Annotated in this window: 59 protein-coding genes, 1 tRNA gene and 1 pseudogene (1 of these 61 running past the window's edge); 33 read left to right on the top strand and 28 right to left on the bottom strand. The window is 67.6% G+C overall.

Annotated elements, in window-relative coordinates:
* On the bottom strand, positions 1 to 897 hold the 5' portion of the coding sequence (locus ACOZBP_RS14955) for a helix-turn-helix transcriptional regulator (RefSeq protein ID WP_422677114.1). The gene continues 93 nt to the left of window position 1, outside the view; only the first 897 of its 990 coding nucleotides appear in the window; it begins with the start codon at positions 895 to 897; its stop codon lies beyond the left edge, outside the window.
* Between the two features lie 94 nt (positions 898 to 991).
* Here ACOZBP_RS14955 and ACOZBP_RS14950 point away from each other — a divergent pair, with 94 nt between their 5' ends.
* The gene (locus ACOZBP_RS14950) at positions 992 to 1243 is read left to right on the top strand and encodes a hypothetical protein (protein ID WP_422677113.1); all 252 of its coding nucleotides are present in this window, start codon (positions 992 to 994) and stop codon (positions 1241 to 1243) included.
* Positions 1244 to 1246: 3 nt separating this feature from the next.
* Here the strand turns inward: ACOZBP_RS14950 and ACOZBP_RS14945 are convergent, their stop codons facing one another.
* From ACOZBP_RS14945 to ACOZBP_RS14880, 14 genes are all read right to left on the bottom strand, one after another.
* Positions 1247 to 2698: an amidohydrolase family protein gene (locus ACOZBP_RS14945; protein WP_422677112.1), complete on the bottom strand. Its 1452-nt coding sequence runs from the start codon at positions 2696 to 2698 to the stop codon at positions 1247 to 1249.
* A 19-nt stretch (positions 2699 to 2717) separates the two neighbouring features.
* The gene (locus tag ACOZBP_RS14940) at positions 2718 to 3155 is read right to left on the bottom strand and encodes a DUF1801 domain-containing protein (protein WP_422677111.1); all 438 of its coding nucleotides are present in this window, start codon (positions 3153 to 3155) and stop codon (positions 2718 to 2720) included.
* Positions 3148 to 3558 (bottom strand): cupin domain-containing protein, encoded by a 411-nt coding sequence (locus ACOZBP_RS14935; RefSeq protein WP_422677110.1) that lies wholly within the window; start codon positions 3556 to 3558, stop codon positions 3148 to 3150. Before ACOZBP_RS14935 ends, ACOZBP_RS14940 begins: the two co-directional genes overlap by 8 nt.
* 52 nt (positions 3559 to 3610) lie before the next feature.
* Positions 3611 to 4012, bottom strand: coding sequence for a hypothetical protein (locus ACOZBP_RS14930; RefSeq protein WP_422677109.1), 402 nt, complete (start codon positions 4010 to 4012; stop codon positions 3611 to 3613).
* 44 nt (positions 4013 to 4056) lie between these two features.
* Entirely contained in the window at positions 4057 to 4791 is a 735-nt protein-coding gene (locus ACOZBP_RS14925) for a hypothetical protein (protein WP_422677108.1), read from the bottom strand.
* Between the two features lie 66 nt (positions 4792 to 4857).
* Positions 4858 to 6279, bottom strand: a complete 1422-nt coding sequence (locus tag ACOZBP_RS14920) for an NAD(P)(+) transhydrogenase (Re/Si-specific) subunit beta (protein WP_422677107.1) — start codon at positions 6277 to 6279, stop codon at positions 4858 to 4860.
* Between the two features lie 41 nt (positions 6280 to 6320).
* On the bottom strand, positions 6321 to 6698 hold the full coding sequence (locus ACOZBP_RS14915) for a hypothetical protein (RefSeq protein WP_422677106.1): 378 nt from the start codon (positions 6696 to 6698) through the stop codon (positions 6321 to 6323).
* An 11-nt stretch (positions 6699 to 6709) separates the two neighbouring features.
* Positions 6710 to 6994 (bottom strand): hypothetical protein, encoded by a 285-nt coding sequence (locus ACOZBP_RS14910; RefSeq protein WP_422677104.1) that lies wholly within the window; start codon positions 6992 to 6994, stop codon positions 6710 to 6712.
* Positions 6991 to 7302, bottom strand: coding sequence for a hypothetical protein (locus ACOZBP_RS14905; RefSeq protein WP_422677103.1), 312 nt, complete (start codon positions 7300 to 7302; stop codon positions 6991 to 6993). The genes ACOZBP_RS14910 and ACOZBP_RS14905 overlap by 4 nt, the downstream gene beginning before the upstream one ends.
* Positions 7302 to 7619, bottom strand: coding sequence for an NAD(P) transhydrogenase subunit alpha (locus tag ACOZBP_RS14900; RefSeq protein WP_422677102.1), 318 nt, complete (start codon positions 7617 to 7619; stop codon positions 7302 to 7304). Before ACOZBP_RS14900 ends, ACOZBP_RS14905 begins: the two co-directional genes overlap by 1 nt.
* Positions 7619 to 8752 (bottom strand): Re/Si-specific NAD(P)(+) transhydrogenase subunit alpha, encoded by a 1134-nt coding sequence (locus tag ACOZBP_RS14895; RefSeq protein ID WP_422677101.1) that lies wholly within the window; start codon positions 8750 to 8752, stop codon positions 7619 to 7621. The genes ACOZBP_RS14900 and ACOZBP_RS14895 overlap by 1 nt, the downstream gene beginning before the upstream one ends.
* Before the next feature lie 231 nt (positions 8753 to 8983).
* Complete coding sequence (locus ACOZBP_RS14890) at positions 8984 to 9232, bottom strand: aa3-type cytochrome c oxidase subunit IV (protein ID WP_422677100.1); 249 nt, start codon at positions 9230 to 9232, stop codon at positions 8984 to 8986.
* A gap of 74 nt (positions 9233 to 9306) precedes the next feature.
* On the bottom strand, positions 9307 to 10659 hold the full coding sequence (locus tag ACOZBP_RS14885; protein ID WP_422677099.1) for a serine hydrolase domain-containing protein: 1353 nt from the start codon (positions 10657 to 10659) through the stop codon (positions 9307 to 9309).
* Between the two features lie 36 nt (positions 10660 to 10695).
* Positions 10696 to 12495, bottom strand: a complete 1800-nt coding sequence (locus tag ACOZBP_RS14880) for a M3 family oligoendopeptidase (protein ID WP_422677152.1) — start codon at positions 12493 to 12495, stop codon at positions 10696 to 10698.
* A 282-nt stretch (positions 12496 to 12777) separates the two neighbouring features.
* Here ACOZBP_RS14880 and ACOZBP_RS14875 point away from each other — a divergent pair, with 282 nt between their 5' ends.
* The 3 genes from ACOZBP_RS14875 to ACOZBP_RS14865 all read left to right on the top strand — a co-directional run bounded on the left by ACOZBP_RS14875 (position 12778) and on the right by ACOZBP_RS14865 (position 16375).
* Positions 12778 to 14580, top strand: coding sequence for a DUF4153 domain-containing protein (locus ACOZBP_RS14875; protein ID WP_422677098.1), 1803 nt, complete (start codon positions 12778 to 12780; stop codon positions 14578 to 14580).
* Positions 14581 to 14693: 113 nt separating this feature from the next.
* On the top strand, positions 14694 to 16151 hold the full coding sequence (locus ACOZBP_RS14870) for a sigma-54-dependent transcriptional regulator (RefSeq protein WP_422677097.1): 1458 nt from the start codon (positions 14694 to 14696) through the stop codon (positions 16149 to 16151).
* A gap of 20 nt (positions 16152 to 16171) precedes the next feature.
* The gene (locus ACOZBP_RS14865; RefSeq protein ID WP_422677096.1) at positions 16172 to 16375 is read left to right on the top strand and encodes a hypothetical protein; all 204 of its coding nucleotides are present in this window, start codon (positions 16172 to 16174) and stop codon (positions 16373 to 16375) included.
* Between the two features lie 75 nt (positions 16376 to 16450).
* Here ACOZBP_RS14865 and ACOZBP_RS14860 read toward each other — a convergent pair whose 3' ends face one another.
* The 5 genes from ACOZBP_RS14860 to ACOZBP_RS14840 all read right to left on the bottom strand — a co-directional run bounded on the left by ACOZBP_RS14860 (position 16451) and on the right by ACOZBP_RS14840 (position 19156).
* Positions 16451 to 16807 carry a hypothetical protein gene (locus ACOZBP_RS14860; RefSeq protein WP_422677095.1) on the bottom strand — a complete coding sequence of 119 codons (357 nt, stop codon included), beginning with the start codon at positions 16805 to 16807 and terminating at the stop codon, positions 16451 to 16453.
* Positions 16808 to 17803: 996 nt separating this feature from the next.
* Positions 17804 to 18103 carry a hypothetical protein gene (locus ACOZBP_RS14855; protein ID WP_422677094.1) on the bottom strand — a complete coding sequence of 100 codons (300 nt, stop codon included), beginning with the start codon at positions 18101 to 18103 and terminating at the stop codon, positions 17804 to 17806.
* Between the two features lie 209 nt (positions 18104 to 18312).
* Positions 18313 to 18591 (bottom strand): DUF2312 domain-containing protein, encoded by a 279-nt coding sequence (locus tag ACOZBP_RS14850; RefSeq protein WP_114817882.1) that lies wholly within the window; start codon positions 18589 to 18591, stop codon positions 18313 to 18315.
* A 221-nt stretch (positions 18592 to 18812) separates the two neighbouring features.
* Positions 18813 to 18938, bottom strand: coding sequence for a type B 50S ribosomal protein L36 (ykgO, locus tag ACOZBP_RS14845; RefSeq protein ID WP_006274063.1), 126 nt, complete (start codon positions 18936 to 18938; stop codon positions 18813 to 18815).
* A gap of 141 nt (positions 18939 to 19079) precedes the next feature.
* Positions 19080 to 19156, bottom strand: a tRNA-Ala gene (locus ACOZBP_RS14840).
* A 150-nt stretch (positions 19157 to 19306) separates the two neighbouring features.
* On the opposite strand from ACOZBP_RS14840, the gene ACOZBP_RS14835 reads away from it, so the two are divergent.
* On the top strand, positions 19307 to 20590 hold the full coding sequence (locus ACOZBP_RS14835; protein WP_422677093.1) for a lytic murein transglycosylase: 1284 nt from the start codon (positions 19307 to 19309) through the stop codon (positions 20588 to 20590).
* A gap of 163 nt (positions 20591 to 20753) precedes the next feature.
* Here ACOZBP_RS14835 and cysS read toward each other — a convergent pair whose 3' ends face one another.
* Positions 20754 to 22205 carry a cysteine--tRNA ligase gene (cysS, locus tag ACOZBP_RS14830; protein ID WP_422677092.1) on the bottom strand — a complete coding sequence of 484 codons (1452 nt, stop codon included), beginning with the start codon at positions 22203 to 22205 and terminating at the stop codon, positions 20754 to 20756.
* Positions 22206 to 22332: 127 nt separating this feature from the next.
* Between cysS and folE the strand changes: the two genes are divergently transcribed.
* The 8 genes from folE (at position 22333) to ACOZBP_RS14790 (ending at position 29128) form a co-directional block, all read left to right on the top strand.
* A complete protein-coding gene (folE, locus tag ACOZBP_RS14825) occupies positions 22333 to 22950 on the top strand; it encodes a GTP cyclohydrolase I FolE (protein WP_422677091.1) in 618 nt (205 codons plus the stop codon).
* A 185-nt stretch (positions 22951 to 23135) separates the two neighbouring features.
* Positions 23136 to 23576 (top strand): biopolymer transporter ExbD, encoded by a 441-nt coding sequence (locus tag ACOZBP_RS14820; protein WP_292036587.1) that lies wholly within the window; start codon positions 23136 to 23138, stop codon positions 23574 to 23576.
* Between the two features lie 135 nt (positions 23577 to 23711).
* Positions 23712 to 25556 (top strand): gamma-glutamyltransferase family protein, encoded by a 1845-nt coding sequence (locus tag ACOZBP_RS14815; protein ID WP_422677089.1) that lies wholly within the window; start codon positions 23712 to 23714, stop codon positions 25554 to 25556.
* A gap of 24 nt (positions 25557 to 25580) precedes the next feature.
* Positions 25581 to 26381: a hypothetical protein gene (locus ACOZBP_RS14810; protein ID WP_422677088.1), complete on the top strand. Its 801-nt coding sequence runs from the start codon at positions 25581 to 25583 to the stop codon at positions 26379 to 26381.
* A 51-nt stretch (positions 26382 to 26432) separates the two neighbouring features.
* Positions 26433 to 27299: a serine aminopeptidase domain-containing protein gene (locus tag ACOZBP_RS14805; RefSeq protein ID WP_422677087.1), complete on the top strand. Its 867-nt coding sequence runs from the start codon at positions 26433 to 26435 to the stop codon at positions 27297 to 27299.
* A gap of 44 nt (positions 27300 to 27343) precedes the next feature.
* Positions 27344 to 28198 (top strand): aldo/keto reductase, encoded by an 855-nt coding sequence (locus ACOZBP_RS14800; protein ID WP_422677086.1) that lies wholly within the window; start codon positions 27344 to 27346, stop codon positions 28196 to 28198.
* Positions 28199 to 28238: 40 nt separating this feature from the next.
* Positions 28239 to 28487: a helix-turn-helix domain-containing protein gene (locus ACOZBP_RS14795; RefSeq protein WP_422677085.1), complete on the top strand. Its 249-nt coding sequence runs from the start codon at positions 28239 to 28241 to the stop codon at positions 28485 to 28487.
* Positions 28487 to 29128 carry a Pr6Pr family membrane protein gene (locus ACOZBP_RS14790; protein WP_422677083.1) on the top strand — a complete coding sequence of 214 codons (642 nt, stop codon included), beginning with the start codon at positions 28487 to 28489 and terminating at the stop codon, positions 29126 to 29128. The genes ACOZBP_RS14795 and ACOZBP_RS14790 overlap by 1 nt, the downstream gene beginning before the upstream one ends.
* A 52-nt stretch (positions 29129 to 29180) precedes the next feature.
* On the opposite strand, the gene ACOZBP_RS14785 is transcribed toward ACOZBP_RS14790, so the two are convergent.
* The gene (locus tag ACOZBP_RS14785) at positions 29181 to 29576 is read right to left on the bottom strand and encodes a hypothetical protein (RefSeq protein ID WP_422677082.1); all 396 of its coding nucleotides are present in this window, start codon (positions 29574 to 29576) and stop codon (positions 29181 to 29183) included.
* 158 nt (positions 29577 to 29734) lie between these two features.
* Between ACOZBP_RS14785 and ACOZBP_RS14780 the strand changes: the two genes are divergently transcribed.
* From ACOZBP_RS14780 to ACOZBP_RS14735, 10 genes are all read left to right on the top strand, one after another.
* The gene (locus tag ACOZBP_RS14780; RefSeq protein WP_422677081.1) at positions 29735 to 31264 is read left to right on the top strand and encodes a UbiD family decarboxylase; all 1530 of its coding nucleotides are present in this window, start codon (positions 29735 to 29737) and stop codon (positions 31262 to 31264) included.
* 31 nt (positions 31265 to 31295) lie between these two features.
* Positions 31296 to 31925 (top strand): hypothetical protein, encoded by a 630-nt coding sequence (locus tag ACOZBP_RS14775; protein ID WP_422677080.1) that lies wholly within the window; start codon positions 31296 to 31298, stop codon positions 31923 to 31925.
* A gap of 110 nt (positions 31926 to 32035) precedes the next feature.
* A complete protein-coding gene (locus ACOZBP_RS14770; protein WP_422677079.1) occupies positions 32036 to 32377 on the top strand; it encodes a hypothetical protein in 342 nt (113 codons plus the stop codon).
* 40 nt (positions 32378 to 32417) lie between these two features.
* Positions 32418 to 34256, top strand: a complete 1839-nt coding sequence (locus ACOZBP_RS14765) for a M14 family metallopeptidase (RefSeq protein ID WP_422677078.1) — start codon at positions 32418 to 32420, stop codon at positions 34254 to 34256.
* Between the two features lie 2 nt (positions 34257 to 34258).
* Entirely contained in the window at positions 34259 to 34654 is a 396-nt protein-coding gene (locus ACOZBP_RS14760) for an MAPEG family protein (protein WP_333611599.1), read from the top strand.
* 43 nt (positions 34655 to 34697) lie between these two features.
* Positions 34698 to 36044: a TldD/PmbA family protein gene (locus tag ACOZBP_RS14755; protein WP_422677077.1), complete on the top strand. Its 1347-nt coding sequence runs from the start codon at positions 34698 to 34700 to the stop codon at positions 36042 to 36044.
* A complete protein-coding gene (locus tag ACOZBP_RS14750) occupies positions 36041 to 36835 on the top strand; it encodes a 3'(2'),5'-bisphosphate nucleotidase CysQ (RefSeq protein ID WP_422677076.1) in 795 nt (264 codons plus the stop codon). The genes ACOZBP_RS14755 and ACOZBP_RS14750 overlap by 4 nt, the downstream gene beginning before the upstream one ends.
* Before the next feature lie 14 nt (positions 36836 to 36849).
* Positions 36850 to 37101: a DUF4170 domain-containing protein gene (locus tag ACOZBP_RS14745; protein ID WP_422677075.1), complete on the top strand. Its 252-nt coding sequence runs from the start codon at positions 36850 to 36852 to the stop codon at positions 37099 to 37101.
* 99 nt (positions 37102 to 37200) lie between these two features.
* Complete coding sequence (locus ACOZBP_RS14740) at positions 37201 to 37389, top strand: hypothetical protein (protein ID WP_422677074.1); 189 nt, start codon at positions 37201 to 37203, stop codon at positions 37387 to 37389.
* Positions 37386 to 37586 carry a hypothetical protein gene (locus tag ACOZBP_RS14735; RefSeq protein ID WP_422677073.1) on the top strand — a complete coding sequence of 67 codons (201 nt, stop codon included), beginning with the start codon at positions 37386 to 37388 and terminating at the stop codon, positions 37584 to 37586. The genes ACOZBP_RS14740 and ACOZBP_RS14735 overlap by 4 nt, the downstream gene beginning before the upstream one ends.
* A 4-nt stretch (positions 37587 to 37590) precedes the next feature.
* On the opposite strand, the gene ACOZBP_RS14730 is transcribed toward ACOZBP_RS14735, so the two are convergent.
* The gene (locus ACOZBP_RS14730) at positions 37591 to 38256 is read right to left on the bottom strand and encodes a fused DSP-PTPase phosphatase/NAD kinase-like protein (protein ID WP_422677151.1); all 666 of its coding nucleotides are present in this window, start codon (positions 38254 to 38256) and stop codon (positions 37591 to 37593) included.
* A gap of 92 nt (positions 38257 to 38348) precedes the next feature.
* Here ACOZBP_RS14730 and ACOZBP_RS14725 point away from each other — a divergent pair, with 92 nt between their 5' ends.
* From ACOZBP_RS14725 to lpxK, 4 genes are read left to right on the top strand one after another with little or no spacing between them, the layout of a single operon-like run.
* Complete coding sequence (locus ACOZBP_RS14725; protein WP_422677072.1) at positions 38349 to 40214, top strand: ABC transporter ATP-binding protein; 1866 nt, start codon at positions 38349 to 38351, stop codon at positions 40212 to 40214.
* The gene (locus ACOZBP_RS14720) at positions 40211 to 40897 is read left to right on the top strand and encodes a lysophospholipid acyltransferase family protein (protein ID WP_422677071.1); all 687 of its coding nucleotides are present in this window, start codon (positions 40211 to 40213) and stop codon (positions 40895 to 40897) included. The genes ACOZBP_RS14725 and ACOZBP_RS14720 overlap by 4 nt, the downstream gene beginning before the upstream one ends.
* Before the next feature lie 3 nt (positions 40898 to 40900).
* On the top strand, positions 40901 to 42202 hold the full coding sequence (locus ACOZBP_RS14715; RefSeq protein WP_422677070.1) for a 3-deoxy-D-manno-octulosonic acid transferase: 1302 nt from the start codon (positions 40901 to 40903) through the stop codon (positions 42200 to 42202).
* Complete coding sequence (lpxK, locus tag ACOZBP_RS14710; RefSeq protein WP_422677069.1) at positions 42199 to 43215, top strand: tetraacyldisaccharide 4'-kinase; 1017 nt, start codon at positions 42199 to 42201, stop codon at positions 43213 to 43215. The genes ACOZBP_RS14715 and lpxK overlap by 4 nt, the downstream gene beginning before the upstream one ends.
* Here the strand turns inward: lpxK and ACOZBP_RS14705 are convergent.
* Positions 43206 to 44522 (bottom strand): amidohydrolase family protein, encoded by a 1317-nt coding sequence (locus ACOZBP_RS14705; protein WP_422677068.1) that lies wholly within the window; start codon positions 44520 to 44522, stop codon positions 43206 to 43208. The genes lpxK and ACOZBP_RS14705 overlap by 10 nt on opposite strands.
* Before the next feature lie 127 nt (positions 44523 to 44649).
* Between ACOZBP_RS14705 and ACOZBP_RS14700 the strand changes: the two genes are divergently transcribed.
* A complete protein-coding gene (locus tag ACOZBP_RS14700; protein ID WP_422677067.1) occupies positions 44650 to 45348 on the top strand; it encodes a murein L,D-transpeptidase catalytic domain-containing protein in 699 nt (232 codons plus the stop codon).
* A 37-nt stretch (positions 45349 to 45385) separates the two neighbouring features.
* Here the strand turns inward: ACOZBP_RS14700 and purD are convergent, their stop codons facing one another.
* Positions 45386 to 46663 carry a phosphoribosylamine--glycine ligase gene (gene purD, locus ACOZBP_RS14695; RefSeq protein WP_422677066.1) on the bottom strand — a complete coding sequence of 426 codons (1278 nt, stop codon included), beginning with the start codon at positions 46661 to 46663 and terminating at the stop codon, positions 45386 to 45388.
* 48 nt (positions 46664 to 46711) lie between these two features.
* Positions 46712 to 47149, bottom strand: a complete 438-nt coding sequence (locus ACOZBP_RS14690) for a hypothetical protein (protein WP_422677065.1) — start codon at positions 47147 to 47149, stop codon at positions 46712 to 46714.
* A 245-nt stretch (positions 47150 to 47394) separates the two neighbouring features.
* On the opposite strand from ACOZBP_RS14690, the gene xseA reads away from it, so the two are divergent.
* The 3 genes from xseA (at position 47395) to ACOZBP_RS14675 (ending at position 49748) form a co-directional block, all read left to right on the top strand.
* Complete coding sequence (gene xseA / locus ACOZBP_RS14685; protein ID WP_422677064.1) at positions 47395 to 48876, top strand: exodeoxyribonuclease VII large subunit; 1482 nt, start codon at positions 47395 to 47397, stop codon at positions 48874 to 48876.
* A 98-nt stretch (positions 48877 to 48974) separates the two neighbouring features.
* The gene (locus tag ACOZBP_RS14680; protein WP_422677063.1) at positions 48975 to 49187 is read left to right on the top strand and encodes a DUF2093 domain-containing protein; all 213 of its coding nucleotides are present in this window, start codon (positions 48975 to 48977) and stop codon (positions 49185 to 49187) included.
* A gap of 63 nt (positions 49188 to 49250) precedes the next feature.
* Positions 49251 to 49748 (top strand): response regulator, encoded by a 498-nt coding sequence (locus ACOZBP_RS14675; RefSeq protein WP_422677062.1) that lies wholly within the window; start codon positions 49251 to 49253, stop codon positions 49746 to 49748.
* On the opposite strand, the gene ACOZBP_RS14670 is transcribed toward ACOZBP_RS14675, so the two are convergent.
* Both ACOZBP_RS14670 and ACOZBP_RS14665 read right to left on the bottom strand, forming a co-directional pair.
* A complete protein-coding gene (locus tag ACOZBP_RS14670) occupies positions 49745 to 50677 on the bottom strand; it encodes a lysophospholipid acyltransferase family protein (protein WP_422677061.1) in 933 nt (310 codons plus the stop codon). The genes ACOZBP_RS14675 and ACOZBP_RS14670 overlap by 4 nt on opposite strands.
* Positions 50667 to 51437, bottom strand: a complete 771-nt coding sequence (locus ACOZBP_RS14665; protein ID WP_422677060.1) for an SDR family NAD(P)-dependent oxidoreductase — start codon at positions 51435 to 51437, stop codon at positions 50667 to 50669. Before ACOZBP_RS14665 ends, ACOZBP_RS14670 begins: the two co-directional genes overlap by 11 nt.
* 111 nt (positions 51438 to 51548) lie before the next feature.
* Here ACOZBP_RS14665 and ACOZBP_RS14660 point away from each other — a divergent pair, with 111 nt between their 5' ends.
* On the top strand, positions 51549 to 52817 hold the full coding sequence (locus ACOZBP_RS14660) for an EAL domain-containing protein (RefSeq protein WP_422677059.1): 1269 nt from the start codon (positions 51549 to 51551) through the stop codon (positions 52815 to 52817).
* Positions 52818 to 52997: 180 nt separating this feature from the next.
* Positions 52998 to 53180 (top strand): annotated as a pseudogene (locus ACOZBP_RS14655) (2OG-Fe(II) oxygenase); the annotation flags it as partial.
* Between the last annotated feature and the right edge of the window lie 285 nt (positions 53181 to 53465).

Below are 53465 nucleotides of genomic sequence, written 5' to 3'. Positions count from 1 at the left end.
CTCGCCCCAGCTGAACAGATGCCAGGCCAGTTCCCTCATCCCGGAGGCGCGGAACCGCACCACCACCGAACCATCCGGCTGATCCTCCAGCGTCTGCGTCGGGTGCCAGCGCCAGCCGCGCGCCTCGGTCGCGCCTTCGGGCGTGACGCGCAGCACCACCTCCTCGATCTCGTCCTGATAGATGCCGAAGGACTGGCTGGCGAAGGCCGCCAGATCGAAATCGGCGGGGGGCATGGCCACCCCGTCGCCCGCCTCGACCGAGGTCATCCGATCAAGGCGAAAGGTCTGAATGCGGCCGCTGTCGCGGTCCGCCGCCACCAGATAGTTGGCGCGGCCGAACATGACGCCGCAAGGCGCGACGCTGCGGCTACGCGCCTCGGCCCCCGGTCGCGAATAGATGAAGCCCAGAGGCCGCCCCGCCAGCACCGCCCCGCGGATCTCGGCCAGTACGGATTCGTCCGCCGAGGGACGCGGCCCGGCCTGGACGGCGATGGTCTCTGCCCGCACCAGGGCCTCCAGATCGGGGGCCAGCCGGTTCAGGGTGGTCGAGCGCATCGCCGCCTTCACCTTGCGCTCCAGACCCTCCAGCGCCGCCGCCCGGCCCGCCTCGCCCGCACCGCGCAGGCCCGCCGCCGCCTTGGTCAGTTCCAGCATCTCGGTCGCGGTCGGCGCCTGCTCAAAGGCCGACAGGCCGCCGCGAATGCGCCAGCGCTTGGTCGGGGGGTCCGACACCTCCTCCACCTGCGGGAACAGCATCAGCACCGCATCGCGCATTCGCTCGGCTGTGCGGCGTCCGACGCGCAGTTGCCCCGCCATCTCGTTCAGCGTCAATCCCTCGGCGCTGGCCGCCATTCCGCGCGCCAGGTCGATAACCATCGCCGCCTTGTCGTGCCGCACTGAAACTTCTCCACAGAGATACGTCCGAACCTGACGCAATGCTGCTGCATCCTCTCAACATCAGCAAGAGGCAATCGCTTCAGGAGTTCACGACATGGCCTTCGCCCGCACCGCCGCCCCGACCGTTCAGAAGCCCGCCCGTCCGACCTTCGCCAGCCGTTATATGATCGTGCCCTGCGAAGCCGAAGGGGCATCCGATCTGGCTGTCATCTGGGATCGTCAGGAAGAACAGGTCGTGGACGTCATCTCGGCCTCGGCCAGCAGCCGCTATTCCGACGAAGACGCCCTGTGGGACGAGTTCCACGCCCCCGCCGCCCCGCACGCCGACTGGCGCCTGGCGGCCTGAGCCTCAGCGCGCGGCGGTTTCGCGCGCCGCCACGCGGGCGCGGATCTCGCCGCGCATCCGCTCCAGTTCGCCCGCATCGATCAGCCGTCCGCGCAGCACCACGTCGTGGACCCCGCGCGTGGCGCTGATGTCGGCCAGAGGGTTGGCCTCCAGCACCAGCAGGTCGGCCGACCTGCCTGCCGCCACGGCGCCGTAGCGCTCGCCCTGGTTCAGGAAGCGCGGCCCGTCCACGACCGACCCCATCAAGGCCTCGCGCGGCGTAAGGCCCAGCTTCACATAGAGCGCCATCTCATCGTGCAGCGAGAAGCCCGGATAGTTGAACGAGTTGAGGAAGCCCGCGTCCGTTCCGGTCAGGATGACCACGCCCGCATCACGCAGCATGGGCAGGGTGCGGGCGGTGACATCCTTGACGAAGTGGCGGTCCGCCACCTGCTGCGGCGTGGCCTGGGCCGCGCGCTGGACACGCCAGTCGTAGGTGGCCCGAATGCCCGGCCCGACATAGGCCAGCCCGGCGTCGTGCGAATGGTCGTCCAGATCAAGGTTCGCCAGCGTGGTCGAGCCATAGAGGGTCGGCGACACCGCCGTGCCCAGGTCCCTTAACCGCGCATAGACCCGCCGCGCCGTCTCGACGTCGAAGGTGTCGGCGTAGCGCCGCATGGTCTGGGCATAGGTGTATTTGCCCGCCAGATAGTCGGCGGCGATAGCGGCTTCATCCTTCGAGCCCGCCTTCATGGCGTAGTCGAGGTGTTCGATCGACGACAGACCCGCCTCGGCGGCCTCCAGCACGGTGATGCTGGCCGGGATGTGGGCCGAGGTCTTCATGCCCCGCTTCTTCGCCTCGCGCACCGCGTAGAGGAAGAGCTCGGGCTTCAGGGTGTTGTCGGTGATCTTGACGAAGTCGACGCGCAGGGCCTGAAGGCGATCGAGAGCCGCGTCCACGTCCGCCTCGCTGCCGGTCTCGATCACGCCCTTCCAGACCGGGGCGATGCCTTCGATCTTGGGACCGGAGGTGAAGATGCGCGGGCTGTCGGGCGTCGGCGGGGCGTCCCGCCAGTCCAGCACCTGCTGCGCCAGATCGCCCGCCGCGTCGCGCACCGCGACCACGCCGTTGACGACATAGAGGGGCATCAGCTCGGCGTTCTCCTCGATCAGAGCCTCGCCCCCGCCGAAGTGGACATGCATGTCCCACAGGCCCGGCATGACGTAGCGGTCGCCCAAATCCGCCGTCCGCGTCGCGCGATAGCGGCTGACCTCGCCCTCGGGCAGGACGGCGACGATGTCGCCGCCGCGCACGGCCACCATCTGGTCTTGCGTGACGGTCCCCTTCTCGACATCGACCACCCTGGCCGAGGTCAGCAGCAGGTCGACCGTCTCGACCGGCGTTTCGACGGCGGTCAGCGGCGCCGTGGCGCAGGCGGACAAGAGGGCGGCGGCGGCGATCAGGAAATGGCGCATGGCTTTCGCTATACGCGGGTCAACGCGCGCCGCAAGCCGATCCGGGATAGAGCCGCTGCATCTGGGCCACCGACCATTCACACAGGTCACGCAGTGCGCCCATGTCGATCTGATCCAGACGCTTGATATAGAGGCAGGACACGCTGGTCGCGTGCGGTCCCATCCGGTCCAGCAAATCGGTCTGCGCGGTGAATCCCGGCATGATGTAAACGGTCAGCGCCGCCTTGCGGGGCGAGAAGCCGATGATAGGCCAGTCGGCCGGCTTTTTAGTCGTGTTGACATAGGTGTAGCGGCCGAAGCCGACGATGGACGATCCCCACATCACCGGCGCCTCGCCCGTAACCTCGCGCATCAGGGCGCAGACGGCCAGGGCGTCCTCGCGCCGCCGCGCTGGTTCGACGGCGGCCAGAAAGACCTCGACCGAGGCGTCGGTCGGCTGGGTCTTGGGTTCAGCCATGCGGGGTCTCCACAGCATCCGCCGCCAGACCGGGCGCCGTCGAACAACTGGCCAGGGTCCAGTCGCCCAGACTGCGCAACCTTCGCCACGCGCCCTCCGGCGCCGCCGCCTGCGGACAGTCAGGGCTCAGAACCAGCGGACGCAGGCCCCGATCGGTGACAATCTCCAGCGACAGCGGCGCGCCCATGTAGAAGGCCCAGATCTCGGTCGTGTCGACCAGCCGCCACTCGCCCGCCGCGTCCGCCGTCACCAGACGATAGTCGGTCGAGGCCTCCGACCCGCAGGCCGCCATGCCCGGATCGCGCGCCATGGCCCGGAAATGCCCGCCCTCGGGGTGCGGCGCCAGCGACAGGTTGGCGATGATCTCGTCCGCGCTGAAAACGATCTCCCCCTCCTCCGTCATGGTCGCCCCGCTAGGTGTTTCAGGGCCTTGATGGCGCTGTTCGCGATTGGACTCAACGGCCGGGGACGAAGGGCGGCGCGGACCGCCACTGACCGTCCTCGAAGATGAAATCTCCCCCGCCCCTCCAGGGCGTTGCGGCGGGCCAGCTCGTCCAGCCATAGCCGACGACAGAATAGCGCACGCCGGGTTTAAGCGCCTGCGCCGGGACGTCAGTGACAAACCCGTCAGGTGCCTGCCCATAGACGACCTGCTTCAGCCTGCGGCAGTCGCGGCCATGCGCGCTTACGGTCCAGACAGGCCGCATCATGGCGTTGGCCGTTTCATGAACGGCCAGGCCACCGAGGCAGGCCTTTTCGCGCTTCCCTGGGTCGACGCCGAAGGTCGCCGTCGGATGTTCCAGAGAACCGCCGATGGTCACAGGGATCATGGCCGAGCAGGCGGCCAAGCCGGCCATCGCCGTTACCAGGGCGGCCCCGCTGCGCCAGGCCGCACGCCGCGTCAGCACCGACCGTAGGAGACGTAGCCGACCTCGACCTCGTCGATGCGGACCTTCTCCAGTTCGCGCACGGCCATCTGGTCGAACTCGCTGCTGCAGTTGAATCCGGTGTCGATCACATAGTCCTCCCCTCTCGCCGCCTTGATGGCGTCGCGAATGCGGAAGGAGGCGTCGATGGTGGCGTCGCTGACCATCACGGCCGAGGCGCGGATGCCCGGCGAAACGCGGGGTCCGGCGCTTTCCAGATACACCCACGGATCGGCCGCATTGCCGCACATGGTCAGGCAGTCGGCCTTGAAGTCGGCATTGCCGCGCGCGGCGGCGAACTCGCCCATGGTCAGAGTGATCTTTTGCGGCAGATCATAGGTCTTCAGCGTCGCCAGGGCCTGCGTCGAACAGGCCTGGGTCATCGGCACGGCGTAGCCGACGACTTCCCCGCTCTCAGCGCTGATCCGCACGGTACAGCCGCCGATCTCATAGGTCCGTTCCCTGTCCTGAACCGTGCGGGCCGGTCCCAGTTTGGACTCCAGGTAAGCGATCTGGACGCCCATCATCTGATCAATCAACAGGGCGCCGCCCGCTGCGGAGGCCGGCGTGGCCACAGGCGCGCTCGCCGCCGCAGCGGGGGCCGCAGCCACGTTGGCCCTACCTGCAGCGTTGTCGCCCTGCCCGCAAGCGGCCAGTCCCGCGATGACGCCGAGGGCGGCGGCGGCCTTCAATCCTTGAAATGCAGTCATGATCTCTCCACGGCTCAGGTTAAGCGTCGCAAGCCCATGTGCCGGCAGCGATCAGTCGCTCGCGCCCTAGAGCGACTTCACGATCCCCTCGACCATCTTCTTGGCGTCGGCGAACAGCATCATGGTGTTGTCGCGGAAGAAGAGCTCGTTCTCGACGCCGGCGTAACCTGCGGCCATGCCGCGCTTGATGAAGAGGACGGTGCCCGCCTTCTCCACGTCCAGCACCGGCATGCCGTAGATGGGCGATTGCGGGTCGGTCTTGGCGGCGGGGTTGGTGACGTCGTTGGCGCCGATGACGAAGGCCACGTCGGCGGAGGAGAACTCGGAGTTGATGTCCTCCAACTCGAACACCTCATCGTACGGCACATTGGCCTCGGCCAGCAGGACGTTCATGTGGCCCGGCATCCGGCCCGCGACGGGGTGGATGGCGTACTTCACCTCGACACCCTCCTCCTTCAGCTTGTCGGCCATTTCGCGCAGCGCATGCTGGGCCTGGGCCACGGCCATGCCGTAGCCGGGGACGATGATGACCTTGGAGGCGTTCTTCATGATGAAGGCGGCGTCCTCGGCCGAGCCCTGCTTGACCGGGCGCGTCTCGACCGCGCCCGCGCCGCCGGAGGCGGCGGCGTCACCGCCGCCGAAGCCGCCCAGGATGACGCTGATGAAGCTGCGGTTCATGCCCTTGCACATGATGTAGCTGAGGATGGCGCCCGACGAGCCGACCAGGGCGCCGGTGATGATCAGGGCGATGTTCTCCAGCGTGAAGCCGAGCGCCGCTGCGGCCCAGCCGGAATAGGAGTTCAGCATGGACACCACGACCGGCATGTCAGCGCCGCCGATGGGGATGATCAGGGTCGCGCCGAGGATCAGCGCGATGGCGAAGACGCCCCAGAAGGCCCAGATGGCCGTGCCGCCGGTGCCGATCAACACCCCGATCAGGAAGACCAGACCCAGGGCCAGGCCGATGTTGATCAGGTGCCGCGCCGGCAGCAGGATGGGCGAGCCGCTCATCCGGCCGTCCAGCTTGGCGAAGGCGATGACCGAGCCGGTGAAGGTGATGGCCCCGATGGCGACGCCCAGGCTCAGCTCGACGATCGACAGGGTCTTGATGCCGCCCTCTGCGGTCATGATGCCGAAGGCGTCGGGCGCATAGACGGCGCCGACCGCCACCAGACAGGCGGCCAGGCCGACCAGCGAGTGGAAGGCCGCGACCAGTTGCGGCATGGCCGTCATCGGCACCCGCTTGGCGATCAGCGCGCCTGCGCCCCCGCCGACCGCGACGCCGCCGCCGATCAGGGCCAGGGTCAGCAGGTCCAGCGCGCCGGACGTGCCCAGCGTCAGCAGGGTGACGCCGACGGCCAGACCCATGCCGATCATGCCCAGGCTATTGCCCCGGCGGCTGGTCTCGGGACTGGACAAGCCCCTGAGCGAGAGGATGAACAGGACCCCCGCGGCCAGATAGGCCAGCGCGGCTATGGATGCGTTCATCAGATCCCCTCCCCCAGGGTCATGTCAGTCGGTCATAAAAGTCAGAAAACGTTGATCACGGCCGGCGCGGCGGCGTCGCGCGTGCCCGCAGCGGTGGCCTTGCCGGCCTTGACCAGGGCGACGCCGACGCCGCCCTCGCCGCCGGTCTTGGTCAGGCGGCAACTGCCGTTGTCGCCCGGCAGACGCCCGGCCATACGGCCCGTGCCGGTATGGTTGATACGGTTCATATGGATGCCGCGCATGGTCACGGGCGCAAACTGGCATTGCAGCGCCCAGGTCGCGCCTTCCGGCGCGGCGACGGACCAGTGCAAGCCGCCGTAAGGGTTCTGGCCGACTTCTTCCGTCTTCTGGGCCGAGGCGGCGCCGGATACGGCCACGGCGGCGGTCAGGACGGCGGCGAAAATCAGGGTGGATTTCATCACGATTACTCTTAGGGTTTGGTCAGACTCTGGGTGCGGGACAGCCGCCACAGCGCGGCGGCGATGAACAGCGGCCCGAGGAATATCATGGCCCAGTCGAAGACCGTCAGCTCGCGGTCCTGGATGACGATCCGCGTCAGCACGGCGGCGAAGACAAGCACCACGCCGCAGTCCTGAAACCGCAGCTTGCCGATGGGGTCCTTGACCCGCACCCAGCTCCAGATCCACAGGGCCACGCCCAGACCGGTGACAGCCCAGGAGACGTAGTAGGCGAACAGGGCAGGCGAAAAGATCACGAGGCGGCGGCCCTCCTGGAACCGGAAACCAGAAGAGTCCGCACGACGCGCACGCCATTCCACGCGATGAACAGGGCGAACACGGCCCAGCCTCCGCACGTCAGCCAATCACCCTCCGACCCAGCTCCAACCGACTTCCAAAGGAAGAAGCCCGCGAACAGGGGGTGGAAGAGCAACGCCAAGCCCAGTTCGACACGTCGGCGCGTTTCCGCCGACAGCCTGCCGCCGAGCAAGACCAAGCCCAGGACTAACAGCAGCGCGATCGGGACCGCCGCTGTCAGGACAATGTCCCAGCGAACGCCTTCCATCAGTTTCGCGCCTTCTTCTTGTACATGGCCAGCATCCGTCGCGTGACCATGAAGCCGCCGAAGATGTTGACGCTGGCAAGCGTCACCGCCGCCACGCCCGCGCCCTTGGCGATCCAAGCGTTCGGCCCGGCGGTCTCGGGGCTGAGCGCGGCCGCGGCGATCAGGCCGCCAACGACGATGACGCTGGAAATGGCGTTGGTCACAGCCATCAACGGCGTGTGCAGCGCAGGCGTCACGCTCCACACCACATAATAGCCGACGAAGATCGCCAGCACGAAAATCGCCAGTCGGAAGACGGTGGGATCGACGTGTTCCATCAGCCCTTCACTCCTTCATGCACGACGGCCCCGCCATGCGTTACGACGGCGGCCTTGAGGATTTCGTCCTCCAGATCCAGCGTCACGACGCCTTCCTTCAGCATCAACCCGACGAAGGCGGTCAGGTTGCGCGCATAGAGGGCGCTGGCGTCGGCCGCGATCCGGCCCGGCAGGTTGGTGTAGCCGACGATGGAGACGCCGTTCGCCGTCGTGACGACCTCGCCCGCCTTGGCGCCGGCGACATTGCCGCCCGCCTCGACCGCCAGATCGATCAGGACCGAGCCGGGCTTCATCGACGCCACCTGTTCGGCGCTGACCAGGACCGGCGCCGCGCGACCGGGGATCAGGGCGGTGGTGATGACGATGTCCTGCTTCCTGATGTGTTCGCCGGTCAGAGCGGCCTGCTTGGCCTGGTATTCCGGCGACATCGGCTTGGCGTAACCGCCCGCCGTCTGGGCGTTCTTGAACTCTTCGTCCTCGACGGCCAGGAACTTGGCGCCGAGGCTCTCGACCTGTTCCTTGGTGGCCGGGCGCACGTCGGTGGCGGTGACCACCGCGCCCAGCCGCCGGGCCGTGGCGATGGCCTGCAAGCCCGCGACGCCGACGCCCATGACGAAGACCTTGGCCGGGGCGACCGTGCCCGCCGCCGTCATCATCATCGGGAAGCCCTTGCCGAAGGCGTAGGCCGCCTCGATCACCGCGCGGTAGCCGGCCAGGTTGGCCTGGGACGACAGCACGTCCATGACCTGGGCGCGGGTGATGCGCGGCACGAATTCCATGGCGAAGGCGGTGACGCCGGCGCCTTTCAGCGCATCGACCGTATCCTTTTCGCGATAGGGGTCCAGCATGGCGATGACGATGGCGCCGGGCTTCAGCGCGCTGGTTTCCTGCGCCGTCGGGCCGCGCACCTTCAGCACGATGTCGGCGCCCTCCAGCACCGCACGGGTGTCGGGCTTCACCGTGGCCCCGGCCTCGGCGAAGTCGGCGTCGGGAATGGATGAGCCGATACCCGTCCCGGCCTCGACCGACACGGCTGCGCCAAGCGCGATCAGCTTCTTCACCGTCTCCGGCGTTACAGCGCAACGCGTTTCGCCTTCACGGCGCTCGCGGGTCACGGCGATGGCGACAGCCAAGCGAATCCCTCCCAAATCCCCAAGACAGGAAGGTTAGGACGAAGGCGATCCGGCCGTCAAAGCGCAAATAGCGCTGACTTCTGACAATTTGTTGCCAAGCAGCGAGAGAAACGGGCCAAAGGCGCAATTTTCAACCAGCCTCGCCGCCACGCCAGACACGAAAAAGCCCGCTGACCTGACAGATCAGCGGGCCTCAATGACATCACGGCGCCGCCGACGCGACGCGAGACTTCAGTGAGCAGGCTTGGAGCGCAGGGCGAAGAAGCCGATCACGAAAACCGCCACGCCGCCGATAGCGCCCGCGATGAAGCCCGCCCCCACGGCGAACCAGACGGTCAGCAGCACCAGCAGTGCGGCGGTCAGCAGCGAACCCCACTTGGCCATGAACATGAACAGGTGCCAGGTCGAAACCTGTTCCGAGATTTCCATCGCGCCATGCACATAGGCGTGGTCGGTGTTGTCTGCGTGCTGGTCGGCCATTCAGGTCTTCCGGAAAAGAGTCGAGATTTCGACGGCTCTTATAGCGGTCAGGGCGCGGCGCTCAAGGCCCCGCCTCAATCAAGCGCAGCCAGAACGTCGCGCGCGAAGGCGGCGACGTCGAAACCCTTGCCCGCCGGGTCCTCCCCGCGCCGCACGATGACCACGTTCCGGCTCGGCACGATCACCACATACTGTCCTCGATTGCCAAAGGCGGCGAAGGCGTCTGCGGGCACGCCCGGCGAGCGGTTCATCACCCAGAAGGTCGCGCCGTAGCCAAAGGCGCCGCTCGGCGGCTGGGGTCCTGCGGGCGTCGAGACGAAGGCGCGCCAGTTTTCGGGCAGGATACGCTGACCCTCCCAGACCCCGTCCTGAACATAGAGCTGACCGAAGCGCGCCAGGTCGCGCGCCGTGGTCCACACCTGGCTCGACAGGATGTAGTTCCCCCGCCAGTCGGTCTCGGCGAAGGTGTGCGTCATGCCCAGCCGGTCGAACAGCTCGGCGGGCGGGTGCGCCTCGAAGGTCGGAGCGATGGCCATGGTCGCCAGCAGGGTGTCGTTGTTGGCGTAGCGATAAGTCGAGCCGACCGCTGCCAGCAGCGGCCAGCCCGGCGCCTGCTCATCGACCGTAGTCCCGCCGAAATAGAGGGCGTCGGTGCGGTTGCCCGCCGTGTCGCTGGTCAGGCCAGACGCCATCCGCATCAGGCTCTCCAGCGTGATCGCGCCGCGCGGATCGCCCTGCCCCCGCCAGTTGGCGATGGCGGCGGGGGCCTTCACATCCACGTCGCCGCGCTGCACCGCCGCCCCGATCAGCGTCCCGGCCAGGCTCTTGGCCACCGACCATGTGCGTTGCGGCGTGTTGGGGCCGAAGCCGTCAGCGTATTGCTCGGCCACGATCCGGCCGTCCTGCAGCACCACCACGCCCGTCGTATTGCTGCCCGCGCCGAAGCCGCCGCCGAACGCCTGAACCATGGCCGTGTCCAGCGCCGCTGCATCGCCCTGCGCCTTGCCCGTCGGCAAGGCCGGCGGCGAGGCACGCCGCGTTTGCGCCGCCCGCACGGGCGCGCTGCCGACGACATAGCCTATCGGCTGAATGACGCAGCCGCGTCCCGGCGTATGGATGGCGACGCGCGCCGGCGCCGTCTCGTCCCAGTCCACGGAGACGACATCGCCCGCCATGTCGACCGTCATCGCCGCGACCAGGGGCTGAAGCTCGGGATAGATGCCGACCAGTTCATTGGCCTCGACGCTGGCCGGGGTGCGGGTCGCGCCGGCTTCCCGCGCCGTATGCAGGGCGCTGCACATGGTCAGCGCCTTGTAGCCCGCCGCGAGGGCGCGGTGGTTGGCCGTCGGCGGCGTCTGCGCGAGGGCGGGCGCCGCGACCAGCATGAGTCCGGCGGCGAGGGCGGCGATCTTCAGTGAAACAGTCATACCGCCACGCTCTGCGGCGTGGCGGTCGCTGTCAACTCAGCCCAGCGCCTCGAACTGATCGACCAACCGTTCCAGCCGCTTCGTGCCGATGGTCCAGAAGGCGGGATCGCGCGGGTTGAGGCCGAAGGGCTTCAGCGCCTCGACATAGGTGTGCGCCCCGCCGCCGGACAGCAGATCGCGATAGAGGGGCGTGAAGGCCGCGGGATCCTTGGCGCGCGTCTCCATCAGGGCCGCCACCAGCAGGTCGCCGAACGCATAGGCGTAGACATAGAAGGGCGAGTGGACGAAATGGCTGACGTAGGCCCACCAGTTTTCATAGCCGGCGTTCAGCGTCACCGCCGGGCCAAGACTGGCGCCCAGCTCCTCCATCCAGATCTCGCCGATGCGCTCGACCGGGACCTCGCCCGCCGCGCGTTCGTCGTGGAAGCGGGTCTCGAAGCGGTGGAAGGCGATCTGGCGCACCACCGTGTTCAGGCCGTCCTCGATGCGACCGGCCAGAAGGGCCCGCTGATCAGCGGGCGTCGCCTCGGCCAGCAGGCGGTCGAAGGTCAGCCCCTCGGCGAAGATCGACGCCGTTTCGGCCAGGGTCAGGGGCGTGTCGGCCAGCAGCGAGCCTTGAGCCGCCGCCAGGGTCTGATGCACGCCGTGACCCAGTTCATGAGCCAGGGTCAGCAGGTCGCGCCGCTCGCCCATCCAGTTCAGGAAGACATAGGGGTGGCGGTCCGCCGTCACCGGGTGGGCGTAGGCGCCGGACTGCTTGCCCGGTCGCGCCTTGGCGTCGATCCACGGCCGGTCGAAGAACCAGGCCGCGCGCTCGGCGAAGTCGCCGCCGAGGTCATTGAAGCTGGCCAGCACCACCTCGCGCGCCTGCGCCCAGTCATAGGTGCGGGGCGGCGTGGCTTCGATGGGAGCGTTGCGGTCCCAGTGATCCAGCGTCGTCCGGCCCATGGCCTTGGCCTTGAGCGCGTAATAGCGGTGCGAGATGCGCGGATAGGCTTCGGCCACCGCCTCGGCCATGGCGTCGACGCTCTCGCCGTCCACCTCGTTGCCCAGGTGGCGGCTGTCGGCGGGGCGTTTGAAGCCGCGCCACTTGTCTTCCAGAGCCTTGTCGGCGGCGACTGTGTTCATGACCATGGCCATGGTCTGGGCCTTGTCGGCGAAGGCCTTGGACAGACCCTCGGCGGCGGACGCGCGCCTGGCGGCGTCGGCGTCGCTGAGACGGTTAAGGGCTTCGGACAGGGTCAGGCTTTCGCCGTCGGCGTCGGCCCGCAGCGCCGCCAGGGTCTCGTCGAACAGGCGCGGCCACTGGGCCTGAATCGGGCCGCGCTCGGCGATGAAGGTTTCCAGCTCGGTGGACAGCTCGTGCGGCTTCATGGCCCGCACCCGGCGCAGCCAGGGCGACCAGCGCGCGGCGGCGGGGTGGGCGGAAAGCGCTGCCTCGATCTCGGCTTCGTCCAACTGGTTGATCTCCAGGGTCAGCCAGACGGTCGGCGTGGCGATGACCGTCATCTTCTCGCGGATATTGGCCTCGAAGCCCTGCGCCCCCGCATCGTCGCGCGCCGTCGACGCGGCGAGGAAGGCGTAGGCGCCCAGGCCGCCCATGACGTCCGCCGCCTGTTCGTAAAGGGCGATGGTCTGATCCAGCGCCGCCCCCAGAGCCGCCGCGTCGCCGCGCTGGCCGACGAGCTGGCCCTGGAAGGCGTTCATCCGGTCCACCAAGGCCTTGGTGCGGTCGAGGTCGGCGAGGATGCGCGCATCCTCGCGCGAGGCGTAGAGGTCGGACAGATCCCACAGCGGGGCGTCGGCGAAGTCGGTCGTCTTGATGGGCGCGTTCATGCCCTTGGTTGTGGGGGCGCGAGCGGGCCGGCGCAAGCGGAGGCTCGTCCTTCTCCCGGTGGGAGAAGGTGGCCCGAAGGGTAGGATGAGGGTCGTCGGCATCCGTCGGCGTAAGCCGTCGGGCCACGGCTCACACCGACTGAAGGCGTAGCCCCTCACCCTTTCGCCTGACCAATCGCTGCGCTCTTGGAGGCTCAAGCCCTCTCCCGCCGGGAGAGGGTCCCATTTGCCTCACCGCCCATCCCGGTCCAACCTGCCGGCAAAGCTGCAGGGGGCCACGCCATGACCGACCCGTTCAACGACCAGACCGGCCGCGCCTCGCTGAACGGCGCGCGAGGGCTGGCCGCCGCCCGCATCGGCATCGGACTCGTGCAGGGGGGGCTGCTGTATTTCCTGTGGCGCAGCGCCGCCCAGAGCGAGGGCCTGAGCGACGCCCTGACCTGGCCCGCGACCCAGCCGCCGCTGTTCGCCGCCCTAGCGCTTGCTTGCGCCCTTACACCCGTCATGCTTCAGGCGGGGGTCGGGCGACTTTCGGTTCGGACGCTGGCGCTGTGGGGCTTGATCGCCGCTGCGGCTCTGGCCCTGCTGGGCTGGCATGACGCCGCGCAGCAGACGCGTGAATACTTCCGCCCGCCCTATCTGCGCTTCCCGGTCATCGCCTTCGCCGCGGCAGCCCTGTTCATCGCCCATCACCTGATCGTGCCGGCGGTCGCTTCACGCCGCTGGATCGCCGACTTCGACGACTATTTCGACACGGCATGGAAGGCGGGCGTGCAACTGGTCCTGTCGCTGGGTTTCACCGGGGCCTTCTGGCTGCTGCTGTTTCTTGGGGCCGCCCTGTTCCACGTCATCGGCCTGCGCTTCCTGTCGGACCTGATCAGCGAGGAATGGTTCTCCATCCCCGTCACCTGCCTGGTCTTCGCGACCGCGGTGCAACTGACCGACGTGCGCAGCGGCCTGATCCGGGGCGTGCGGACCGTGGCCCTGATGCTGCTGTCCTGGTTGCTGCTGGTCATCACGGTGCTGGTGGCGGGCTTCCTGCTGGCCCTGCCCTTCACCGGGCTGGACGGATTGTGGAAGACGGGCAGCGCCACGGCCCTGGTGCTGTCGGCCGCCGCCGCCCTGATCATCCTGATCAACACCGCCTACCAGGACGGGCGAGAAGACAATCTGCCGCCGGTCGTGTTGCGCGTCGCCGTGCGGGTCGCCGCCGTCCTGCTGACGCCGCTGATCCTGATCGCCATCTGGGGCCTCAGCCTTCGCATCGGCCAGCACGGCCTGACGCCGGACCGGATCATCGCCGCAGCCTGCGCCCTGGTCGGCGTCGTCTATGCGGCGGGCTATGGCTGGGCCGCGCTGTCGCCCTTCTGGCGCAAAACGGCGTGGATGAAGCCGCTGGAGCGCACCAATGTCGCCGCCGCCGTCCTGACCGTGGGCGTCATCCTGGCCCTGTTCAGCCCCCTGCTGGACCCCGCCCGCCTGTCGGTCGCCGATCAGGTCGCCCGGCTGAAACGCGGCGCCGTCAGCGCGGCCCAGTTCGACTACGGCTTCCTGAAATGGAGCGCAGGACGCACCGGCCAGCGCGCGCTTGCAGGACTGGCCCGCTCCGACAACGCCGACATCGCCGCCCGCGCCAAGCGGGTGCAGACCTCCACGTCACGCTACGACGACGAAAGGTCAGCGCCGCCGGTCAGGCCCCGGATCACCGCATGGCCTCAGGGCGCCGTCCTGCCTGCGGGCTTCGACGCCCCCGTGCCTGCAGGCGACCCTCGCTTTGCCTGCACCGGGGCTGAGGACTGCGTCGCCGTCATGCGCGACATGAACGGCGACGGTCGCAACGAGGTTCTGCTGGCCACACGCTTCCAGATCACCCTGTTCGCGGCCGACGCCGAGGGCTGGCGGCCTGAGGCGGACTACCGGGCTGACGTCTGCGTCGGACCCAAAAGCTCCGACCATCGTGAACTCCTCCAGTCGCCGGACATCGCGCCGGTCGCCGCGCCCTGGCCGGACCTGAAGCTTGGAGAAACGACAGCGTCTCGCCAGATTCGTATCGACTGCCGCCCTCCCGTCGCCGTTAACCCCTGACTCAGTTCTCCGAAACCCGATCTTCACCCCCTGCGTTCTAGGGTTGTCTCGAAACGAGCCGATCCCGAGCAACGAGGACGGCCGTTACGGTGATGTTTTAGGGTGTGTTTCACATGGCCAAGACCGTTCTGGTCGTCGACGATGATCCCACGCAGCGCCGCCTGATTCAGGCGGTGCTCGACCGCGAAGGCTATGCCGTCGTCCACGCCGAGAGCGGGGGCGAGGCGATCGACCGCCTGACCAAGGGCGGCGGCGCCGACGTGGTCCTGCTCGACCTTGTCATGCCCGGCCTGTCGGGCCTCGAGACGCTGGCGGAGATCCGCACGGCGGGCGTTCCCACGCCAGTCATCGTCCTGACGGCCAACGGCGGCATCGAGACCGTGGTCAAGGCCATGCAGGCCGGAGCCCAGGACTTCTTCGTCAAGCCGGTTGGACCCGAACGGCTGCTGATCGGCGTGCGCAACGCCCTGCAACTGACCCAGCTTTCCGCCGAGATCGGCCGCCTGAAGAAACACGTCTCGGGCCGCACCTCATTCGACGACATCGTCGGCGACAGCCCGCCGATGCGGATGGTCAAGGCTCTGGGCGTGCGCGCCGCCAAGTCCGGCATTCCGGTGCTGATCACCGGCGAAAGCGGCGTGGGCAAGGAAGTCATCGCCCGCGCTCTGCACGGCGCCTCGGACCGGGCTGGCAAGCCCTTCGTGGCCGTCAACTGCGGCGCCCTGCCCGCCAACCTGGTCGAATCCATCCTGTTCGGTCACGAGAAGGGCAGCTTCACCGGCGCCACCGACAAGCACCTGGGCAAGTTCATGGAGGCCAACGGCGGCACCCTGTTCCTGGACGAGATCGGCGAACTGCCGCTGGACATGCAGGTCAAGCTGCTGCGCGCCCTGCAAGAGGGCGAGATCGACCCGGTCGGATCGAAGCGCGCGGTCAAGGTCGACGTCCGCATCGTCTCGGCCACCAATCGCGACCCGGCCCAGCAGGTCAAGGAAGGCGCGTTCCGCGAGGACCTCTTCTACCGCCTGAACGTCTTCCCGATCGAGGCGCCGGCCCTGCGCGAGCGGCGCGAGGACATCCCGGCCCTGGTCGAGCACTTCATCGCCCGCTTCAACGTGGAAGAAGGCAAGCGCGTCGCCGGCTGCGCCGTCGAGACCATGGCCCTGCTGCAAGCCTTCGACTGGCCCGGCAACGTGCGCCAGCTGGAAAACTCGATCTATCGCGCCCTTGTCCTGGCCGATTCGCCGCTGTTGCAGCCGCACGACTTCCCGGCCATCTCGGGCGTGGCCATGCCGCTGACGTCCGGCGGCGTCATCTCGCATGACCGCGCGGAGACGCCCGCCAGCGACACGGGCGGCGAGGCCCAGCCTGACAGCCCAGTCCGCATCATCGACGCGCGCGGCCACCTGCGCACGCTGGAAGAGATCGAACGCGACCTGATCCAGCACGCCATCGAGGTCTATTCCGGCCACATGAGCGAGATCGCCCGACGCCTCGGCATCGGCCGCTCGACCCTGTACCGCAAGGTCCGCGAACAGGGGCTGGAAGAGCAGCTGAAGGAAGCGGGCTGAGGACGTGCTAGGCTGGGGTCATGAGCGACCACAGCGACGACCAGCCCGCCTCCCCCGCCCCTGCGGATGAGGCGCCGACCGAATCCCCGATCCAGCGCGCCCTGCGTGAAAAACAGGAGGCCATCGCCGCCCGCGCCAAGCCCCCGCGCGGCGGCCGCTTCCAGCGCGAACAGGCCGCCCGCGTCAAAAGCGGGGCCGTGCGCCCGTGGAGCACCAAGAGCTGACCGGAAAGCGGACGCCTCCAACTTCAGCTGGGGGTGGGAATCAGCCTTGAGCTTTAATGCTGCAAGCAGACTGGGTCACAAGAACCCATTCGTCAGCTCAAACGCCCAGACAATCTCCTGGACTTTGCCGTCCTCCACCACCAGGCATACAGTGCCCGGCGGCCACTCCGGGGGAGCGAATGCGTGGACTATGCGTGTCGCGTCGAAACGGCGGAAAACGCAAAGCCCGCCAGCTTCTGAACTGAACAGTCTATAGCCGTTCGATAGCAGCGCTTCATGTGCGTCTTCGTATGGGTCGCCAATTGATACGTCGAAGCGACTGCCCGCGGTTAGGACGCCTCTGAGCGGAATGGCATCCTTGAAGCTCCAGGCCCCAACGCCGACAGCGAGCAGGATGGCGAGCATGCCGATTCGTTTGAAGGCAGGCCTCATATTCCGTTCCTAAGTCGATCTCCGGAAGTCTGCCGCAAGTCACTATGCTGCGCCACCTTGACGCAAATATCCGCAACGGGTCGAGAACCGAAGTTCGCTCAAGGGTGGAGAGTGGACGTCCCGTATTGCGACGTTATTCTGGTGTCGCTTCTACGTCGGTAGCTGTCAGAAGCGTGAGCCGCACTCCATCGTCATCTTGATATGTGCTCGTATTGGGCGGCACGAGCTCGATCCTTGCAGTGAATAATGCCTCGATCGATCTTGCTGGGTAGAACCCTATCAGCTGATCTGGGTCCATCACCTTCTCTAGCCCGTCTGCGAAACCGTGAACGCCGTAGCGGTATGAACAATCCACGATGTCGATTCGAGCCCGCTCTCGCCCGTCCGACGAATAGCGGCCTCTGAACGTGATCACCTCCCCGACATGGTCGCGCGCTGAGGTCCTCAGTTCACAAGCCTGAGACAACAGAGCGGCACTTCGATCAGCCTGCGAGAACGCAGTCGAGCAGGCACCACAGATGGCCGACAACGCCAATATCGAAATCGCTCTCATCCTCGAACGGTCGCACCTGCTCTCAAGGTCCGCAATGGGTCGAAAGCGGAGATCCCTAGAGCGGCGTTTTCTTCCCTTTCGTCATCCTCCGGCAAGCCGCCTCTTGGCGGCGCAGACCGGGGGACCCAGCGGCGCGCGAGAGCGCGAACCTGTCGCGCAGACGATGGGCGAACATCTCTCGTGAACAGATCGCCTTCGGCGCCGCTGGGTCCCCCGGTCTCGCTGCGCTAGCCGGAGGATGACGAAGGTGAAAGCGCACACCAAGGTGCGCAACGGGTCGTAAGCGGACGTCCGTCCTTGCACCGTCGCCCCGGACGGCCCGAAGGGGCGATCCGGGGCCCAGGCTCTGGATGCATTGGCAGGGGCGGAGAAACAGCAACCGCCTGGGTTCCGGGTTCGCTGCGCGCCCCGGAATGACGGAGGGAGGCGGCGAGAGCGGCCCCCTACTCCTGCGTCTTCTTCGCCTTGCGCATCCAGGGCCGCGTCTCTTCGCCCTTGGCCTCGGCGGTGATTTCCTTGAGCTTTCGGCCCTGCATGGCCGAAAGGGCCTGGCCGGGGGCGCCCTTTTCGGGGTCGGCGAAGGCGCGGCCGTGGGTCTGGATTCGCTCACCCACCGAATCGAGGAAGTCGCCCTCCCATTCGGACAGCGAAACGCCCGCCTTCTCAGCCGAGCGGCGGGCGCGTTTCAGGGCGTTGAGCGTGGCCCGCTTGACCGCCTCGCGCTGTTGATCCCAAGGGCTCAACAGCGGTTTCTTTTTAGGGGCGCTACCGTCCTTCGGACTACTTGAGCGCGAGATAGGAGAGCGAGCCTTAAAGGCGTCTTCGCCCTTCAGCTCGCTGCTCTTGAAGCCGCTGGAGCGCAGCCTGGACGCGTCGCCGCCCTTCAGGCTGCTGGAGCGTGAAGGGCGGTCGCTGGGGGGCTTGAAGGGCGTGCGCTTCAGGCCCGCCTCCCTCAGATCTCGCCGAGGGCCGACAGGTAGAGGTCGAGGATGGCTTCTTCTTCCTGACGCTTGGCCTTGTCCTGCTTGCGCAGGCGCAGGACCTTGCGCAGGACCTTGACGTCATAGCCCTCGCCCTTGGCCTCGGCGAAGACCTCCTTCATGTCGACCATGACGGCCTGCTTGTCCTCTTCGAGGCGCTCCAGGCGCTCGATGATGGAGCGCAGGCGGCCCTGGGCGGTTGCGGTCAGGACGTCCGAGGAAGCGTCAAAGGCGGGGGCGTCGTCGGCCATGAAGAAAGCTCCGAAACTTGAATTGGCCGGCGGGCGACCGTGAACCCACTCTGAAGCAGACCCGGGGCCGACAGGGCAAGAAGGGAATCGCCTGAACCGTCCTCAGGACCGAATCCCCTGCGATCCTGCATCCTGACGCCAGACACGAAAAAGGCCGCGAGCGACGCCCGCAGCCTTTGAATATCGCAACCGCGGCGCCGTTTCAGGCGCCGACGCGGTTCTTAGCCTTGCTTGGCCTTGAAGCGCGGATCGGTCTTGTTGATCACATAGACCACGCCCTTGCGGCGAACGATCTTGCAGTCGCGGTGGCGACCCTTGAGCGACTTAAGCGAGCTGCGGACCTTCATGGTCGGACGTCCCGAAGATTGGAGGCCCGTGAGGGCGGTCAAAAACAAATGCGCGGAGAGCCTGCGGACAGGACCTTGCGGCGGAGCGGTGCGTATAGAGAGGCCTCCGCCTTTCGTCAACATTCCGCGCGGGGATTCCGCTGGAGGCCTGGCCTCCGAGTTGAACGGAGGGTCTCCGGACATGCACGTCCGGCGCGTCGCCCCTCCGCCACCAGGCCGTGTCCAAGGGAATGAGCTTTCTATAACCCCGCTCTTAACCGCGTCTTTCGGCGAAAGGTTAACGCCGCCTTCACCCTTATCACGGAAACCGACGCTGGCTTCGCGCGCTTGTGATTGGTCGTTGAATTCGGGGGCGTTAGCCTGTGGTCATGCGTTTCGCTTATCGTCTGCTTCTTCTCGGTTCTGTTGCGGCCTGCGCGCCCATGGTTCCGTCACCGCCCCAACCGCAGCCGGCGCCCCCGGCTGTGGTCGAACCCGCGCCCGCCACCCCGCCGACCGCGCCCCCGGCCTCGACCGATCTGTCGGACGCCTATGACCAGGCCAGCTTCGACGCCTGGAAGCAGAGCTTCCTGGATCGTCTCGGCGGCACCCGGAAGTGGGAGTATTCGCGAGAGCTGAACGGCGTCACGCCAAACGCCAGCGTCATCCGCCTGGACCGCAACCAGCCCGAATTCTCGCGCCCCGCCGGCGCCTATATCCAGAGCGCGACCGCCCCCGCCCGAATCGCCATGGCCCGCCAGCGCGTCGATCGCGTGCCGTGGGAGGTGACCCAGAAATTCGGCGTGCCGACAGAGATTCTGCTGGGTGTGTGGGCTCAGGAAAGCGCCTTCGGTCAGGTTCAGGGCGACTTCGACGTCGTCCGCTCGCTGGCCACCCTGGCCTATGACGGCCGCCGCCGCGCCTGGGCCGAGGACCAGTTGAAGAACGCCCTCGACATCGTCGTGGACGGCAAGCGGGCCCGCGATGGGCTGAAAGGCAGCTGGGCCGGCGCCATGGGCCAGACCCAGTTCATGCCCGACAACTATCTGAAGCTGGGCGTGGATCAGAACGGCGACGGCAAGGTGGACATCTGGGGCTCGGACGCCGACGCCCTGGCCTCGGCCGCTAACCTGCTGGCCCAGGCCGGCTGGAAGCGCGGTCAGGGCTGGGCCTATGAGGTCATCCTGCCCGCCAACTTCGACTACAGCCAGGCTGAAGGGCCGAGGCACGACTGGGCCTTCTGGGCCGCGCGGGGCGTGCGCCTGGCCAACGGCTCGTCGCCGAACAGCGCAGAAGCCGCCGAGGGCGCGACCATCCTGCTGCCGCAGGGCGCCAAGGGTCCCGCCTTCCTGGCCCTGCCCAACCATTATGTGATCCGGCGCTACAACAACTCGGTCAGCTATGCGCTCGCCATCGGCCTGATCGCCGACGGCGTTGCGGGCAAGCCCCCCCTGACCGCCGCCTGGCCCAACGACGGCCCGCTGACCCGCGAGCAGCGCGTCGGCGCCCAGACCGCCCTGACCCGCATGGGCTTCGACACGCAAGGCGTGGACGGCGTCATCGGTTCCAACACCCGCGCGGCCCTGCGCCGCTGGCAGCAGGCCAACGGAAAGGTCGCGGACGGCTATCTGACGGATGTGCTGGCGGACGAGTTGATCAGGCGGGCGCGGTAAGGTTCACGCCTCCCCCCCCCTTCATGGGGAGGGTGGTCGCGCAGCGACCGGGTGGGGAGGGCGAGGCGATACGGAGCGCCGCGCTTGACTTGCCACAGCGCCCCCACCCGGCCTCGGCTACGCCTCAGCCACCCTCCCCGAACGGGGAGGGAGAAACGGCGGCCTACCCCTTCATGCGCCAGGTGGCGCCTTGCGGGCCGTCCATGACGACGACGTTCAGTTCGTTCAGGCGGTCGCGGATGCGGTCGGCTTCGCCCCAGTTCTTCTCGGCGCGAGCGCTAGCGCGCTGCTCCAGCAAGGCCTCGACCTCGGCCTTGAGCGCGGGATCGCCGCCCTCGAACCATTCGTCCGGCGTCAGGGACAGCACCCCCAGAAGCCCGGCGGCTTCGGTCAGGCTCCAGCGCGCCATCGCCACGTCGTTGATGTCGGCCTCGGCGTCGTTCAACAGGTCGCGCAGGGCGTTGCCCAGGCCGAACAACTGGGCGATGGCGCCTGGCGTGTTCAGATCGTCCTCCAGCGCGTCCAGCACCGGGTCCATCGCATTCTCAGCCAACTCCATCTCGGCCTCGTCCAGCACGGCCTCGTCGAAGTCGGCCAGGGCCGCGTCGGCGTCGCGCAGGACGCCATAAAGACGGTCCAGGTTCTTGCGCGACTGGTCCAGCAGGGCCTGGTTCCAGTCCAGAGGCTGGCGGTAGTGGGCGCTCAGTAGAGACCAGCGCACGACCTCGCCCGGCATGTTCTGCACCAGATCATGCAGCAGCAGGACGTTGCCGATCGACTTGGACATCTTCTCGGCGTCCACGGTCAGGAAGCCGTTGTGCATCCAGTACCGGGCGTATTCGTCGTGCGCCTGATCGCCGTGGGCGTGGCCGTGGGCGCAGACGCCCTGGGCGATCTCGTTCTCATGGTGCGGGAAGACCAGGTCGATGCCGCCGCCGTGGATGTCGATGGGCAGCCCCAGGGCCTTCTCGATCATGGCCGAGCATTCGATGTGCCAGCCGGGACGCCCCTGCCCCCACGGGCTCGGCCAGGACGGCTCGTCCGCCTTGGACGGCTTCCACAGGACGAAGTCGTGCGGGTTCTTCTTGTAGGGCGCGACCTCGACGCGGGCGCCGGCGATCATGTCGTCCAGATTGCGGCCCGACAGCGCGCCGTAGGACGGATAGGAGGAGACGTCGAACAGGACATGACCCTCGGCCGCATAGGCGTTGCCGGCGTCGATGATGGCTTGGATCTGGGCCGTGATGGCGTCGATGTAGTCGGTGACGTGCGGGGCGATGTCGGGCGGGCTGACGTTCAGCAGGCCCATGTCGGCGAGATAGGCGGCCTCATAGCGTGCGGTGATCTCGCCGATGGCGACGCCTTCGCGGGCGGCCTTGGCGTTGATCTTGTCGTCCACGTCCGTGACGTTGCGGGCGTAGATGACCTTGTCGGGACCGTAGGTCCGGCGCAGCAGCCGCACCAGGACGTCGAACACCACCGGCGGACGCGCATTCCCGATATGAGCATAGTCATAGACCGTCGGACCGCAGACATAGAGCGTCACCCGGTTCGGATCGCGCGGCGTAAAGGCGCGCTTTTCGCGGCGAAGGGTGTCGTGGATGTGCAACGGCATAGGTGACAGTCTTTGCGAGTTTTCTTGCGGGACGGACGACGTGTCCCATATAGCGGCCTGATACACAGTCATACGTGATTGGTAAAAGGTAGCCTTGGCGGGCCTTCCCGCCCCGCTGGATCAGTTCATGAGCACTTCGCCCGCCAAGCCCGTCCTCGTCACCGATGAAACCGCCGTCGTGCGTCCCAGCCGCGAACAGGCGCTGGAAGCGGTGCGCACCCTGATCGCCTGGGCGGGCGACAATCCCCAGCGTCCCGGCCTGATCGACACGCCCAAGCGCGTGGTCGACGCCTATGCCGAATGGTTCGACGGCTATGACGCCGATGCGGGCAAGGAGCTGTCGCGGACCTTCGAGGACGTGACCGGCTATGACGACATGGTCATCCTGCGCGACATCGAGATCGAGAGCCATTGCGAGCACCACATGGCCCCCTTCCTGGGCAAGGCCTATGTCGCCTACCTGCCGGGCGAGAAGGTCGTGGGCATCTCCAAGCTGGCGCGCGTGGTCGAGATCTTCGCCCGTCGCCTGCAGAACCAGGAGACCCTGACCAACGACATCATCGAGGCCATCGAATCGCACCTGCAGCCGCGCGGCGTGGCCGTCCTGGTCGATGCGGCGCATCAGTGCATGACCACGCGCGGCGTGCATCACCGCCACGTCACCACCATCACCACCCGCTTCACCGGCGCCTTCAAAAACGATCCGGCGCTGGCCGACCGCTTCCTCAAGCTGGCCAAAGGCTGAGTCTCAGGGGTTTGATCCGGTCGTTTCGCAGGTGCGAGACGGCGGATTATGCAATCTTATTGCCGCCTGACGCGAATTCGTCATGCAAGACGGCTTTACAAGCCGGACGCGGGACGCCAAGACAACCTCCATACCTTTGAGTGCTGCTCGCCGAAGAATGCGAGCCGTGATGGAGACGACGGCGTATGGGCTCTAAACTTTCCGGTCCCGCGGGCCAGGGCGGCAAAACGATCGAACAGAACGCGGACATCAACGTCACGCCGTTCGTCGACATCATGCTGGTGCTGCTGATCATCTTCATGGTCGCCGCGCCGCTGGCCACCGTGTCGATCAAGCTGGACCTTCCTCCGGCGACCCCGCCGGCCCCGACCGACAAGCCCAAGGAACCCGTGTACATCACGATCCAGGAATCGGGCAGCATCTACATCGCCGAACAGGAAACCTCGGTCGCCACCCTGCCGGCCGACGTCTGCGCCGCTCAGGCCGTGGCCACGGACTGCCGCGAAGAGCGCGTCTTCGTCCGCGCCCAGCCGGAAGTGAAGTACAACCAGTTCATGGAAGTCATGAACAAGCTTCAGGAAAACGGCTTCTACAAGGTCGGCCTTCTGAACGAAGACATCGAGTAGGACCTCAATCCGCTCCAAGAATCAGGGCCGTTCCTCCGGGAGCGGCCCTTTTTCTTTGCCCAAGCCTCAACAGGGCGCTTGCCCTGATCCCCGTCGCCGTTCTTGATGCGGGCTGTGAGTTTCGGGGAAATCGCCATGCGTCGTCGCACCTTCCTGTCCAGCCTGCCGGCAGGCGCCCTTCTGGCCGGGGCCGGATCGGTCACCGCGCAAAGCGGACAGCCGCCGCGACGAGAACAGACACAACCCGCCGTCCCCTCGCCTCGTCCCGCTGATCCCTATGCCGGCGTCGGCATCGGCGACCGGGTGACGGGACCCAAGTTCGTCGGCCGCTCGACCGTCTGGGGCGCCAATGGCGCCGCCGCCACGGCCCACCCCGCCGCCACCCTGATCGGTCTGGACACCCTGCGGCGCGGCGGCTCGGCCATCGACGCCGCCATCGCCATCAACGCCGCCCTGGGCTTCCTGGAGCCGACCGCCAACGGCATAGGCGGCGACGCCTTCTGCCTGATGTGGGACCCGACGCAAAAGAAGGTCGTCGGCTTCAACGGTTCGGGGAACAGCCCGCGAGGCCTCTCGCTGGCGACCGCCCGCTCCAAGGCCGGCCCCGACGGCTACCTGCCCAAATACGGCGCCGTGACCGTCAACGTGCCCGGCACGGTCGACGCCTGGTGGAGCGCGCACCAGCGCTACGGCAAGCTGCCGTGGAAGGACGTCCTGATCCCCGTCGCCGAACTGTGCGAGCAGGGCGTGCCGGTGCCCCAGGTCATCGCCTGGTATCTGGAGCGCAACATGGCCGGTTTCGACCGGGGCGCGTCCCTGATCGAGGAAAACGACAACAGGAAGAAGGTCTATACGCCCAACGGCCGCACGCCGAAGACGGGCGAGATCTTCGCCAACCCCGACCTGGGCCGCACCTATCGCATGATCGCCGAGGGCGGCCGCGACGCCTTCTATGACGGGGCCATCGCCGACCACATCGAGCGCTATTTCAAGCGCATCGGCGGCTGGATGACCCGCGCCGACCTGGCCGCCCACCGCACCGAATGGGTCGAGCCGCTGATGACCACCTATCGCGGGGTCGAGGTCTATTCCCTGGGGCCGAACACTCAAGGGCTGTCCACCAACCAGATCCTGAACATCTGCGAGCAGTTCGACCTGAAGGCCATGGGCTTCCAGTCCGCCGCCTCGATCCACGTCCAGGCCGAGGCCAAGCGGTTGGCCTTCGAGGACCGCGCCCGCTACTTCGCCGACGAGCGCTTCGCCAAGGCCCCGACCGCCTGGCTGAACTCCAAGGCCTACGCGGCCGAGCGCGCCAGGCTGATCAACCCGAACCGCGTCATGGACCGCGTCTTCCCCGGCGACGCCCCGACCCAGGGCGACACCACCTATTTCAGCGTGGCCGACAAGGACGGGATGATGGTCAGCTGGATCCAGTCCAACTATCGCGGCATGGGCTCCGGCCTGACGCCCGACGGCCCGGACGGCGGGACGCTGGGCTTCATGTTCCAGGACCGGGGCGAGCTGTTCTCGCTCACCGACGGCCACCCCAATGTCTATGCGCCGGGCAAGCGGCCCTTCCACACCATCATCCCCGGTTTCGCCTGCAAGGACGGCGAGCCCTGGCTGGCCTACGGCGTCATGGGCGGCGGGATGCAGCCGCAGGGCCAGGCCCAGATCATCATCAACATGGTCGATTACGGCCTTGATCCGCAGGAGGCCGGCGACAGCCCCCGCTGGCAGCACTACGGCTCGTCCGAACCGACCGGCCACCCGGCCGAGGGCGTGGGCAAGCTGCATCTGGAATCCGGCGTGCCGGAGGCGACCAAGCAGCAACTGACCGCCATGGGCTGGGACCTCGGCCCGCCCGACGGCGGCTTCGGCGGCTATCAGAACGTCATGAAGCAGATCAACGCCCAGGGCCGCTGGACCTATGGCGCGGCGACGGAGATGCGCAAGGACGGCAACGCCCTGGCCTATTGATCCGGTCTGTTTGAGGAAGACGCCATGATCGCCGCTCTTCTGGCCGCCAGCCTGCACGCCGCCGCCTTCGACACGCCCGCCGAATGCCACCCTGTTCCGGGCGCCGAAGCCCTGTGGCGCGACGACGTCCGCTATGTCTTCGTCGGCGAAACCCACGGCACGACCGAAGCCCCAGCCGCCTTCTCCGACCTGGTCTGCGCCGCTCTGGAACAGGGGCCGGTGACGGTTTCGGTCGAATATCCGGTGCAGATGCAGCCGACGCTGGACGCCTTCATGGCCGCCGACAGCGACACGGCTGCGCGCGCCGCTCTCGCCGCCTATGAGTATGGCCCCTTCGTCCACCATGACGGGCGCGGCAGCGGTGCCATGCTGGACCTGCTGCTGCGTCTGCGCGGCATGGCGAAGGCGGGCGAGGACGTGACCCTGGTCGCCTCCGTGCCGGACAGCCCCCGCATCGAGGGCTTCCGCCAGTCCTATGCGGAGATGGACCGCGCCGTTCTCTGGGGGCGTCAGGCCATGGCGCGGCCAAAGGCGCGGGTCATGGTCCTGATGAGCCGGGTCCACGCGGAAAAGGTTCGCCGGGTCGGCTCGCCGCTGGGCTTGCCCGCCGCAGCCCATATCCGGCCCGAGGAGACCCTGTCCCTGACCCTCGCCCATCAAGGCGGAGAGGCCTGGATGTGTCTGGACGAATGCGGAAACGCGCCGATTCCCGCATCCGACGACCCGACGGTGCGCGGCATTCTCCTGGCGCCGCAGCAGGCCGGGAAGTTCGACGGCCTGCTGGCGCTCGGTCCGGTGACGGCGTCCGCCCCCGTCAAGCCTTGACCTGACCTCGCGTCAATCGCCTAGAGTTCGTTTCCAAACAGGACGGACCCTATGACCGAGCTCGTGACCCGCGACTTCACCGCTCCCGCGCCCGACGGCTATCCGCTGTCGATGCGGTTGATCTCGGCGGCGGAACCCCGGATCGCTGTGCTGGTCTCGTCCGGCACCGGGTTTCCCAAGGGCTTCTATGAGCGGTTCGCGCGGCATCTGGCCGAGCGGGGCGCGGCGGTGCTGACCTATGATTTCAGGGGCATCGCCGGATCGCGGCCCGAGGATCTGAAGGGGATGGCGATGGACTATCCCGACTGGGGTCGGCTGGACATGCCCGCCGCTCTGGACGCCCTGATCGTGGCGGCGCCGGGCCTGCGCGTCGTCCATGTCGGCCACAGCGTCGGCGGACATTTCCTGGGCTTCATGCATAATCAGGACCGGATCGACCGCCACGCCTTCGTCTCGGTCGGGACCGGCTGGTGGGGCGGGCATCACCGATCCTACAATCCGCTGGAGCTCTTCTTCTGGCTGGGTTTCGGGCCGTTCAGCCTGATGCGGCACGGCTATATCAAGGGCGGCGGCCTGTGGGGCGGGACCGACCTGCCGCGCGGGGTCTTCACCACCTGGCGGCGCTGGTGCCTGAAGCGGGAATACTTCTCGCGAGAGCTGGAGACGACGCTGCGGCCGCATCATTACGAGGCGGTGACCGCGCCGATCCGGTCGTGGATCTTCACCGACGATCCCATCGCCACGCCGAATACCGCTCGCGACCTGCTGAGCGTCTATCCCAAGGCCCTGTCCGAGATCAGCGTCCACGCGCCGTCCGACTTCGGCGCGCGGCGCATCGGCCACGAAGGCGCCTTCCGCAAGGGGATGGAGCCGCTGTGGGACCGGATTTTCCACTGGCTGGACAATGGCAAGGCCTGATCCGGCGCCTATATCGAGCGCTCCTGATCCCGCGGAGCCTTCCCATGCCCTATTCCGACCAGCCCACCGTGACCGCCTCGGGCGTGGAGATTCCGCTGCTGGGTTTCGGCACCTGGCAGCTGGAGGCCGACGACGCGCGGCGCATGGTGCGTGAGGCCCTGCGCATCGGCTATCGCCACATCGACACAGCCTGGATCTACAAGAACGAGAAGGCTGTGGGCGACGGCATCGCCGACGCCGTGGCCGAGGGGATCGTGGCGCGCGAGGACGTCTTCGTCACCACCAAGATCTGGGTCGAGCATTTCCATCGCGACGCCCTGCTGCGGCAGGCCGAGGAATCCGCGATCAGCCTGGGCCTGACGCCCGACCTGCTGTTGCTGCACTGGCCCAAGCCGACGCCGGCGCTGGAAGAGACCATCGACGCCCTGAACGCGGCGTTGGAACAGGGCTTCACCAAGCACGTGGGCCTGTCCAACTTCCCCTCGGCGCAGTTCCGCGAAGCGGCGGCCCTGTCCAAGGCGCCGCTGGTGACCAACCAGGTCGAGTACCACCCCTATCTGTCGCAGAAGACGCTGATCGAGACGGCGCGCGAGCTGGGCTCGTCCATCACCGCCTGGTCGCCGCTGGCCCAGGGCAAGATCGCCGACGACACGGTGATCGGAGAGATCGCCAAGGCCCACGGCAAGACCCATGGCCAGGTCACCCTGCGCTGGATCATCCAGCAGGGCGTGATCGCCATTCCGCGCACCGCCAAGGAAGGCCGCGCGGCCGAGAATTTCGACATCTTCGACTTCGACCTTTCGGCGGACGAAATGGCGCGCATCCATGCCCTGGCCCGTGCCGACGGTCGTCTGGGCGACTGGCTGGACGAGGCCTTCCAATGGGATCAGGATGCCTGATCTAACAGCGTCATAGGACGCAAGCGTCGGGGAGGACGCCATGGGTTCGGTTCTGGGCTTTCCGGGGATTGATCCGACAGACGCCCTGATCGGCGCCCGCATACGGCGCTGGCGGGATCAGCGGGGCGTGACGCCGGCCGATCTCGCCGCCGCCCTCCACCTGACGCCCGAGGCCCTGCGCCGGGTCGAGGCGGGGCGCGAGCATCTGGATTCCGCCGGGATCGACGCCGCCACCCGCGCCCTGCACCTGCCCGTGTGGGCGCTGGTTTCCGACACGCGGGGCTATTGATGGCGGCGCGCCTCTATCGCGCGCTCTTCGCCTGTGTCGGCTGGTTCGCCCTGATCCTGCAATATGTCCTGACCCTGACGGGCAATCCGCACATGGGCGCGGGCGAGCTGACGCTGAACTTCTTCAGCTACTTCACCATCCTGACCAATTTCCTGGCGGCCCTGGCCCTGACGGCGCCGGTCGTGGCGCCGCACAGCCGGCTGGGACGCTGGTCCGCCAGCGAGGGCGTCCGCGCGGCCGTCGCCATGTATATCGCCGTGGTCGGCCTGACCTATCACTTCCTGTTGGCGGGCGTCTGGGACCCGCAAGGCTGGCTGCTGCTGGCCAACACCCTGCTGCACTACGTCATGCCGCTCGCCTTCGTGATCGACTGGCTGGCCTTCACGCCCAAGGGGCGGCTGCGCTGGATCGACGCGATCAAGTGGCTGGCGCCGGTGCTGATCTATGGCGGCTGGACCCTGCTGCACGGCAAGCTGAGCGGCTGGTGGCCCTACTGGTTCGTGGACGTGGACAAGCTGGGGCTAGGCAGGACCCTGGTCTATTTCGCGGGCCTGCTGGCCTTCTTCCTGATCGTGGGCCTGATCGTCGTGGCGATCGACCGCACCTTTGGGCGACGCGGCAGGCGCACGATCGCCACCTAGCCATGCCCATCGGGGCCTGCTGGGCCTTCAATGCATGAGGAATGTCTATCCGTTACCGGGCTGACTGTCCCACCCACTGAAGTTCCATCTTCCCTGGCGTCTCAGCTTGAGCCACGAATTCATACTGGGTGACGCCAAACAGCTTCATGTAGTCACGCAGAGCGCTGACCCGCGCACGGTTCAAATCATCGTCAGCCTTGTCGGAAAGTCCGACAATTTTAATGACGCCCGACGAGCATCTCTGGCTGGCCTCGACGACTAGAGACAGCATTACTGACGAGTTCGCTGTGATCGTGGAACTACCTTCAAGGAAGCTCAATCCACCGTAAGCATATTCACAGGAAAGCTCACGATGAATGTCGACACTAGGGCTTGAAGCGACAGGCGGATGGCTTGCACATCCAGACAGCCCAAAGAGCATGACCAAGAGCGCCAAATTAATCTTCATGTGGACGCTTGGAGGCTCGAACGCGCCGCTTAGGCGATTTCGTCGTCGCTCCATCTCATTATTGATACCAATGTGATCAGAAAGATCACATCTAACGCTTCGGCTCAATCCTTGCGCGCAAGGTGACAGAAGCCGCGCGGCCGCCTAAGCGTCAGCGCATGGCCTACAAGTCCCTGCGCGATTTCATCGCTGTCCTCGAAGCCGACGGCGAACTGGTTCGCGTCTCCGAACCCGTCTCGACCACGCTGGAGATGACCGAGATCCAGACCCGGCTGCTGCGCAACGGCGGCCCGGCGGTCCTGTTCGAGAAGCCGGTCATGCCGGACGGGTCGATCAGTCCCATCCCCTGCCTGGCCAACCTGTTCGGCACGGTGAAGCGCGTCGCCATGGGCGTGACGCTGGAGGGCAAGACGCGCACCACCGCCGGGGAACTGCGCGAGGTCGGCGAACTGCTGGCCTTCCTGCGCAACCCGACGCCGCCGCGCGGCCTGTCCGACGCCATGGAGATGCTGCCCCTGGCCAAGACCGTCATGTCGATGCGGCCCAAGACGGTGAAGAAGGCCCCGGTGCAGGAAGTCGTGCTGACAGGCGATCAGATCGACCTGACGTCGCTTCCCATTCAAGGCTGCTGGCCCGGCGAGCCGGCGCCCCTGATCACCTGGGGCCTGGTCGTGACCAAGGGGCCGTCGGACGACCGCGAGGACGACTTCAACCTGGGCATCTATCGGATGCAGGTCCTGGGCAAGGACAAGGCCATCATGCGCTGGCTGGCGCACCGGGGCGGGGCCCAGCACTATGCCCGGCACAAGAAGGCGGGCAAGCGGGAACCCCTGCCCTGCGCCGTGGTTCTGGGCGCCGATCCCGGCACCATCCTGGCCGCCGTGACCCCGGTGCCGGAGACCCTGTCGGAGTATCAGTTCGCGGGCCTGATGCGCGGCTCCAAGGCCGAACTGGTCCCGTGCAAGACCGTGCCGCTGATGGTGCCGGCCAATGCCGAGATCGTGCTGGAGGGCCACGTCCTGCTGGACGAGTTCGAGGACGAGGGCCCCTACGGCGACCACACCGGCTACTACAACTCGGTGGAGAAATTCCCGGTCTTCCAGGTGACGGCCATCACCATGCGCCGCGACCCCATCTATCTGACCACCTTCACCGGCCGTCCGCCGGATGAGCCGTCCGTGCTGGGCGAAGCCCTGAACGAGGTCTTCATCCCCCTGATCCGCCAACAGTTTCCCGAGATCGTCGACTTCTGGCTGCCGCCCGAGGGGTGCAGCTATCGCATCGCCGTGGTGTCGATGAAGAAGGCCTATCCGGGTCACGCCAAGCGGGTGATGATGGGCTGCTGGAGCTATCTGCGGCAGTTCATGTACACCAAGTGGATCATCGTGGTGGACCACGACATCAACGCCCGCGACTGGAAGGACGTGATGTGGGCCATCTCGACCAAGATGGACCCGGCCCGCGACATCACCGTCATCGAGAACACCCCCATCGACTACCTGGACTTCGCCAGCCCCGAGAGCGGACTGGGGTCCAAGATCGGTCTGGACGCCACCGACAAGTGGGAGCCCGAGACCAGGCGTGAATGGGGCGAGGAGATCCGCATGGACGATGCGGTGATCGAGCGGGTCAACGACCTGTGGGACCGCCTCGGATTGCCGGGTGACGGAACGCCGATCTGGAAATAGACTGAGCCGCTAGTCAGCGCCGGGGGGCCATGTGAGCGCGTTCGAGTTCTTCTTCAGCTTTTACGGCCTGCTGCTCGGGTTGTCGGTGGCCGAACTGGTCGGCGGCTTCGCGCGCGTGCTGCACGAGCGCGAGCGTATCCGCTTCGGCTGGCTGACGCCGGCGCTGGCCCTGTTCGTGGCCATCGACATCGCCACCTTCTGGAACCAGGCCTGGGTTATCTTTCGCGGGGCGCCGTTCAACACCTTCCTGCTGATCGTCAGCCTGAGCATCGCCGCGATCTTCTATGTGGCGGCCAGCGTCACCTTCCCCCGCGTCTCGGCCGAGGGCGCTCATGAGCGCATTGATCTGGACGCTCACTTCTGGGCGCACCGCAAACTGGTCTTCGGCTGCATCCTGGCGGCCAATCTGATCGTCGCGGTCATGGTCATCATCCTGGCGCAGGCGGACCCCGGCTTCGCCAAGCTCGCAAGATCGGTGACCCTCTGGACCGGCGTCGCCATCTTTGTCGTCGGCACGGCGACAGCGGCCTTCGCCCCTTGGCGCCGGGTCGCTGTCGCGGCTCTGGCGGTCGTCCTGCTCTACAGCCTTTGGCAAATGACCAATTCCGCAGCGGCGCTGGCGGCGACGGGCGGTTGGTCGCCGATCACCGGCGCGGGGTGAAAAGCGACAGCAGGAAAGCGCCGTTTCACAAAATGTGTCGCAAATCGGATTTTTTAATGACGAGATCGTAATCTCGTCATAGCGTTTCGACCTTCTCTGTCGGAGCTACCATGAAGCGCGTTCTCCCTATCGTTCTTGCCGTTCTGATCGCCGTCCCCGTCGCGACCACGCTGGCTTCGCCTGCAGATGCTCAGGTTCGCGTAGGTTCCGGCGCCCAGCCCCGCACCCCTCCACGCCCGCGCCCCCGCCTCAGCGAAGCCGAGAGAGAGAGCCTTGAGGCCGCTCAGGACGAGGTGGCGGAACTGGACGACAAGATCGCCGCCCTGGAAGATGCGAACACGGCCGCTGGCGGCCTGACCGAGGCCCAACGCCAAGAATGGCAGAGCCACGCTACGCGTCGCCAGACCGCCCAGGCCACGGTCGAGCGACTGGAAGCCAAGCGCCGCGGCTAAGCGGGGTTGCCAGCAGAGCCGCGACGACGGAAGACAGGACATGCGCATCAGCCTGTTCCTCGCCGCCGTCGCGGCCCTCGCGTCGAGTCCCGCCATGTCACAGTCCACGCCCCCGGCTTCCGTCACCAACGTCGCCCCTTGGGATCAGGCCTTCCTGCCGCCGGCGCCTGCGTGGAACGGCGCGTCCAAGGCCCTGCTGCGCGACGCCTCCGATCCCTGGGTCACGGCCTTCGAGGCCGATGCGACGCATGACTTCTCGCCCTCCTACGCCGACACGCGCGCCTGGTTCGACCGGCTGGACGCGGCCAGCGACCTGATCCGCATCGAGCAGTTCGGCGTCTCGCCGGAAGGGCGGCCCATTTATGCGGTGATCGCGTCCAAGGACGGCGCGACGCTTGATCCGTCCAAGCCCGTCCTGCTGGCCCAGGCCGGCATCCATCCGGGCGAGATCGACGGCAAGGACGCGGGCATGATGCTGCTGCGCGACATGGCGTTTTACGGCAAGGACGGCCTGCTGGACCGGGCCAACCTGATCCTGATCCCGATCCTGAGCGTGGACGGGCATGAGCGCACCGGCCCCTATTCGCGGCCCAACCAGCGCGGACCGCGCAACCAGGGCTGGCGTCACACGGCGACCAACCAGAACCTGAACCGCGACTTCATGAAGCTGGACCAGGCCGAGATGCAGGCCGTCATGGGCCTGATCCACAAGTATCAGCCGGACCTCTACGTCGACATCCACGTCACCGACGGCATCGATTATCAATACGACGTCACCTATGGCTACAACGGCGAGGACGGCGTCTGGAGCCGCAGCCCGGCCATCGCCAAATGGCTGGACGAGGCCTTCAAGCCCGAGATGAACGCCGCCCTGGAGGCGCAAGGGCATATCCCCGGCGAACTGGTCTTCGCCATCGACGACCGCGACCCGAAGAAGGGCATGAACGACGGCGGTCTGGGCGAGCGCTATTCCAACGGCTGGGGCTCGGCGGCCCATGTCCCGACCATCCTGATCGAAAACCACAGCCTGAAGCCGCACGAACAGCGGGTTCTGGGCACCTATGTCTTCCTGGAAGAAGCGCTGAAGGTTCTGGCCGAGAAATCCCAGACCCTGCGCGCCGCCATCAGCGCCGACCGCGCCCTGCGGCCCGCCGAACTGCCCGCCAACTTCAAGGGCGACGAGCAGCCGACGCGGATGCGCCCGTTCAAGGGCATCCTCTATGACACCTACGACAGCGCCGCCTCGGGCCGTCCCGAACTGCGCTGGCTGGGCCAGCCGGACCCGGAGCTGTGGCAGGTGCCCTACTTCGGCTCCAGCCCGACCCTGACGCTGACGCGCCCGACCGCCTACTGGGTGCCGTCCTATCGCGCCGATATCATCGAGCGGCTGAAGATGCACGGCGTGCAGATGGAGACCCTGGCCGCGCCGCGCACGGTGGCGGTCGACATGCTGCGCCTGGTCGATCCCAAGGTCTCGGGCCGCACCAATGAAGGCCATGTGCCGATCACGGTCAGCGAGGTCCGCGCCGAAGCCAAGGACTGGACCTATCCCGTCGGTTCGGTGCGCGTGCCGACCGATCAGCTGATGGGCGACGTCGCCATCCTGCTGCTGGAGCCGCAGTCGAGCGAGAGCTTCTTCGCCTGGGGCATGTTCCCCGAGGTGCTGAACCGCGTCGAATACATCGAGGCTTACGCCATCGCGCCCCTGGCCGAAAAGATGCTGGCCGCCGATCCGGCGCTGAAGGCCGAGTTCGAGGCCAGGCTGGCGGCCGATCCCGCCTTCGCCGCCGACGGCGACGCGCGTCTGGCCTGGTTCTATGAGCGCACGCCCTTCTATGATCAGCGCTTCCGCCTCTATCCGGTCGGACGGGAGAAGTGAGCATGGTCCCCTCGATTCAAGCCGCGACCCTGTGGGGCGGGCTGCTGATCCTGCTGCTGCTGGTCCTGTCCAGCGTGGTGGTCAGCCGTCGGCGTCGGCATCTGATCGAGTTCGGGGACGGCGGAAATCCCGAGATGACGCCCGCCGTCCGCGCCTTCGGCAACGCGGCGGAATACATCCCGGCGGGCATCTGCGGCCTGATCCTGCTGGCCTTTGTCGGCGCCCCGCCCCTGCTGATCCACGGCGTCGGCGGCGTGCTGTTCGCGGGCCGGGTCATCCACGCCCTGGGCCTGCTGTTCCAGAAAGGGCCGTCGCTGGGCCGGGTGACCGGCATGGTCCTGACCTGGCTGGCTTTGCTGGTGGCGTCGGTCAGCCTGATCGCCTGGTCGGTGATCTAAGCCTTCTTGTTGCGATGCGGGGTCGGGTCCGCCATATCGGGGCATGTCCGATAAGACGCCCTCCCCCGACATCCTCCATGATCTGGTCGCCGCCGCGCTGAAGGCCGGCGCCGACGCCGCCGAGGCGGTCTCCGCTCACCGCGCCTCCCTGTCCGTCGGCGTGCGCAACGCCGAACTGGAAGAGGTCGAGCGCGAGGAGGCCCGCGACCTGGGCCTGCGCGTCTTCGTCGGGCGGCGTCAGGCGACGGTCTCCGCCTCGGACCTGTCCGACGCGACCCGCGCCCGTCTGGTCGAACGCGCCGTGGCCATGGCCCGACTGGCGCCCGAAGACCCCTATGCGGGTCTGGCGCCGCAGGACCGTCTGGCCCAGGGGCCGCACGCCGACCTCGACCTGTTCGACCCGTCCGAACGCACCGCCGAGGCGCTGGAAGCCGCTGCCGCCGAGGCGGAGGCCGCAGCGCTCGGCGTCGCGGGCGTATCCAAGTCGGAAGGCGGTCACGCCTCCTGGTCGGCCAGCGAATGGCGGCTGGTCACCTCGCACGGCTTCGACGGCCGTCACAAGGGCAGCGCCTTCTCGCTGGGCGTCGGCGTCATCGCCGAAAAGGACGGGGCCATGGAGCGCGGCGGCGAGAGCCGCGCCACCCGCTACCTGTCCGACCTGCCGGGCGCCGCCGACATCGGCCTGAAGGCCGGCGAACGCGCCGTGGCCCGCGTCGGCCCGCGCAAGATCGCCTCGACCACCGCCCCGGTCATCTTCGAGAACCGCATCGCCACCCAGGTGCTGTCGCCGCTGCTGGGCGCCATTTCCGGCCCGGCCATCGCGCGCGGCAGCTCCTTCCTGAAGGACAAGCTGGGTCAAAGGGTCCTGCCCGCGGGCGTGGACATGATCGACGATCCCTTCCGCCTGCGCGGCCTGGGCTCGACCCCGTTCGACGACGAAGGCGTGGAGGTCGAGCGGCGCAACATCGTCGAGGACGGCGTCATCACCACCTGGCTGCTGAACAGCGCCGCCGCCGCCCAGCTGGGGATGGCCTCGACCGGCCACGCCTCGCGCGGTCTGGCCGGACCGTCCGGCGTCTCGACCCACAACCTGCATCTGACGCCGGGCGAGCACGACAAGGCGGGCCTGATGGCCGAGGCCGGATCGGGCCTGCTGATCACCTCCATGTTCGGCCCCTCGCTGAACGGCAACACCGGCGACTGGTCCGCCGGGGTGTCCGGTTTCTGGTTCGAGGACGGCCAACTGGCCTATCCGGTCAGCGAAGTGACCGTGGCGGGCAACCTGATCGAGCTCTACGCCCGACTGGTGCGGGGGGCGGATCTGGAGTTCCGCGGGTCCTTCAACAGCCCCTCCCTGATGTTCGACGCGGTGGCTGTCGCCGGAAAATGACCGACCTTCTCGCCGATCTCGAACTGATCCGCGACGCGGCCCTGGCCGCCGGTCGGCTGGCGCTCGAACATCGAGAAGCCGGCCTGAAGGTCTGGTCCAAGGAGGGCGGCTCGCCCGTCACCAGCGCCGATCTGGCGGTGGACCAGCTTTTGAAAGACGCCCTTCTGACCGCCCGCCCCGACTACGGCTGGCTGTCTGAGGAAACGGTCGATAGTCCCGAGCGCCTGACGAAGACGCGCATCTTCGTCGTCGATCCGATCGACGGGACCGTCGCCTATATGAAGAACAAGCCGTGGTGGTGCGTGCCCATCGCCGTGGTCGAGGACGGCCGTCCCGTCGCCGCCGTCATCCACGCCCCCATGCTGGGCGAGATGTTCGAGGCCACCCTGGGCGGCGGCGCCCGGCTGCAGGGCCGCCCCATCAGCGCCTCGGACACAGACACGCTGGAAGACGCCGAACTTCTGGCCGACGCGCGGTTGATGGAGGCGCGCGAATGGGCCGAGCCCTGGCCGGAAATGCGCTTCACCAAGCGCAACGCCCTGGCCTATCGCATGGCCCTGGTCGCCGCCGGGGCCTTTGACGCGGCCATCGCCATCAGCCCCAAATGGGACTGGGACGTCTGCGCCGGCGCACTGATCGCCGAAGAGGCCGGGGCCAGGGTCAGCGACCATATGGGCCGTCCGTGGCGGTTTAATCGCCCCGATCCGCGTCAAACCAGCCTGATCTGCGCTGCGCCGGCCCTTCACCCGTTGATCGTGAGGCGCACAGCGCCTATCCCGCTGGCGATCTGACATTCCCTTTCGCAATGGACCCCCTCTCCATGGCCGACGCCCACGATCCTCAACTTCTTCACCTCGTCATCGGCGGCGAGATGCGCCACCCGGCCGAGCCTGTCTTCCGCGACCTGAAAGAGGTCGAGTTCGTCGGCGCCTTCGGCAGCTATGACGAAGCCAAGCAGGCCTGGAAGGCCCGCGCCCAGGCCACGGTCGACAACGCTCACATGCGCTACTTCATCCTGCACGCGCACAAGCTGATCGACCCGCGCTCGGAAGCGTGAACCGCGGCGTTTAGGTCGCAGCGAGGTTTTCGGAACCGCACAGGCGGCTGACGCGCTTTCCCGTCAGCCGCCTTTGGCGTTTCTGAACAGGTGCTCGCCATGATGCCTACCCTGATCGTCCTTCTGCTGGTGATCCTGGCCGTGGCGGCCATCGTCTGGGTCGTCCGCCGAGGCCCCGCGCACACGCCCCGTCCGGGCGAGGATCAGGACACCGCCTGGAATGATCCCATCACCCCTGCGGAATCGACGCCTCATCAGCCCGCGCGTAAATCGGAGCCAGGACCGTGACCCTGTTCGGCCAGACCCTTGATGGACAACAACTGTTCGGAATCATCTCCCTTGTCAGCGTGCTGGCCCTCTGGCTGATCGTTCTGGGCAGGGAGCGAAACTACGCCCGCTGGTTCCGCCAATGGGAAGCCGATCGCAAGGCGCGCCGCGACGCCGAGACGGCGCAGCAAGGTCCCAAGAGCGGGCCCTGGGGCTAGGCCCCTACTCGCGCTTCAGCAGGCGGTCGACCACCAGCTTGCCCCACCAGCCGGCCTTGAACTCGGCGCGGATCGCCTTGGGGTCGTAGGCCGCGCCGGCGATCCAGTCTTCGAAGCTGACGCCGGTGGGCTCGATCTCGTTGACGTATTTCTCCAGCACATAGTCCAGCACCCCGGTCAGGCCCTCGCGACTGTGCAGAGTCCGCTTGCCCAACTCCGACATAGCCGCCGAGACCGGCTCGCCCAGATGGAAGTGGCGATAGAGCACCGCCATCATCCCCGCCCGATCCGCGCCCGACTTGCAGTGGATCAGGGCCGGATATTCGATGGTGCGGAACAGTTCGCGCGCCCGGTCGATGCGGTCGCGGCCCGGCGGATCGCGCGAATCCAGCGGCGCGTCGATCAGGGTCAGGCCCAGACGCTCGCAGGCGTCCTTCTCCAACCAGTAGTAGGCCTCATCGCGCTGACCGCGCAGATTGATGACGGTCTTGATCCCGCGCCGTTTCCAATAGGCCAGCTGGCCAGGCGACGGCTGGTTGGTGCGCACCAGATCAGGCCCCAGCCAATGGGCGTTGGTGAAGGCCGTGCGCAGGAAGGCGTGATCGGCCCAGAAATAGGACCAGTGCGCCTTGAACCGGCCAAACGACGTTGTCAGATCATAGCGCGCCATAGGCCGGAGATAGCGACGAAACCAGCCGGCGTCACCCATCAGCTTGGCGGCGGCGGCTTGACTTGACGCCCGTCCCGTTCGACCGAGAAGCAATGACCGTTCCCGCGCCCGCTTCTGACTCCCGCGAACCTCTGCGGCCGCTTCTGGGCCGGATCTGGCGCGACTACCTGTCCCGGCACAAGCCGGCCTTCTTCGCCTCCATGTTGTGCGCTGCCGTTTCGGGCGGACTGACGGCTCTGCTGCTTAAATTCCTCGAGCCGGCGATCGACCTGCTGTTTACGAAACACGAGGGACCGGTTCGGGTGTGGGGACTGGTCACCATCCCGCAGGACAGGGTGCTGATCCTCATTCCGCTGTTCATCATCTTGGTGGCGGTGGTGCGCTCGCTGGCCATGGCGGCGCAGGCGGCGCTGGTAAACCGGCTGGGCCACGGCATTGTCGGCGACATCCAGAAGCAGCTCTTCTCGGGCATGATCCGGGCCGACCTGTCGCGACTGCGCAGCCAGCACTCCGGCAGTTTCGTCTCGTCCGTCCTGTTCGACGCCAACCTGGTGCGCGAGGCCTTCACCTCGGGCGTGGTCAACTACACCCAGAACGCCCTGATGCTGCTGGGCGTCATCATCGCCATGAGCTTCATCGACCTGCCGCTGACGCTGATCGTCCTCTTGGGCGTGCCGGTGGTCAGCTGGATCATCCGCCGCTTCGGCAAGAAGTCGCGCAAGGCCGCACGCGGAGCCATGGTCGAGACCGAAGCCCTGTCCAGCGCCCTGATGGAGAACCTGGACGGCGTCCGCGTCATCAAGATCGAGAACCGCGAGGCGGCCGAGGAAGCCCGCGTCGGCGAGGTCATCGCCCGTCGCCAACGCCACATCATCAAGGGCTCCGACAGCCGGGCCTTCGCAGGCCCGGCCAGCGACATCGTCGCCTACGCCATCGTCGCCGCCGTCATGGCCTACGCGGGATGGAGCGCCAGCCAGGGACAGATGACGGTCGGCGCCTTCGCCTCCTTCATCGGCATGCTGCTGCTGGCCGGTCAGGCCCTGCGTCAGGTCACCAACCTGACCACCGTCCTCAGCGAAGGCCTGACGGCGTCCCGCCGCCTGTTCACCGCCCTGGACATCGAACCGGAGATCCGCGAGGCGACCGAGGCGGTCGAATTGGCGACCGGTCCCGTCACCGTGGCTCTAGACCACGTGTCGTTTGCCTATCACGCCAGCGACGACGGCGCCGCGCCGACCCTGTCGGACGTCAGCCTGCACGTCGCGCCGGGCGAGACCATCGCCCTGGTCGGTCCGTCAGGCGGCGGCAAGTCCACCATCCTGTCGCTGTTGCCGCGCTTCTATGACGTCACCGCCGGGGCCGTGACCGTCAACGGCCGTGACATCCGCGAACTGAAGCTGCAGTCCTTGCGCGATCACATCGCCCTGGTGACGCAGGAGCCCTTCCTGTTCGACGACACCATCGCCGCCAACATCGCCTATGGCCGCAAGGGCGCCACCGCCGAACAGATCATCGAGGCCGCCCGCTTCGCCGCCGCCCATGACTTCATCACCGCCCTGCCGGAAGGCTACGCCAGCCGCGTCGGAGAGGCGGGGATGCGGCTGTCCGGCGGCCAACGCCAGCGCATCGCCATCGCCCGCGCCTTCCTGAAAGACGCCCCCATCCTGTTGCTGGACGAGGCCACCAGCGCGCTGGACACCGAGAGCGAGGCCCTGGTCCAGGCGGCGCTGGAGCGGCTGATGCACGGCCGCGCCACCCTGATGATCGCCCACCGCCTATCGACGGTTCAGAACGCCGACCGCATCTATGTCATCGAGGCAGGGCGTGTAGTCGAACAGGGAACCCACGCCAGCCTGGTCAAGAAGGGCGGCCTCTACGCCCGGCTGGCGCGGCAGCAGTCGCTGGACGGCCCTGCGCCTGTCGTGGCCTCGCCCCTGCCCGACGAGACCGGCGCATGAGGCCGCTGCGCAATCCCGTGATCCAGACCTCCATGGCCTGGATTTTGTCGGAGTGGATGCGGTTCTGCTACGCCACCATCCGGTGGGAACATGAGAACCAGCAGGTCGCCGAAGAGGTCTGGGCCGAGGGCGGCGGCGTCCTGTGCGCCTTCTGGCACGCACGGCTGGCCTTGGCGCCGGCCTGCTGGCCGATGAAACGGGCGCAAGCGATCAAGGGTCTGGTCTCGCTCAGCCCCGATGGCGAGTTCTTCGCCAAGGCCGTGGGTCGTCTGGGCATCCCCGCCGTGCGCGGGTCCTCCAGCAACAAGGATAAGGCCAAGCAGGCCAAGGGCGGCACCCAGGCCCTGCGCGACGGCCTGAAGCAACTGAAGGTCGGCGGTCTGGCCGTCACCCCCGACGGCCCGCGCGGACCGGCCCGCCAGATGGCCGAGGGCCTGCCCCTGATGGCCAAGCTGTCGGGCGCGCCCGTCCTGTTCATCGGCGTTTCCTGCAAGCCGGCGATCCGGCTGAACAGCTGGGACCGGGCCGTCCTGCCGCTTCCCTTTGGCAAGGGCGCCGTAGTCTGGGACAAGGCCTGTTATCCCGAAGGCGCCGCGATGGCCGAGGTCGCCGCCGACTGGACCGAACGCCTGACCGCCGTCGAGGCCCGCGCCGATGCGATCACCGGGCTGGAGCGGATCTAGGCCGTGATCTTCAGCCCCGCCCTGATCGCCTATCGCCTGCTGACCCGTCTGATCGAGCCCTTGGCCCCGCGCCTGCTCGACGCCCGCGTCAAGCAGGGCAAGGAAGACCCCCAGCGCGTCGACGAGCGCCTCGGCCTGGCCGGTGCAGCGCGCCCCGCCGGGCCGCTGATCTGGCTCCACGGCGTCAGCGTCGGCGAGGCCCTGTCCATCCTGCCGCTGGCCGAGCGCATCAGGAAGGACCGCCCCGACGTGACGGTTCTGGTCACCACCGGCACGCTGACCTCGGCCCAGGTTCTGGCCAAACGCCTGCCGCCCGGCGTCATCCACCAGTTCGCGCCGGTGGACGGCCCCTCCGCCGTCGCCGCCTTCCTCGACCACTGGCGGCCCACCGTCGGGGTCTTTGTCGAGAGCGAGTTGTGGCCCAACCTGCTGATGGCGGCGAAGAAGCGCGGCGTCGCCCTGGCCCTGGTCAGCGCCCGCATCACCGACAAGACCGCTGAGGGCTGGAAAAAGGCCCCCGGCATGGCCCGCGCCCTGATGGCCTGCTTCGCCCACGTCTGGCCGCAGGATCAGGCCAGCGCCGACCGGCTGACGGCCTTGGGCGCCCGCGTCGACGGTCAGGTGAACCTGAAGCTGTCGGGCGAGCCCCTGCCCTATGACCAGGGCGAGTTCGGCCGTCTGTCGGCTCTGATCGACGACCGCCCCGTCGTCGTCGCCGCCAGCACCCATGAGCATGAGGAAATGGCCGTCGTCGGGGCGCTGGATCATCTGGCCGACCGCCTGTTCCTGATCGTCGTGCCGCGCCACCCGGATCGCGCCGACGAGATCGCGCGGTCGCTGGCCCAGGACGGCTACAGCTTCGCCCGGCGCAGCCAGCGTCAGCCGATCACCGACGACACCGACATCTATCTGGCCGACACCCTGGGGGAGCTGGGCCTGTTCATGCGGCTGGCCGATGTGGTGGTCATGGGCGGGTCGTTTGCGCCCGCGCTGGGGGGCGGAGCCGTGGGCGGGCACAATCCGCTGGAGCCGGCCCGTCTGGGCAAGCCGGTCGTCACCGGCCCCGACGCCAGCAATTGGGCGGCCGTGACCCGGATGCTGAAACAGTCCGGCGGGCTGGTTTCCGTCCTGTCGCCGTCCGAACTGCCCGCCGTCGTCGGCGCCCTGCTGGCCGATGCCGATGCGGCGCGCGACATGGGCGAGCGCGGGCGCCGCGCCGCCGCCGAGGCCGCCGCCGGACTGGACCGGCTGTGGCTCGCGCTTCAGGCCCATCTGCCCGCCGCCCCCTCGCGAGGCCGTCGATGAAGCTGAACACGCCCCGCTGGTGGTACAGCCGAGACCGTCACCATGCGCCGGTGGCGCGGACGCTGCTCAAGCCCGCGTCCTGGATCTGGGCCCGCGTCACCGCCCGCCGCATCGCCCGCGCCACGCCGGTCGATCCCGGCGCGCCGGTCATCTCCATCGGTAATCTGACTGTGGGCGGCTCGGGCAAGACGCCCATCGCGCGCGAGGTGCTGCGCCTGCTGCACACGCAAGGAATCAAGGCCGCCGCCCTGTCGCGCGGCTATGGCGGGACGCTGGAGGGGCCGGTAGAGGTCGATCTGGCCGTCCACACCGCCGCCGAGGTGGGCGACGAGCCGCTGATGCTGGCCGCCGACGCCCCCGCCTGGATCGCCCGCGACCGCGTGGCCGGGGCGCGCGCCGCCGTGGCTGGGGGCGCCGAGGCCCTGGTGCTGGACGACGCCCATCAGAACCCGGCGTTGAGCAAGACCCTCAGCCTGGTCGTCGTGGACGGAGAGACACGCGGCGACGAATGGCCCTTCGGCGACGGCTCGGTGTTTCCGTCAGGTCCGATGCGCGAGCCGCTGAAGGCCGGGCTGGCGCGCGCCGATGCGATCGTCATCCTGCTGCCCGCCGACCTGGCCGAAGCCGATCCCGAACTGGTCGAAGCCTTTGGGGATCTGCCCGTCTTCATCGCTCGCTTGGAGCCCGCCGCCGCCCCGCCGTCCGGCCCCCAGGTCGGCTTCGCCGGCATCGCCAAGCCGTGGAAGGTCGAGCGCTCGCTGATCGCCGCCGGCTGCGACCTGAAGGACTTCGTCCCCTTCCCCGACCACGCGGCCCTGTCCGAGCGTGATTTCGCCCTGCTATCGGACCGCGCGGCTCTGTTCGAGGCGGGGCTGGTCACGACGGAGAAGGACTGGGTGCGTCTGCCGCCGGAATGGCGCGACCGGATCGTATCCTGGCCGGTGGTTGCGCGACTGGAGCAGGAAGCGGCTTTCGCCGGCTTCCTGCTGGATCGGCTGAACCGTCAATCCTGACGGAAGACCTGACCGCTCTTCATCACGAAGCGCACGCGTTCCAGTTCGGTGACGTCACTGAGCGGATCGCCCGAGACCGCGATCAGGTCGGCCGGCATGCCCGGCGCCAGACGTCCGGCCTCGTTCGAGATCTTCAGGTGCTCGGCGGCGCCGACGGTGGCGGACTGGATGGCCTCCAGCGGAGTCAGGCCCGCGCGGACCAGAAGCGCGAACTCCTGGGCGTTGTCGCCGTGGGCCGAGACGCCGGTGTCGGTGCCGAAGGCGATGCGGACGCCGCCCGCGTGTGCACGCCGCGCCATGTCCAACATCTTGGGCCCGGCCTCCAGCGCCTTGGCCGTCTGGGCCGGGGTGAAGAAGTTGTCGGGGCTGGCGGCGATGCGGGCCACATAGTCGCCGGCCATCAGGGTCGGGACCAGCCAGGCGTTGTGCGTCTTGAACAGGCGCATGGACTCGTCATCCAGATAGGTGCCGTGTTCGATGGAATCGCCGCCCGCCTTGAGGAAGGCGTTGATGCCGTCGACGCCGTGGGCGTGGGCCGTGACCTGACGCCCCATCCGGTGGGCCGAGGCGACGATGGCGGCCAGTTCGTCCTCGCTGAACTGCTGGGCCAGGCCGGCGGCGGTATTGGACAGGACGCCGCCAGTGGCGGTGATCTTGATGATGTCGGCGCCGCTGCGGACCTGAAGCCGGACGGCTCGCATGCAGTCCTCGACGCCCGAGCAGACGCTTTCCGGCGACATCAGATGCAGGATGTCCTCGCGATAGCCGTTGGCGTCGCCGTGGCCGCCGTGGACCGATACGGCCGAGCCTGAGGCGATGATGCGCGGTCCCGGCACGTCGCCGCGCCGCACGGCGTCGCGCAGGGCGAAAATCGACTCGTTGCTGGCGCCCAGATCGGCGACCGTGGTGAAGCCGGCGTTCAGGGTGCGGCGCGCATAGCGGGCGCCGACCATGGCCTGGGCCGCGTTCGACTGGGTCACCTCGTCCATGCGCGAGGTCGGGCTCTGCTGGCCGGTCAGGTGGACGTGACTGTCGATCAGGCCGGGCAGGACGAAGGCGCTGCGCAAATCGACGACATTTCCATCGCCTACGAAGCCGTCGCGGATTTCGACGACCTGGTTCCCTCTGATCACGAGAGTTTTATCTCGAAGCACCTGACCGCTGGCCGGGTCGGCCAGAAGCCGCCCCACTTGGACGAACGTGGTCGGCTGTTCCGCCGAAACCGCAGCGACCGCAGGGGCTTGCTGCGCATGGGCGGAGGTCGCCGCCAGTGTGGCTGCGGCCACAATCAGAGCCAGTTTCTTCATCGGTCCCTCCCAGAACACCAGCGTACACCTTAGACGCTCGTCCGCTTTCGCCAAGGCTCAGGTTGCTTCGTTAAGGGCCTTCGTGAAACAAGCCGTCACAGTTGTTTAATCGTGCGAGGGGCGTCGCATGCGGCTTTCCAGACGTGGCTTGATCTTGGGCGGTTCGGCCCTGTTGGCGGGATGTTCCTCCGCCGCCTCTACCGTTCAGCTCGCCGGCGCTGCGCCTGCCAGCCTTCCTGTCGCCCCGGTCCCGACCGTGACGCCGCAACCTGTTGCCGTGGCGCGAGCGACCGGCCAGGTCATCGATCCGCACGGGGTCGTCCGCAAGGATCTGATGGAGCGCGCCCGCGCTGCGCTCGACACGCACGGACACAAGATCTCGAAGCGCGACCGGATGTATCTGGTCGATTTCCAGAAGTTCTCGGGCGAGGATCGCCTCTACGAAGTCGATCTGGAGGGCGGCTGGGTCACCGCCTATCGGACCAGTCACGGACGCGGCTCCGACCCCGCGCATTCGGGGTTCGCCCAACGGTTCTCGAACCAGATGGACAGCCACATGTCGTCGATCGGCGCCTACGCCACGGCAGGCGCCAGCTGGGGCTCGCAGCAAGGTCCGAACGTGCTGCTGGACGGGCTGGAGTATTCCAACGACCGGGCGCGCGAGCGGGCCATCATCATCCACGGGGCCGACTACGCCGACCCGGCCTTCCTGGCCCGCGAAGGCAAGCTGGGTCGGTCCTACGGTTGCTTCTCGGTGTCCCACGCCGACCTGGTTCCGCTGCGCGAGCGCATGGGCGACGGCCGCCTGCTGTTCGCCATGACCTGATCGGCCGACTGGAGCCTGCCGGCGATGTCGGAGGCGCCTAACGCGGCTCCAGCGCCCGCCAGCCGATGTCGGTGCGGTGGAACCCGCCGGGCCAGTCGATCCTGGCGATGGCCTCGTAGGCCCGCGTCCGCGCCTCGGCGATGTCCGCGCCATAGGCGCAAACGTTCAGGACCCGGCCGCCGGCTGCGACCAGCGTCCCGTCGTCACGCTCTTTCGTCCCCGCGTGGAAGACCTGGACATGGGGGCCGAAGTCCTGATCGGCGCCCCGAATGACGGAGCCCTCCAGCGGGCTGTCGGGATAACCCTTTGCCGCCAGAACCACACAGATGACCACGCCGTCCTTGAACCGGGGGGCCGGCGCCTTGGTCAGGTCGCCGCGCGCGCAGGCCAGCAGCAGGGGCAGGATGTCGCCGTCAAAACGCATCATCAGCACCTGGCATTCCGGGTCGCCGAAGCGGGCGTTGAACTCGACCACCTTGGGGCCTTCATTCGTCGCCATCAGCCCGGCGTAGAGGACGCCGCGATAGGGCGCGCCCTCGGCGGCCATCATGCGGATGGTCGGCTGCACCACTCGCCCGTCGGCCTGCTGCACCAGTTCGGGGGTGAAGACCGGCGCCGGGGAATAGGCGCCCATGCCGCCCGTATTCGGTCCCATGTCGCCGTCGAAGGCGCGCTTGTGGTCCTGGGCTCCTCCGAACAGGACGGCGCGCTGGCCGTCGCACAGGGCGAACAGCGAGCCCTCCTCGCCGTCCATGAATTCTTCGATCACCACGCGCGATCCGGCCGAGCCGAACCGGCCACCCAGCATCCGCTCGATCTCGGCCTCGGCGTCGGCCTTGTCGGGACTGATGGCCACGCCCTTGCCCGCGGCCAGGCCGTCGGCCTTGATGACATAGGGAGCGGAATAGTTGTTCAGCGCCGCCTTGGCCTCGGCCACGTCCTCATAGACGCCATAGCCTGCCGTCGGGATGTTGTGCCGTTGCAGGAAGGCCTTGGAGAAGGCCTTGGAGGTTTCCAACTGGGCCGCCTTGGCGGTGGGGCCGAAGCAGGGGATGCCCGCCGCGTTCAGCCGGTCGGCCAGGCCTTCGGCCAGCGCCGATTCCGGACCGACGACGACCAGGTCCGCCTTCATCTCGCGCGCCAGGGCGGCCAGGCCCTCGGCGTCGGTGACTTTTAGCTCAGGCCGCAGCTCGGCGTGCCTGGCCATGCCGGGATTGCCCGGCGCGACGACGAGCCGCTTGACCAGCGGCGACTGGGCGATCTTCCAGGCCAGGGCGTGTTCGCGCCCCCCCGATCCGACGAGCAGAATGTTCATGCTCGCGAAATGACCGGCTCAGCCTCCGTGGTCAAGCGGAAGACAGGGTTACTGCGTCGGCGGCGTCCAGCGCGGCAGGGCCGCAAGCTGCTGGGCTGTCAGATCCGTGGTCAGATCCTTGTCGGCCCCGTTGTTGCGCGCCAGACCGCGAACCTGATCGACCGGAACCTGAACCTTCACATCCCCCGGCCCTTCCAGTTCGATAACCACATGGGTCAGTTTGCCGGAGGCGTCGAGCACCAGGCTTTCGACATCACCGAGATCGGTGTTGGCGGCCGAAAGAAGGTCGGCGTCCTCCAGTTGCTGGCGCGACATGCCGAAAGCCAGGGCGGCGTCGGCCGTCGCTGCCTCGGCGCGGGTCTCGGTCACCTCGGCAGGCTGTGCGCCAGGCGCGGGCGCCTGCACCACGTCGTCGGTGCGGTTGTCGCCACAGGCGGCCAGCATAAGGACGGCGACGGAGGCGGCGGTCAGGGCATAGACTTTCATCAGGCTTCCTTGGTTTTCAAAACAGGGCTGAGACGACGTAGATCGCCGCGCCAAGCAACAGGATGACGCCGATCACCAGCCAGGGGCTGACCGACGGCGCATTGCTTCGCCGGGACAACTGCTGCTCTCGCGGCGCGCGGTCTGCGGGATCGGTTCCTGGCGGATCGGCGGGGTCCATCAACCATGGTAACGGACGACGCCTTCTGGCCGTTCCCGCCTGCGACAACCCGGGCTAAGGTGCCCTCATGAACTCCGACGACGACTATGCTTTCGAGGGCCCCGCCGAGGCGCCCGCCGCCACGCGCGACAATAATCCGCCCCTGTCGATCTCGGAGCTCAGCTTCGCGCTGAAGCGCACGCTGGAGGACCGCTTCGGCCACGTCCGTCTGCGCGGCGAAATCTCCAAGGTGAACCGCCACGCCTCGGGCCACGTCTATCTGACGCTGAAGGACGACAAGGCGGCCATCGACGGCGTTATCTGGAAGGGCGTGGTCAAGGGCCTGGGCGCCCAGCCGGAAAGCGGTCTGGAAGTCATCGTCACCGGCAAGATCACCTCCTATCCGGCCCGGTCGTCGTATCAGATCGTCATTGAAAGCATGGAGCCCGCCGGCGCCGGCGCCCTGCTGGCCCAGTTGGAACGGCTGAAGGCGCGTCTGCGCGACGAGGGCCTGTTCGAACCCGGCCGCAAGAAGCCCCTGCCGACCTTCCCCGCGACCATCGGCGTCATCACCAGCCCGACGGGCGCGGTGATCCGCGACATTCTGCACCGCATCGCCGAGCGCTGGCCCTGCCGCGTCATCGTCTGGCCGGTGGTGGTTCAGGGCGACGCCGCCTGCGGCCAGGTGGCGAACGCCATTCGCGGCTTTGACGCCATGACGCCTGACGGGCCCATCCCCCGCCCCGACCTGCTGATCGTCGCGCGCGGCGGCGGCTCGGTCGAGGACCTGTGGTGCTTCAACGACGAGGGCTTGGCGCGCACCGTGGCCGAGGCTCGCATCCCCATCATCTCGGCCGTGGGGCACGAGACCGACACCACCCTGATCGACTTCGTCTCCGACCGCCGCGCGCCCACCCCGACCGGCGCGGCCGAGATCGCCACCCCGGTCCTGGCCGACCTGCGCTGGGCCTTGACCGATCTGGAGGGCCGTCTGGGGCGCGCCGGATCGCGCCTGCTGGAGGACCGCCGCACCCGCCTGCGCTCCGTCGCCCGCGGCCTGCCCGCCCGGCCTGAAGACCTGCTGGCCCTGCCGCAGCAGCGGCTGGATCACGCGGCCAGTCGTCTAGGGTCCGGCCTGCACCGCAACGTCGCCGTGCATGAGCGCCAGTTGGCCGTCATCGGCGGGCGTCTGTCCAAGAGCCTGCTGGACCGCGCCATCGAGCGGCGCGGCGACCGGCTGGCCGCCTATGCCGACCGCTTCGCCCCGGCGATGAAGCGGCGGCTGGATCGCGACGAGACGCGGCTGGCCGCCCTGTCGCGGGCGCTGGCCACCCTCGACCCCAAGCGGCCCAAGCCCGGCTTCGCCCGGATCGAGGATGAGGCGGGGGCCATGATCGCCTCCGCCGCCGGCCTGTCGGCCGGCCAGGCCGTACGCGTCATCTTCAACGACGGTTCGAAAGGCGCGACCATCGATGGGGAGGGCGCCGCGCCGCGCGCCGTCATCCCGCCTCCGCCCAAGATCGCCCCCCGACCAAGGCCGCCCGAAGCAGACCAGGGCGACCTGTTCTAGCGACCTGAAGCAACCTCTGCCGTCACCGCTTGGCCTTCTTTGAGATGACAGCGATTCGCCCCTCGTCTCGCGCGACGAGCCATGTCATTCATCGCTGCATGACGACGCCCGCTTCGCTTCCCGTTTCGCCCTCGCCCGCCACCCTGCACTATGGCGATGGCGAGTTCGCCGTTCTGCGCCCCGGCGCCTATGTCACATGCGCGGTCAGCGGCGTGTCCATTCCGCTGGCTGCGCTGCGCTACTGGTCCGTCGATCGCCAGGAGGCCTACGCGAGTTCGCTGGAGTTCATGGCCGCAGTCCGCGACGCCTGACGTTAACAGTCCCTCCTGCCCCCGGCGCGCTTTCGCCGCCTGCCAGATCGCGTCGTGTTCTCCATGTCCGCCTTGCAATCGCTCGACATCCTCTTGGCTGACGACAACCCCAATATGCGGGCCATCGTCTCGGCCATGCTCAAATCCGTAGGCGTGGGGCGAGTGCGCGAAGTGGACGACGGCGCCGCGGCGCTTGAGGCGCTGAAAGCGCGACCAGCGGACATGGCCATCGTCGATTTCCGGATGCTGCCGGTGGACGGCGTGACCTTCACCCAGCTGATCCGCAACGCCGAGGACAGCCCCAATCCCTATCTGCCCATCATCATGATGACCGGCCATTCGGAAAAGCGGCGCGTCACCGAGGCGCGTGACGCCGGGGTCACCGAATTCGTGACAAAGCCTGTCAACGCGCATGCGCTTCTTTCGCGCATCGAATCCGTGATCATGCGACCGCGCGCCTTTGTCCGATGTGGCGACTATTTCGGACCGGACCGGCGTCGCACCCAGCCTGACAACTACGCCGGGCCGTTCCGACGCAGCGACGATTCGGTGATCGACTAGGCTTCTGTGGCCCTGATGGCGTCATAGACCTTGGGCGGCCAGCGTTTGTGGACCCAGAACCAGTCCACGGGGTGTTCCCTCACCCGCTCCTCGACGAAGCGGTTGACGGCTTGAATGCCAGCCAGAACATCAGCGGCCTTGTCGCCGGTGTCAGGCACGGCGATCGGCTCGTGCGCCGTGACGCGAAAGCGGACGCCCGGCAGGCGCGTTACGGACAGCGGCTGCATCACCGTGCCGAACTTCAGCGCCAGTCGCGCCGCGCCGGGCGAAGCGTTGACCGGCTGGCCGAAGAACTCGACCTCTGGTCCCTGGCTGTATTTCTGATCGACCAGCAAGGCGATGGACTCCCCGCGCTTCATCCCGGCCATCAGCTCGCGCGTGCCGTCGCCCTTGGGCGCAAACAGCTTGATGCCGTAACGCTCGCGGCTCTGGCGGATCAGGGCGTCGACGTAGGGGTTGTTGGCCGCGCGATAGGTCACCTGGCACGGCACCCCCGCCGCCATGATGACCGCCGCCATGACCTCGAAATTGGCCAGATGGCCCGAGACCAGAACCACGGGTTTGCCCGCGTCGCGGACGGCGTGCAGCCGCTCCAGCCCGACTACGTCGATGCGACCGCTTTCGGGCGTCAGGCGATCCATGACCGCCAGTTCGGCGAAGGTGCGCCCCGTCTGCTCCCACTGATCGACGGCCAACCGGTCGCGCTCGACGGGATCCATGTCGGGGAAGGCGATGCGCAGGTTGCGCGTCACGGTCTTGTGCGTGCCGGTCAGCGGGCCGAGCCAGCGCAGCAGCTTGCCGCCGAAACCGGAGGCGCCTTCGACGCCCAAGGCTCGCAGCACCGCGAACAGCGCCGAGAACGCGAAGGCCTCCAGCCGCCAGTTCAGGTCTTGGAAAAACCCGACCTTGTTTTCGTCTTCACCAGGCAATCGTCAGTCCGCCGTCCACGACCAGGGTCTGTCCGGTCACATAGGCCGAGGCAGGGCTGCACAGATAGACCGCCGTGCCGGCGATTTCATCCGGCTGGCCGATCCTTTTCAGCGGCGCAGGGTCCGTCACCGTCTTCAGCAGCTCCGGGTTCTCCCACAGGTATTTGGCGAAATCGGTCTGGACCAGACCGGGTGCGATGCAGTTGACGCGCACGTTCGACGGCCCGAACTCCACCGCCAGGTTGCGCACCAGCTGCATGTCGGCGGCCTTGGAAATGTTGTAGGCGCCGATCAAAGCGTTGCCGCGCAAGCCGCCGATGGAAGAGATCACCAGGATGGCTCCGTCCTTGCGCGCCAGCATCTGCGGCGCGACCATCTGGATCAGCCAGTGGTTGGAGATGACGTTGTTCTGGAGAATCTTCTCGAACTGGTCGTCGGCGATGCCCGCCATCGGTCCGGCATAGGGGTTGGTCGCCGCGTTGCAGACCAGGATGTCGATCTGGCCGAACGCGCTGTTCGTCTCGTCCGTCAGACGTTGCAGGTCTTCCTTGGAGGCGATGTTGGCGGGGATGGCGATGGCGCGGCCCGCGCCGTGTTTTTCATTGATGGCTGCGGCGACCTCGTCGCAGGGCCCGGCCTTGCGCGACGAGATGACCACGCGGGCGCCGTGCTCCGCCAGGCGCTCGGCGATCGCCTTGCCAATGCCCTTGGATGAGCCGGTGATGACAGCGACCTTGCCGCTCAGATCGAACAATTCCACGCCTTAACCTCCCATTTGGTCGGATTTCTGTGTTCCAACCCTAGCCGTTACCTCTAGTTACCCTGATACTTGGCCGATTCCATACGGGAAAGGCGGCTCAACACCGGTCCCATGCGCAAGATTACGGGCGGATTTCTGTTCTTCGGCTACCTGTTCCTGTCCCTGACGATCGGGGCGGCGATCTGGCGCGCCGGTATGGGCGCGGGGGCGGGCGCAGCGGGTGTCCTGGGCGCCCTGGGCGTTCTGGTCGGGCTCCACGCCGCCGTGGCGGGGGTTCTGGACCGCCGCGCCCTGCGCAAGGAGATCGCCAAGGTCCGCGAGGCGCACCGCCTGCTGGCCGATGCGATGGAGTCGACCCAAGGCGCCCTGACCGAACTGGCCGAGGCCATCGAGAGCGGCGCCCTTTCGCGCACCGACGCCCTGACCGGCGAGGTGCGGATGCTGGAGGGTCTGGTCCAGCAGATGAGCGAGTCGATCGACGAGCGTCTGGCGACCTCGCCGATCACCGCCGACACCTATGAGGGCCGCCGTCAGGTCCAGTCCAACACCCTGCTGAAGACCGTCCACGACGCCCTGACGGAAAACCGCATCGACCTCTATCTGCAGCCGGTCGTCACCCTGCCCCAGCGCCGGACCGTCTTCTACGAGAGCTTCACCCGCCTGCGTGATCCGTCCAACCGGGTCATGATGCCCGCCGAATACCTGTCGGTGGCCGAGGGTGAGGGCCTGCTGCCCGCCATCGACAACCTGCTGCTGTTCCGCTGCGCCCAGATCGTGCGCCGTCTGGCGCGTCAGGACCGCAAGGTCGGCGTCTTCTGCAACGTGTCGCTGGCCTCGCTGGGCGACGAGACCTTCTTCCCCCAGTTCCTCGACTTCCTCAGCCAGAACCGCGACCTGAAGGACGCCTTGATCTTCGAACTGGGTCAGGCGACCTTTGACGCGCGCGGCGCCGCCGAGGCCCGAAACATGGCCAAGCTGGCGGACCTGGGCTTCCGCTTCTCCATCGACAAGGTGCAGACGCTGGATCTGGACTTCGCCGACCTGCAACGCTCGGACGTGCGCTTCATCAAGGTGGCCGCCGACCTGCTGATCGAGCAACTGCTGGACCTGGACGGCGCCGCCCCCCTGCCGACCCAGCCCGACATCCAGGCCGCCGACTTCGCGCCCCTGACGCGCCGTTACGGTCTGGAGTTGATCGCCGAGAAGGTCGAGAGCGAGAAGCAGGTGGTCGACATCCTCGAACTCGACATCGGCATGGGCCAGGGCCACCTGTTCGGCGAGCCCCGCGCCATCAAGGAAGCTGTCCTGGCCGAGACGGACCCGCCCGCCGAATTCGTCCGCACCACGCTGAAGTCGGCCGAGCAGCGCCGCCGGTTCTAAGGCGCTCCTTTCCTACCCACTCGTGGGGGGACCGCGAAGCGGTGGAGGCGGCGACGCCGCCCTGCCCTATTCCCCTCTCCCTACATCAAGCGTCTCGCCGCCCCCTCCGTCACGGACGCATTGCGTCCGCGCCACCTCCCCATGAAATGGGGAGGAAAGAAGGGCCGGAAGCCGCCAGACCGCTCCCAGTCACAGGCCCATGTCGTGCCGCTGAAACAGGGCGAGGCGGTGATCTTCGCCGTGCGTGAGCGCCCAGTAGCGGGGGCGCGCGGCGACTATCGCGTGCAGATGCGCCACGGGGTCAGCAAGGTGCGGGCAGGCCGGCGGATGGCGCTGGGGCTGATCTTTCATGATGCGACCTAACCCCGCTCATCCCCGCGGAGGCGGGGACCCAGTGAGAGCCTCACGCGGTTCCGCTTGAAATCCTGCCATGACTCAAGGCGCGTCGCTTGCAGCCAAAGCACTGGGTCCCCGCCTCCGCGGGGATGAGCGGGTATTGGATGTCTTGCGCAAGAAAAAGGCCCCTCCGCCGGAGCGGAGGGGCCTGATCCCTTAGGACGAATCGACATTCACCGCATCCAGATCATTGACGCGGCGATGTGGACGAAGGCGAGGTAGTGGCGTGCCAGCCTGTCGAACCGGGTGGCG

It is taken from the genome of Brevundimonas sp. NPDC058933 (assembly GCF_049315965.1).
Taxonomy (GTDB): Bacteria; Pseudomonadota; Alphaproteobacteria; order Caulobacterales; family Caulobacteraceae; genus Brevundimonas.
Note: the sequence above shows the minus strand (reverse complement) of the source record. Positions and strands in the feature narration are given on the sequence as shown.

Excerpts from the sequence above, each read along its gene's own strand:
- ACOZBP_RS14940 (WP_422677111.1), bottom strand. The coding sequence starts at position 3,155 with ATGGCTGAACCCAAGACCCAGCCGACCGACGCCTCGGTCGAGGTCTTT.
- ACOZBP_RS14750 (WP_422677076.1), top strand. The coding sequence starts at position 36,041 with ATGACCGACCTTCTCGCCGATCTCGAACTGATCCGCGACGCGGCCCTG.
- ACOZBP_RS14790 (WP_422677083.1), top strand. The coding sequence starts at position 28,487 with ATGGCGGCGCGCCTCTATCGCGCGCTCTTCGCCTGTGTCGGCTGGTTC.
- ACOZBP_RS14765 (WP_422677078.1), top strand. The coding sequence starts at position 32,418 with ATGCGCATCAGCCTGTTCCTCGCCGCCGTCGCGGCCCTCGCGTCGAGT.
- ACOZBP_RS14795 (WP_422677085.1), top strand. The coding sequence starts at position 28,239 with ATGGGTTCGGTTCTGGGCTTTCCGGGGATTGATCCGACAGACGCCCTG.
- ACOZBP_RS14675 (WP_422677062.1), top strand. The coding sequence starts at position 49,251 with ATGTCCGCCTTGCAATCGCTCGACATCCTCTTGGCTGACGACAACCCC.
- ACOZBP_RS14760 (WP_333611599.1), top strand. The coding sequence starts at position 34,259 with ATGGTCCCCTCGATTCAAGCCGCGACCCTGTGGGGCGGGCTGCTGATC.
- ACOZBP_RS14935 (WP_422677110.1), bottom strand. The coding sequence starts at position 3,558 with ATGACGGAGGAGGGGGAGATCGTTTTCAGCGCGGACGAGATCATCGCC.
- ACOZBP_RS14820 (WP_292036587.1), top strand. The coding sequence starts at position 23,136 with ATGGGCTCTAAACTTTCCGGTCCCGCGGGCCAGGGCGGCAAAACGATC.
- ACOZBP_RS14700 (WP_422677067.1), top strand. The coding sequence starts at position 44,650 with ATGCGGCTTTCCAGACGTGGCTTGATCTTGGGCGGTTCGGCCCTGTTG.
- ACOZBP_RS14890 (WP_422677100.1), bottom strand. The coding sequence starts at position 9,232 with ATGGCCGACCAGCACGCAGACAACACCGACCACGCCTATGTGCATGGC.
- ACOZBP_RS14805 (WP_422677087.1), top strand. The coding sequence starts at position 26,433 with ATGACCGAGCTCGTGACCCGCGACTTCACCGCTCCCGCGCCCGACGGC.
- ACOZBP_RS14755 (WP_422677077.1), top strand. The coding sequence starts at position 34,698 with ATGTCCGATAAGACGCCCTCCCCCGACATCCTCCATGATCTGGTCGCC.
- ACOZBP_RS14905 (WP_422677103.1), bottom strand. The coding sequence starts at position 7,302 with ATGGAAGGCGTTCGCTGGGACATTGTCCTGACAGCGGCGGTCCCGATC.
- ykgO (WP_006274063.1), bottom strand. The coding sequence starts at position 18,938 with ATGAAGGTCCGCAGCTCGCTTAAGTCGCTCAAGGGTCGCCACCGCGAC.
- ACOZBP_RS14885 (WP_422677099.1), bottom strand. The coding sequence starts at position 10,659 with ATGACTGTTTCACTGAAGATCGCCGCCCTCGCCGCCGGACTCATGCTG.
- ACOZBP_RS14925 (WP_422677108.1), bottom strand. The coding sequence starts at position 4,791 with ATGACTGCATTTCAAGGATTGAAGGCCGCCGCCGCCCTCGGCGTCATC.
- ACOZBP_RS14870 (WP_422677097.1), top strand. The coding sequence starts at position 14,694 with ATGGCCAAGACCGTTCTGGTCGTCGACGATGATCCCACGCAGCGCCGC.
- ACOZBP_RS14875 (WP_422677098.1), top strand. The coding sequence starts at position 12,778 with ATGACCGACCCGTTCAACGACCAGACCGGCCGCGCCTCGCTGAACGGC.
- ACOZBP_RS14705 (WP_422677068.1), bottom strand. The coding sequence starts at position 44,522 with ATGAAGAAACTGGCTCTGATTGTGGCCGCAGCCACACTGGCGGCGACC.
- ACOZBP_RS14860 (WP_422677095.1), bottom strand. The coding sequence starts at position 16,807 with ATGAGGCCTGCCTTCAAACGAATCGGCATGCTCGCCATCCTGCTCGCT.
- ACOZBP_RS14740 (WP_422677074.1), top strand. The coding sequence starts at position 37,201 with ATGATGCCTACCCTGATCGTCCTTCTGCTGGTGATCCTGGCCGTGGCG.
- ACOZBP_RS14660 (WP_422677059.1), top strand. The coding sequence starts at position 51,549 with ATGCGCAAGATTACGGGCGGATTTCTGTTCTTCGGCTACCTGTTCCTG.
- cysS (WP_422677092.1), bottom strand. The coding sequence starts at position 22,205 with ATGCCGTTGCACATCCACGACACCCTTCGCCGCGAAAAGCGCGCCTTT.
- ACOZBP_RS14720 (WP_422677071.1), top strand. The coding sequence starts at position 40,211 with ATGAGGCCGCTGCGCAATCCCGTGATCCAGACCTCCATGGCCTGGATT.
- folE (WP_422677091.1), top strand. The coding sequence starts at position 22,333 with ATGAGCACTTCGCCCGCCAAGCCCGTCCTCGTCACCGATGAAACCGCC.
- ACOZBP_RS14915 (WP_422677106.1), bottom strand. The coding sequence starts at position 6,698 with ATGAAATCCACCCTGATTTTCGCCGCCGTCCTGACCGCCGCCGTGGCC.
- ACOZBP_RS14930 (WP_422677109.1), bottom strand. The coding sequence starts at position 4,012 with ATGGCCGGCTTGGCCGCCTGCTCGGCCATGATCCCTGTGACCATCGGC.
- ACOZBP_RS14815 (WP_422677089.1), top strand. The coding sequence starts at position 23,712 with ATGCGTCGTCGCACCTTCCTGTCCAGCCTGCCGGCAGGCGCCCTTCTG.
- ACOZBP_RS14780 (WP_422677081.1), top strand. The coding sequence starts at position 29,735 with ATGGCCTACAAGTCCCTGCGCGATTTCATCGCTGTCCTCGAAGCCGAC.
- ACOZBP_RS14950 (WP_422677113.1), top strand. The coding sequence starts at position 992 with ATGGCCTTCGCCCGCACCGCCGCCCCGACCGTTCAGAAGCCCGCCCGT.
- ACOZBP_RS14730 (WP_422677151.1), bottom strand. The coding sequence starts at position 38,256 with ATGGCGCGCTATGATCTGACAACGTCGTTTGGCCGGTTCAAGGCGCAC.
- ACOZBP_RS14810 (WP_422677088.1), top strand. The coding sequence starts at position 25,581 with ATGATCGCCGCTCTTCTGGCCGCCAGCCTGCACGCCGCCGCCTTCGAC.
- xseA (WP_422677064.1), top strand. The coding sequence starts at position 47,395 with ATGAACTCCGACGACGACTATGCTTTCGAGGGCCCCGCCGAGGCGCCC.
- purD (WP_422677066.1), bottom strand. The coding sequence starts at position 46,663 with ATGAACATTCTGCTCGTCGGATCGGGGGGGCGCGAACACGCCCTGGCC.
- ACOZBP_RS14770 (WP_422677079.1), top strand. The coding sequence starts at position 32,036 with ATGAAGCGCGTTCTCCCTATCGTTCTTGCCGTTCTGATCGCCGTCCCC.
- ACOZBP_RS14865 (WP_422677096.1), top strand. The coding sequence starts at position 16,172 with ATGAGCGACCACAGCGACGACCAGCCCGCCTCCCCCGCCCCTGCGGAT.
- ACOZBP_RS14900 (WP_422677102.1), bottom strand. The coding sequence starts at position 7,619 with ATGGAACACGTCGATCCCACCGTCTTCCGACTGGCGATTTTCGTGCTG.
- ACOZBP_RS14850 (WP_114817882.1), bottom strand. The coding sequence starts at position 18,591 with ATGGCCGACGACGCCCCCGCCTTTGACGCTTCCTCGGACGTCCTGACC.
- ACOZBP_RS14725 (WP_422677072.1), top strand. The coding sequence starts at position 38,349 with ATGACCGTTCCCGCGCCCGCTTCTGACTCCCGCGAACCTCTGCGGCCG.
- ACOZBP_RS14745 (WP_422677075.1), top strand. The coding sequence starts at position 36,850 with ATGGACCCCCTCTCCATGGCCGACGCCCACGATCCTCAACTTCTTCAC.
- lpxK (WP_422677069.1), top strand. The coding sequence starts at position 42,199 with ATGAAGCTGAACACGCCCCGCTGGTGGTACAGCCGAGACCGTCACCAT.
- ACOZBP_RS14785 (WP_422677082.1), bottom strand. The coding sequence starts at position 29,576 with ATGAAGATTAATTTGGCGCTCTTGGTCATGCTCTTTGGGCTGTCTGGA.
- ACOZBP_RS14880 (WP_422677152.1), bottom strand. The coding sequence starts at position 12,495 with ATGAACGCGCCCATCAAGACGACCGACTTCGCCGACGCCCCGCTGTGG.
- ACOZBP_RS14835 (WP_422677093.1), top strand. The coding sequence starts at position 19,307 with ATGCGTTTCGCTTATCGTCTGCTTCTTCTCGGTTCTGTTGCGGCCTGC.
- ACOZBP_RS14945 (WP_422677112.1), bottom strand. The coding sequence starts at position 2,698 with ATGCGCCATTTCCTGATCGCCGCCGCCGCCCTCTTGTCCGCCTGCGCC.
- ACOZBP_RS14690 (WP_422677065.1), bottom strand. The coding sequence starts at position 47,149 with ATGAAAGTCTATGCCCTGACCGCCGCCTCCGTCGCCGTCCTTATGCTG.
- ACOZBP_RS14920 (WP_422677107.1), bottom strand. The coding sequence starts at position 6,279 with ATGAACGCATCCATAGCCGCGCTGGCCTATCTGGCCGCGGGGGTCCTG.
- ACOZBP_RS14680 (WP_422677063.1), top strand. The coding sequence starts at position 48,975 with ATGACGACGCCCGCTTCGCTTCCCGTTTCGCCCTCGCCCGCCACCCTG.
- ACOZBP_RS14800 (WP_422677086.1), top strand. The coding sequence starts at position 27,344 with ATGCCCTATTCCGACCAGCCCACCGTGACCGCCTCGGGCGTGGAGATT.